General features: G+C 67.8%; 54 protein-coding genes and 3 tRNA genes (2 of these 57 only partly in view). 26 read left to right on the top strand and 31 right to left on the bottom strand.

The annotated features are described in order from the left end of the window. Positions 1 to 192, bottom strand: the 5' end (the start) of a protein-coding gene (locus tag H289_RS0106310) for a leucine-rich repeat domain-containing protein (RefSeq protein ID WP_020099918.1). 801 nt of this gene lie to the left of the window's left edge; only the first 192 of its 993 coding nucleotides appear in the window; the start codon lies at positions 190 to 192; its stop codon lies off the left edge, out of view. Positions 193 to 266: 74 nt separating this feature from the next. After that, positions 267 to 2,138 carry a GIY-YIG nuclease family protein gene (locus tag H289_RS29900; RefSeq protein ID WP_155944043.1) on the bottom strand — a complete coding sequence of 624 codons (1,872 nt, stop codon included), beginning with the start codon at positions 2,136 to 2,138 and terminating at the stop codon, positions 267 to 269. Between H289_RS29900 and H289_RS32865 the strand changes: the two genes are divergently transcribed. Beyond that, positions 2,116 to 2,256: a hypothetical protein gene (locus H289_RS32865; RefSeq protein ID WP_020099917.1), complete on the top strand. Its 141-nt coding sequence runs from the start codon at positions 2,116 to 2,118 to the stop codon at positions 2,254 to 2,256. The genes H289_RS29900 and H289_RS32865 overlap by 23 nt on opposite strands. Positions 2,257 to 2,675: 419 nt before the next feature. Here H289_RS32865 and H289_RS0106300 read toward each other — a convergent pair. Beyond that, positions 2,676 to 2,758: transfer RNA gene (locus tag H289_RS0106300), tRNA-Leu, on the bottom strand. 276 nt (positions 2,759 to 3,034) lie between these two features. Here H289_RS0106300 and H289_RS0106295 point away from each other — a divergent pair. From H289_RS0106295 to pknB, 7 genes are all read left to right on the top strand, one after another. After that, positions 3,035 to 4,555 carry an FHA domain-containing protein gene (locus tag H289_RS0106295; protein ID WP_029104851.1) on the top strand — a complete coding sequence of 507 codons (1,521 nt, stop codon included), beginning with the start codon at positions 3,035 to 3,037 and terminating at the stop codon, positions 4,553 to 4,555. 124 nt (positions 4,556 to 4,679) lie between these two features. Next, positions 4,680 to 5,147, top strand: a complete 468-nt coding sequence (locus H289_RS0106290; RefSeq protein WP_020099914.1) for an FHA domain-containing protein FhaB/FipA — start codon at positions 4,680 to 4,682, stop codon at positions 5,145 to 5,147. After that, positions 5,144 to 6,694 carry a PP2C family protein-serine/threonine phosphatase gene (locus tag H289_RS0106285; RefSeq protein WP_020099913.1) on the top strand — a complete coding sequence of 517 codons (1,551 nt, stop codon included), beginning with the start codon at positions 5,144 to 5,146 and terminating at the stop codon, positions 6,692 to 6,694. Before H289_RS0106290 ends, H289_RS0106285 begins: the two co-directional genes overlap by 4 nt. Before the next feature lie 28 nt (positions 6,695 to 6,722). Beyond that, positions 6,723 to 8,198, top strand: a complete 1,476-nt coding sequence (locus tag H289_RS0106280) for an FtsW/RodA/SpoVE family cell cycle protein (RefSeq protein WP_081633319.1) — start codon at positions 6,723 to 6,725, stop codon at positions 8,196 to 8,198. Next, positions 8,195 to 9,673, top strand: coding sequence for a D,D-transpeptidase PbpA (pbpA, locus tag H289_RS0106275; protein WP_020099911.1), 1,479 nt, complete (start codon positions 8,195 to 8,197; stop codon positions 9,671 to 9,673). The genes H289_RS0106280 and pbpA overlap by 4 nt, the downstream gene beginning before the upstream one ends. After that, positions 9,670 to 10,899, top strand: coding sequence for a protein kinase domain-containing protein (locus H289_RS29895; RefSeq protein WP_036420160.1), 1,230 nt, complete (start codon positions 9,670 to 9,672; stop codon positions 10,897 to 10,899). The genes pbpA and H289_RS29895 overlap by 4 nt, the downstream gene beginning before the upstream one ends. After that, complete coding sequence (gene pknB / locus H289_RS0106265; protein WP_020099909.1) at positions 10,896 to 12,779, top strand: Stk1 family PASTA domain-containing Ser/Thr kinase; 1,884 nt, start codon at positions 10,896 to 10,898, stop codon at positions 12,777 to 12,779. Before H289_RS29895 ends, pknB begins: the two co-directional genes overlap by 4 nt. Positions 12,780 to 12,789: 10 nt before the next feature. Here the strand turns inward: pknB and H289_RS0106260 are convergent, their stop codons facing one another. Together H289_RS0106260 and H289_RS0106255 are read right to left on the bottom strand one after the other, a co-directional pair. Next, entirely contained in the window at positions 12,790 to 13,458 is a 669-nt protein-coding gene (locus H289_RS0106260; protein WP_020099908.1) for an aminodeoxychorismate/anthranilate synthase component II, read from the bottom strand. 37 nt (positions 13,459 to 13,495) lie between these two features. Beyond that, positions 13,496 to 14,290 carry a DUF881 domain-containing protein gene (locus H289_RS0106255; protein ID WP_225433609.1) on the bottom strand — a complete coding sequence of 265 codons (795 nt, stop codon included), beginning with the start codon at positions 14,288 to 14,290 and terminating at the stop codon, positions 13,496 to 13,498. A 107-nt stretch (positions 14,291 to 14,397) separates the two neighbouring features. Here H289_RS0106255 and crgA point away from each other — a divergent pair, with 107 nt between their 5' ends. Both crgA and H289_RS0106245 read left to right on the top strand, forming a co-directional pair. Then, the gene (crgA, locus tag H289_RS0106250) at positions 14,398 to 14,682 is read left to right on the top strand and encodes a cell division protein CrgA (protein WP_020099906.1); all 285 of its coding nucleotides are present in this window, start codon (positions 14,398 to 14,400) and stop codon (positions 14,680 to 14,682) included. A gap of 148 nt (positions 14,683 to 14,830) precedes the next feature. After that, the gene (locus tag H289_RS0106245; protein ID WP_029104849.1) at positions 14,831 to 15,244 is read left to right on the top strand and encodes a PH domain-containing protein; all 414 of its coding nucleotides are present in this window, start codon (positions 14,831 to 14,833) and stop codon (positions 15,242 to 15,244) included. A 66-nt stretch (positions 15,245 to 15,310) separates the two neighbouring features. Here H289_RS0106245 and H289_RS0106240 read toward each other — a convergent pair whose 3' ends face one another. Then, positions 15,311 to 15,838, bottom strand: a complete 528-nt coding sequence (locus H289_RS0106240) for a peptidylprolyl isomerase (protein ID WP_020099904.1) — start codon at positions 15,836 to 15,838, stop codon at positions 15,311 to 15,313. 131 nt (positions 15,839 to 15,969) lie between these two features. Here H289_RS0106240 and cwsA point away from each other — a divergent pair, with 131 nt between their 5' ends. After that, positions 15,970 to 16,338 carry a cell wall synthesis protein CwsA gene (gene cwsA, locus H289_RS0106235; RefSeq protein WP_020099903.1) on the top strand — a complete coding sequence of 123 codons (369 nt, stop codon included), beginning with the start codon at positions 15,970 to 15,972 and terminating at the stop codon, positions 16,336 to 16,338. Between the two features lie 71 nt (positions 16,339 to 16,409). On the opposite strand, the gene H289_RS0106230 is transcribed toward cwsA, so the two are convergent. From H289_RS0106230 to dnaA, 11 genes are all read right to left on the bottom strand, one after another. Further along, the gene (locus H289_RS0106230) at positions 16,410 to 16,775 is read right to left on the bottom strand and encodes a hypothetical protein (protein ID WP_020099902.1); all 366 of its coding nucleotides are present in this window, start codon (positions 16,773 to 16,775) and stop codon (positions 16,410 to 16,412) included. 115 nt (positions 16,776 to 16,890) lie between these two features. Beyond that, a tRNA-Ala gene (locus H289_RS0106225) sits at positions 16,891 to 16,963 on the bottom strand. A gap of 155 nt (positions 16,964 to 17,118) precedes the next feature. Then, positions 17,119 to 17,192: transfer RNA gene (locus tag H289_RS0106220), tRNA-Ile, on the bottom strand. 65 nt (positions 17,193 to 17,257) lie between these two features. Beyond that, a complete protein-coding gene (locus H289_RS0106215) occupies positions 17,258 to 18,175 on the bottom strand; it encodes a DUF3566 domain-containing protein (RefSeq protein ID WP_020099901.1) in 918 nt (305 codons plus the stop codon). A gap of 43 nt (positions 18,176 to 18,218) precedes the next feature. Beyond that, on the bottom strand, positions 18,219 to 20,741 hold the full coding sequence (gene gyrA / locus H289_RS0106210) for a DNA gyrase subunit A (protein WP_020099900.1): 2,523 nt from the start codon (positions 20,739 to 20,741) through the stop codon (positions 18,219 to 18,221). Between the two features lie 90 nt (positions 20,742 to 20,831). Continuing rightward, on the bottom strand, positions 20,832 to 22,859 hold the full coding sequence (gene gyrB, locus H289_RS0106205; RefSeq protein ID WP_020099899.1) for a DNA topoisomerase (ATP-hydrolyzing) subunit B: 2,028 nt from the start codon (positions 22,857 to 22,859) through the stop codon (positions 20,832 to 20,834). A gap of 219 nt (positions 22,860 to 23,078) precedes the next feature. Beyond that, a complete protein-coding gene (locus H289_RS0106200; protein ID WP_051128397.1) occupies positions 23,079 to 23,687 on the bottom strand; it encodes a DUF721 family protein in 609 nt (202 codons plus the stop codon). Next, positions 23,684 to 24,847, bottom strand: coding sequence for a DNA replication/repair protein RecF (gene recF / locus H289_RS0106195; RefSeq protein WP_020099897.1), 1,164 nt, complete (start codon positions 24,845 to 24,847; stop codon positions 23,684 to 23,686). Before recF ends, H289_RS0106200 begins: the two co-directional genes overlap by 4 nt. After that, complete coding sequence (gnd, locus tag H289_RS0106190; protein ID WP_020099896.1) at positions 24,848 to 25,741, bottom strand: phosphogluconate dehydrogenase (NAD(+)-dependent, decarboxylating); 894 nt, start codon at positions 25,739 to 25,741, stop codon at positions 24,848 to 24,850. It abuts the gene before it with no gap. Positions 25,742 to 25,769: 28 nt separating this feature from the next. Next, a complete protein-coding gene (gene dnaN / locus H289_RS0106185; RefSeq protein ID WP_020099895.1) occupies positions 25,770 to 26,960 on the bottom strand; it encodes a DNA polymerase III subunit beta in 1,191 nt (396 codons plus the stop codon). A 627-nt stretch (positions 26,961 to 27,587) separates the two neighbouring features. Continuing rightward, positions 27,588 to 29,063, bottom strand: a complete 1,476-nt coding sequence (gene dnaA, locus H289_RS0106180; protein WP_029104846.1) for a chromosomal replication initiator protein DnaA — start codon at positions 29,061 to 29,063, stop codon at positions 27,588 to 27,590. A gap of 611 nt (positions 29,064 to 29,674) precedes the next feature. Here dnaA and rpmH point away from each other — a divergent pair. The 10 genes from rpmH (at position 29,675) to pip (ending at position 36,921) form a co-directional block, all read left to right on the top strand. Next, on the top strand, positions 29,675 to 29,818 hold the full coding sequence (gene rpmH, locus H289_RS32270; protein WP_073695092.1) for a 50S ribosomal protein L34: 144 nt from the start codon (positions 29,675 to 29,677) through the stop codon (positions 29,816 to 29,818). Positions 29,819 to 29,840: 22 nt separating this feature from the next. Next, complete coding sequence (gene rnpA, locus H289_RS32265; protein WP_081633317.1) at positions 29,841 to 30,218, top strand: ribonuclease P protein component; 378 nt, start codon at positions 29,841 to 29,843, stop codon at positions 30,216 to 30,218. Continuing rightward, positions 30,215 to 30,490 (top strand): membrane protein insertion efficiency factor YidD, encoded by a 276-nt coding sequence (yidD, locus tag H289_RS0106170; RefSeq protein ID WP_020099892.1) that lies wholly within the window; start codon positions 30,215 to 30,217, stop codon positions 30,488 to 30,490. Before rnpA ends, yidD begins: the two co-directional genes overlap by 4 nt. A 43-nt stretch (positions 30,491 to 30,533) precedes the next feature. Further along, positions 30,534 to 31,544 (top strand): membrane protein insertase YidC, encoded by a 1,011-nt coding sequence (yidC, locus tag H289_RS0106165; protein ID WP_020099891.1) that lies wholly within the window; start codon positions 30,534 to 30,536, stop codon positions 31,542 to 31,544. Between the two features lie 58 nt (positions 31,545 to 31,602). Next, positions 31,603 to 32,145, top strand: coding sequence for a Jag family protein (locus H289_RS0106160; protein ID WP_020099890.1), 543 nt, complete (start codon positions 31,603 to 31,605; stop codon positions 32,143 to 32,145). Positions 32,146 to 32,211: 66 nt separating this feature from the next. Beyond that, entirely contained in the window at positions 32,212 to 32,895 is a 684-nt protein-coding gene (rsmG, locus tag H289_RS0106155) for a 16S rRNA (guanine(527)-N(7))-methyltransferase RsmG (protein WP_020099889.1), read from the top strand. Positions 32,896 to 33,044: 149 nt separating this feature from the next. After that, positions 33,045 to 33,914, top strand: coding sequence for a ParA family protein (locus H289_RS0106150; RefSeq protein WP_020099888.1), 870 nt, complete (start codon positions 33,045 to 33,047; stop codon positions 33,912 to 33,914). A gap of 2 nt (positions 33,915 to 33,916) precedes the next feature. Next, complete coding sequence (locus H289_RS0106145) at positions 33,917 to 34,942, top strand: ParB/RepB/Spo0J family partition protein (RefSeq protein ID WP_020099887.1); 1,026 nt, start codon at positions 33,917 to 33,919, stop codon at positions 34,940 to 34,942. Between the two features lie 233 nt (positions 34,943 to 35,175). Continuing rightward, complete coding sequence (locus tag H289_RS0106140) at positions 35,176 to 35,934, top strand: hypothetical protein (RefSeq protein ID WP_036420294.1); 759 nt, start codon at positions 35,176 to 35,178, stop codon at positions 35,932 to 35,934. 27 nt (positions 35,935 to 35,961) lie between these two features. Continuing rightward, positions 35,962 to 36,921: a prolyl aminopeptidase gene (pip, locus tag H289_RS0106135; protein ID WP_020099885.1), complete on the top strand. Its 960-nt coding sequence runs from the start codon at positions 35,962 to 35,964 to the stop codon at positions 36,919 to 36,921. A gap of 772 nt (positions 36,922 to 37,693) precedes the next feature. On the opposite strand, the gene H289_RS0106130 is transcribed toward pip, so the two are convergent. After that, a complete protein-coding gene (locus tag H289_RS0106130; RefSeq protein WP_020099884.1) occupies positions 37,694 to 38,032 on the bottom strand; it encodes a MerR family transcriptional regulator in 339 nt (112 codons plus the stop codon). A 54-nt stretch (positions 38,033 to 38,086) separates the two neighbouring features. Here H289_RS0106130 and H289_RS0106125 point away from each other — a divergent pair, with 54 nt between their 5' ends. Then, complete coding sequence (locus H289_RS0106125; protein WP_020099883.1) at positions 38,087 to 38,869, top strand: alpha/beta fold hydrolase; 783 nt, start codon at positions 38,087 to 38,089, stop codon at positions 38,867 to 38,869. A 20-nt stretch (positions 38,870 to 38,889) separates the two neighbouring features. After that, positions 38,890 to 39,999 carry an MFS transporter gene (locus tag H289_RS0106120; protein ID WP_196809991.1) on the top strand — a complete coding sequence of 370 codons (1,110 nt, stop codon included), beginning with the start codon at positions 38,890 to 38,892 and terminating at the stop codon, positions 39,997 to 39,999. 281 nt (positions 40,000 to 40,280) lie between these two features. On the opposite strand, the gene H289_RS0106115 is transcribed toward H289_RS0106120, so the two are convergent. From H289_RS0106115 to H289_RS0106075, 9 genes are all read right to left on the bottom strand, one after another. Further along, positions 40,281 to 40,754 carry an ATP-binding protein gene (locus H289_RS0106115; protein ID WP_020099881.1) on the bottom strand — a complete coding sequence of 158 codons (474 nt, stop codon included), beginning with the start codon at positions 40,752 to 40,754 and terminating at the stop codon, positions 40,281 to 40,283. 72 nt (positions 40,755 to 40,826) lie between these two features. Beyond that, on the bottom strand, positions 40,827 to 42,020 hold the full coding sequence (locus H289_RS0106110) for an N-acetylmuramoyl-L-alanine amidase (RefSeq protein WP_020099880.1): 1,194 nt from the start codon (positions 42,018 to 42,020) through the stop codon (positions 40,827 to 40,829). 156 nt (positions 42,021 to 42,176) lie between these two features. Next, on the bottom strand, positions 42,177 to 42,509 hold the full coding sequence (gene trxA, locus H289_RS0106105; protein WP_020099879.1) for a thioredoxin: 333 nt from the start codon (positions 42,507 to 42,509) through the stop codon (positions 42,177 to 42,179). Between the two features lie 40 nt (positions 42,510 to 42,549). Next, a complete protein-coding gene (gene trxB, locus H289_RS0106100; protein ID WP_020099878.1) occupies positions 42,550 to 43,488 on the bottom strand; it encodes a thioredoxin-disulfide reductase in 939 nt (312 codons plus the stop codon). 121 nt (positions 43,489 to 43,609) lie between these two features. Beyond that, the gene (locus H289_RS29890; protein WP_020099877.1) at positions 43,610 to 44,371 is read right to left on the bottom strand and encodes an RsmA family anti-sigma factor; all 762 of its coding nucleotides are present in this window, start codon (positions 44,369 to 44,371) and stop codon (positions 43,610 to 43,612) included. Between the two features lie 87 nt (positions 44,372 to 44,458). Next, positions 44,459 to 45,010, bottom strand: a complete 552-nt coding sequence (sigM, locus tag H289_RS0106090; protein WP_029104844.1) for an RNA polymerase sigma factor SigM — start codon at positions 45,008 to 45,010, stop codon at positions 44,459 to 44,461. Positions 45,011 to 45,106: 96 nt separating this feature from the next. Next, a complete protein-coding gene (gene murJ / locus H289_RS0106085; RefSeq protein WP_051128394.1) occupies positions 45,107 to 48,493 on the bottom strand; it encodes a murein biosynthesis integral membrane protein MurJ in 3,387 nt (1,128 codons plus the stop codon). Further along, the gene (locus tag H289_RS0106080; protein WP_020099874.1) at positions 48,490 to 50,880 is read right to left on the bottom strand and encodes a hypothetical protein; all 2,391 of its coding nucleotides are present in this window, start codon (positions 50,878 to 50,880) and stop codon (positions 48,490 to 48,492) included. Before H289_RS0106080 ends, murJ begins: the two co-directional genes overlap by 4 nt. Further along, positions 50,877 to 51,662 (bottom strand): NUDIX hydrolase, encoded by a 786-nt coding sequence (locus H289_RS0106075; protein ID WP_020099873.1) that lies wholly within the window; start codon positions 51,660 to 51,662, stop codon positions 50,877 to 50,879. The genes H289_RS0106080 and H289_RS0106075 overlap by 4 nt, the downstream gene beginning before the upstream one ends. A gap of 123 nt (positions 51,663 to 51,785) precedes the next feature. On the opposite strand from H289_RS0106075, the gene H289_RS0106070 reads away from it, so the two are divergent. Together H289_RS0106070 and H289_RS0106065 are read left to right on the top strand one after the other, a co-directional pair. After that, complete coding sequence (locus H289_RS0106070; protein ID WP_020099872.1) at positions 51,786 to 53,246, top strand: CCA tRNA nucleotidyltransferase; 1,461 nt, start codon at positions 51,786 to 51,788, stop codon at positions 53,244 to 53,246. Between the two features lie 18 nt (positions 53,247 to 53,264). Beyond that, positions 53,265 to 53,750, top strand: a complete 486-nt coding sequence (locus tag H289_RS0106065; protein WP_020099871.1) for a hypothetical protein — start codon at positions 53,265 to 53,267, stop codon at positions 53,748 to 53,750. Positions 53,751 to 53,832: 82 nt separating this feature from the next. On the opposite strand, the gene H289_RS0106060 is transcribed toward H289_RS0106065, so the two are convergent. Continuing rightward, entirely contained in the window at positions 53,833 to 54,615 is a 783-nt protein-coding gene (locus tag H289_RS0106060; RefSeq protein ID WP_020099870.1) for a TIGR03084 family metal-binding protein, read from the bottom strand. Positions 54,616 to 54,624: 9 nt separating this feature from the next. After that, positions 54,625 to 55,914: an MFS transporter gene (locus H289_RS0106055; RefSeq protein ID WP_020099869.1), complete on the bottom strand. Its 1,290-nt coding sequence runs from the start codon at positions 55,912 to 55,914 to the stop codon at positions 54,625 to 54,627. A 118-nt stretch (positions 55,915 to 56,032) separates the two neighbouring features. On the opposite strand from H289_RS0106055, the gene H289_RS0106050 reads away from it, so the two are divergent. Beyond that, positions 56,033 to 56,653 (top strand): YqgE/AlgH family protein, encoded by a 621-nt coding sequence (locus H289_RS0106050; RefSeq protein WP_020099868.1) that lies wholly within the window; start codon positions 56,033 to 56,035, stop codon positions 56,651 to 56,653. A gap of 9 nt (positions 56,654 to 56,662) precedes the next feature. Here the strand turns inward: H289_RS0106050 and H289_RS0106045 are convergent, their stop codons facing one another. Both H289_RS0106045 and H289_RS0106040 read right to left on the bottom strand, forming a co-directional pair. Beyond that, the gene (locus tag H289_RS0106045) at positions 56,663 to 57,019 is read right to left on the bottom strand and encodes a hypothetical protein (protein ID WP_020099867.1); all 357 of its coding nucleotides are present in this window, start codon (positions 57,017 to 57,019) and stop codon (positions 56,663 to 56,665) included. Positions 57,020 to 57,068: 49 nt separating this feature from the next. Continuing rightward, positions 57,069 to 57,671: the 3' portion of an LpqN/LpqT family lipoprotein gene (locus H289_RS0106040; protein ID WP_020099866.1), read on the bottom strand. It continues 429 nt past the right edge of the window; only the last 603 of its 1,032 coding nucleotides appear in the window; the start codon falls outside the window, past its right edge — the gene reads right to left on this strand; the stop codon is at positions 57,069 to 57,071.

The raw sequence follows: 57,671 nt of genomic DNA, 5'->3' as shown, positions 1-57,671 counted from the left end.
CAACTGCCGGTGCCGGCCCATGTACTCAGCCAGTACCGTCCAGCTCACGTCGTCCATAGCGTCGTCGAAGTCGTAGAGCAGAATCCGACGGAAGTCGGGCGCCCCGCCAGGCAGGTCAGCCGCGGTCACGGGTGCGCGTAGAGTCAGCGAAATCTTCTGCGGCCGTGCGGAACCGACAGACTCGTCACCCATGTGCCCTCCGCTTCTGCGCCCTGTCGAACCTGTGCCCACTTCCCTGGGACCATGGCATCGCCTCAGCCATGGTTTCACCCGTGGGAGTGATGTTGCTTGCTCTTACGTTTTGGCTTCGCCTTTTTCGATGAGCGGTTCCCGCCGTTCTTCGACGAATGGCCTGCGTCGCCGTGGCTCTCACCTCGATCCGTATCCCGGGACCGCCCGGACTGGCAGGCATTGTTCACTGCCTCCGACCGTGCCATGTCGGCGGCCTGCTGTGAGCGGGCCTGTCCGTCAAGTCGGCGCTGTACCCGATCCGGCAGCCGGGTGATCTCTGGCTGGCGGGCCAAACCATCGACATGCTGTTGCCCGCGCGCCCGCATCTCCTGACCTCCGGCGCGATCAGGGCCGATGCCGTTCATCCGGTTGCGGCCCAACGGATTATCTTGGGGTCGGCCCTTGTTCAGCGTGTCGTGCTGCCGCATGAGGTGCTGTTCTATGCCCGAACGCAGATCGGGGTCGTCGGTGCGGTAAACCTGGATGTGATCACCCGGCTCTAGCTTGGCGCCCCGGCCCGACCCGGCGTGGGTGTAGAGCCGGGTGTCTAGGTTGTTCGTTTTGCCGACATAGACCGGATTCATATTCTCGTCATGGATGACGTACACGCCGCCCTTCGGCTCGTCGGCCCCACGTGGAGCGAATGCCCCCGGCGACCCGGCGGGTGGCTCCGGTGCCGTGACCGCCGGAGGCGCGTGCGGCGCTTTGGGTGTGTCCACACCGGGCAGCGGCGGTTTCCCTGCCGCGCCAGCGGCGGCGATCTCCTCGCGGACCTGTCCTGGGTTGGGCACAACCTTGGCGGCGTCGATGACGTCGTCGGTGTGCGTGAGCGCTTGTTTGGCGACCAGTTCGGCGCCTTCTTCGGCGATCTTCTTGGCCGCACCGCTGGGCGTGAACATGGTCGCCGCGTTGGCCACCGTCGACATCACCCCGAGGGTTCGGTTGTCCGGCATGGCTTCTGAGGCGATCTGCAGCCCGGCGGCACTCACATTGGCCACGGCAGCAGCGATCGCGGCGGCGCCGGCGGGCCCGCCCACACCCGTGACCGCAACCGCGGCCCCGGCCACGATGATCGCCGTTTCCATGGGGTTGTTCTTCACAAACGTTCCGACGGCTTTCGCCCCGGACACCGTCGCCGAGGCCGCGCTGGACATCGCGCTGCTGACGGCGTTGGCTGCGCTAGAGACGGTGCTGGTGATCGAATCGAACAATCCCGCCGGCAGCGGTCCGCCGCCCGGGCCGCCGACGTGCAGCGGCGGATCCACATACACCGGCCACTGAGTGTCCGGGCGCGGATCAAACACCTCGGAAAGCTGATACAAACCCGGGCGCAGCTGCCGCGCCACATACGACGAGGGGACGAGTTTCCCTGCAGCATCACGGGTTTCGGCCGGAGCGAACATCCCGACGGTTTCCGCGGCCGGGGTGGCCCGATTGATCGTCAGATATCCGTTGGTGTGGGCCAGCATCACCGTGTCGGCGGGGGTGCGCACGAAGGTGGTGACCATCCGCACCCCCGTAGGACTGTTGATGCGGGCCACTGTCCGGGTCCCGGTGCCGGTGTTCTCGGCCAGGAAATCAAAGCCCGCACCACGATCGGGGTAAACCACCGATCCGCTGCTGGTGTGTTGAGCCGCACCCAAACCGGCGGGCAAGACCTGCTGCACCGGACCGGCCGGTGTGGCCGAGGTCAGACCGGCCACCGGATCGGCAGGCAAGCCGGCCGCCTGCTGCGCGGGTGTCCACGCCGGATTCGGGACCGCGATAGTGGTCGACCCGCTGAACGCCGCCATTGCCGCGTCAGCGAACTGCTGAGCAGGTGATGCAGCACCCCCGCTTACGGACCCTGACCGGCCAGAACTGGCAAACCAGTATTGTCCGCTGATGGCCAGCGCGATCGTGGCCACCAAGGCCACCACCACCGGCCACCACCGAGCGATACGCCGCCACGGCCGGTCACCCGGCAAGAAGTCCCCCACGACGATTCCCCCTGAATACGCCAACTTTGATATCCGGCAGCACTGACGGACACGTTATGGAAGGTGTAGTCGGGAACCCGCCCGGAGACCGAACGTCATCCACCAGTGATCTAGCACACAGCAAACATTGGGGTGCGTTCTGCCAACGGCCATGCGAAACCGCGACGGGTAATGATCCTCCTCGTTTCTCTAGAACGAGGCACTTAGCGCCGGGTGATCGGTAACGGTCGGTGTTCTGTTTCTTCTATTTCCTGCCACCGTTTTAGATTCGAGGCCTTGTTGGCTTTACCCACAGTTGCCTAGGGTCCCTGCACCCCGGTATCGGCGGCTTCGGGCTGACCCAACGGCCCTCGAGTGTGAGCGCTGTGCAGAGAATTGACCCGCTTCGCCCGCACAGCCCTCACAGTCACGCCCGACCAAAAGCAAAAGCCGCGAATCCGAACCGGATTCGCGGCTTTTGTTGAGTGGGCGAAGGGGGACTTGAACCCCCACGTCCCGAAGGACACTGGCACCTGAAGCCAGCGCGTCTGCCATTCCGCCACTCGCCCCAAACAACTGGGAGAGAGTATCACCACCCCTACCCCCGGCTCCAAATCCGCGCCTGACCACGGGATTCCCCGCATCAGCACCCGCCGACACCGCGAAATGACGCGGCCGGACGTTCTGCGTGCCGGATCATCACGCCCTGACCAGCGGGTTTCGAATTCTCACGATTCTGTTGGTCACGTATTACAAGGTCAGGCCGATACCATGCGTAACAGTGCTGTCCGCGGGTATCGCGCACATCACAACAGGACCACCGAGACGAAGCGAGGCAGGGGGACATGGGTCTGGTCGACCGGATCGAGCGCAAGCTCGAGACCACGGTCGGAGACGCTTTTGCCCGCGTCTTCGGGGGGTCGATCGCACCCCCGGAAGTCGAGGCCGCCCTCCAGCGGGAAGCCGAATCCGGTGCCCGCGATGTCGGTGGCGGCCGTATTTTGGCACCGAACGATTACGTCATTACGCTCAGTTACACCGATTTCGAGAAGGTGAACGCCGATCCTGACCTCACACCCAGTGCTTTTGCCAAACACCTTGAGGGATTCGTCCATGAGCGGCGATGGCAAACGTATGGTGAGGTGGTCGTCAGGTTTGAGCCGTCACCTGGCCTTCATACCGGCCAATTCCGCGTCCACGGCGCGGTCAACCCCGACTCAACCGCCGGGCCACCGCGGCCGGCACCCAGCGACCGCGTGCACACCGCAGAACCAGGAGTACCAACGATGACTGACAACCCGACCCACCGTCCCGGCCAGGGACAGGGCCAGCCAGGCGACGAGTACGACTACGGACGGCAGCCCGAGGAGCAGCGCGGTCAGCAGTACCCGCAGGACCCGAACCAGGGCTACGGCCAGCCGCCGCAGGGTTATGGACAGCAGGGCGGTTACGGCGCTCCGCAGGGTGGTCCCGGTTACGGCCAGCAGGGTGGCTACGGCCAGCCGGAACAGGCCGGTTACGGCGCGGGTCCGTCCGGATACGGCCAGGGCGGCTTCGGCGGCCCGCAGGGTGGTCCTCCCGGACCGCCGCCTGTCGGTCCTCAGCATGGTTACGGCCAGCCTGAGCAGGGCTACGGCCAGCAGAGCTACGGCCAGCAGCCCGACCAGGGTTACGGCGGCCAGCAGGGTGGCTACGGCCAGCCCCCGCAGGGCGGCTACGGACAGCCCGACCAGGGTTACGGCGGCCAGCAGGGCGGTTACGGCCAGCCCCCGCAGGGCGGCTACGGACAGCCCGACCAGGGTTACGGCGGCCAGCAGGGCGGTTACGGCCAGCCCCCGCAAGGTGGTTACGGCCAGGGTGGCTATGGCGAGCAGAACTACGGCCAGCCGCAGCAGCCGTCCTACGGCCAGCCGCCGGCCGACCAGGGCTACGGTCACGCCCCCGCTGATCAGGGTTACGGTCAGGCTCCGGCCCAGGCCGGCTACGGCGACCAGGGCTACGGCGGCGGCGCAGGCGCCGGCTACGCCGAGCCCGACTACGGTCAGCCGGCCGGCTACGGCGGTGGCTACGGTGCCGCCGGGGCGAACGTCACTCTCCAGCTCGACGACGGCAGCGGCCGCACCTACCAGCTGCGCGAAGGCGCGAACGTCATCGGCCGCGGCCAGGACGCGCAGTTCCGTCTGCCCGACACCGGCGTTTCCCGCCGGCACCTCGAGATCCGCTGGGACGGCCACACCGCGCTGCTCTCGGATCTGAACTCGACCAACGGCACCACCGTCAACAACGCCCCGGTGCAGGAGTGGCAGCTGGCCGACGGCGACGTCATCCGGGTGGGTCACTCCGAGATCGTGGTCCGCGTTCACTGAGCTCGGTTTCCGTCACCGGCCGGATGATGTTCACACCGGCCGGTGACCGCCAAAGTATCGTGACGATGCCGACGGCTACCGGGCACCGGGCCCAGCCTCGATGCGGCAACGGAGAGGACGTCGGATGCAGGGGTTAGTTCTGCAGCTGACGCGGGTCGGTTTCCTTCTGTTGCTCTGGCTTTTCATCTGGTCGGTTCTGCGTGTCCTGCGCACCGACATCTACGCACCCACCGGAGCCGTCATGGTGCGGCGCGGTCTGGCGTTCCGTGGCACCCTGCTGCCCAACCGGGACCGACGCCGGTACGCGCGCCAGTTGGTGGTGACCGAAGGTGCCCTCGTGGGCACCCGGATCACCCTGACCAGCCAGCCCGTTCTGATCGGCCGGGCCGACGACTCCACCCTGGTGCTCACCGACGACTACGCCTCGACACGGCACGCCCGGCTGTCGCCGAGAGGCTCCGAGTGGTACGTCGAAGACCTAGGATCGACCAACGGTACATACCTGGACAGGGCGAAAGTGACGACGGCGGTAAGGGTTCCAATGGGAACGCCGGTTCGAATCGGCAAGACGGTAATTGAGCTGCGCCCGTGACACTCGTACTCCGATATGCCGCGCGCAGCGACCGCGGCCTGGTCCGCGCCAACAATGAGGACTCCGTCTACGCGGGGGCCCGCCTCCTCGCCTTGGCGGACGGCATGGGCGGCCACGCCGCGGGTGAGGTCGCCTCGCAGCTCGTCATCGCGGCGCTGGCCCACCTCGACGACGACGAACCCGGCGGCGACCTGCTGGCCAAGCTGAACGACGCCGTCCATGACGGCAACGCCGCCATCGCGGCGCACGTCGAGGCCGATCCCGAACTCGAAGGCATGGGCACCACCCTGAGCGCGATCCTGTTCGCCGGGACGCGGCTGGGCATGGTGCACATCGGCGACTCCCGCGGCTACCTGATGCGCGATGGCGAGCTGACCCAGATCACCAAGGACGACACCTTCGTCCAGACCCTGGTCGACGACGGCCGCATCACGGCCGAAGAGGCCCACAGTCATCCGCAGCGCTCGCTGATCATGAAGGCGCTGACCGGTCACGAGGTCGAACCGACGCTTACGATGCGCGAGGTCCGCGCCGGTGACCGCTACCTGCTGTGCTCGGACGGCCTGTCCGACCCGGTCAGCCACGAGACCATCCAGACCGCCATGCAGATCCCGGACGTCGTGGACTGCGCCGACCGGCTCATCGAGCTGGCCCTGCGCGGCGGCGGCCCCGACAACGTCACGGTCGTGGTGGCCGACGTCGTCGACTACGAGTACGGCCAGACCGCACCCATCCTGGCGGGCGCGGTGTCGGGTCAGGACGACGACACCCTGCCGCCCAACACCGCCGCCGGACGCGCCTCCGCCTTCAACCCCAAACGCGTGGCCGCGGCTGCGAAAAAGCCTGCGGCACAACTTGATCCGCCGCAGCGCAAGAAGCACACCCGGCGCAATCTGATCATCGGCGCGATCGTGCTGATCCTGCTGCTCGTCAGCGGACTGGCCATCGGGCGCTACCTGATCCGGAGCAACTACTACGTCTCCGGCTACAACGGCTCGGTGTACATCATGCGCGGCGTGCCGGGTTCCCTGCTCGGGCTGCCGCTGCAGGAGCCCTACCTGCTGGCGTGTCTGGACAGCCACTCCGACATGACGATCATCGGCGTCGACGACACCCATCCGGGCTGCCAGCCCATGAAGGTCGCCGACCTGCGCGAGTCCGGCCGCGCCCAGGTCACCGCCGGCCTGCCGACCGGCACCGTCGACGACGCGATCCGTCAGCTCAAGGAACTCAGCCGCGCCTCGCTGCTGCCACTGTGTGCGCCGCCCGTCGCCACCCCGCCGGCTCCCGCCCCGAACCCCGCACCAGCGCCGTCACTGTCGGTGGTGCCGCAGCCGCCGCGCGGCCCCGCACCCGGCCCCGAGGCCCCGGCGTCGACGACGGCCGCCCCCACCCCGGCACCCGCACCAGCGCCCAGCCCGGCGCCGGCTCCCAACCCTTCCAGCCCCGCGCCTGCCCCGACCTCACCCGCGGCTCCGTCCCCGACGGCCACGGCACTCCCTCCGCCACCTCAGGAGCCGGGCACAAACTGCCGGAACGCGTCATGACGGCCCGAGAGCGAGCGGGAGCCCTGGCATGACCACGCCGGGGCAAGAGAAGGGGCGGGAAGACACCCCGGGACGGGCGCAGCGACGGGAAGACACCCAGCCGCAGTCCCCGGTCGCGGTCGCCCCTCCACTGCCCAATCGGCGTAATTCCGAGTTGGTGCTGCTGGGATTCGCCGCCGTGATCACGACGGTGGCTCTGCTCATCGTCGAGGCCAATCAGGAGCGCGGCCTGCAGATGGACCTCGTGCAGTTCACCGTCGGCTTCGTCGTGCTGTTCGGTGGCGCCCACCTGGCGGTGCGACGGTACGCGCCGTATGCCGACCCGCTGCTGCTGCCCGTCGTCGCGCTGCTCAACGGCCTGGGCCTGGTGCTGATCTACCGGCTGGACCTCTCGGCGCACACCCGGCCCGCCGGCATCCTGCCGGGCGGCAACGCCAACCAGCAGATGCTGTGGACGCTGCTGGGCATCCTGGTGTTCACCGCCGTGCTGATGTTCGTGCACGACCACCGGATGCTGGCCCGCTACGGCTACATCTGCGGCCTGGCGGGTCTGGTGCTGCTGGCCATTCCCGCGGTGCTGCCCGATTCGGTGGCCGAGCAGTACGGCGCCAAGATCTGGATCCGCTTGCCGGGCTTCTCGATTCAGCCCGCCGAGTTCTCCAAGATCCTGCTGCTGATCTTCTTCGCCAGCGTGCTCGTCACCAAGCGCAGCCTGTTCACCAGTGCCGGCAAGCACGTGTTCGGGATGGACCTGCCACGGCCACGTGACCTGGCGCCGCTCCTGGTGGCCTGGATCGGCTCGATCGGCGTCATGGTGTTCGAGAAGGACCTCGGGGCCTCGCTGCTGCTCTACGCGACGTTCCTGGTGCTGCTGTACGTCGCCACCGAGAAGCTCAGCTGGGTGATCATCGGGCTGAGCCTGTTCAGCGTGGGAAGCCTTGTGGCATACCAGCTTTTCGACCATGTGCGGGTGCGCGTGCAGAACTGGCTGGACCCGTTCGCCGACCCCGACGGCGCCGGATACCAGATGGTGCAGTCGCTGTTCAGCTTCGCCACGGGCGGCATCTTCGGCACCGGCCTGGGTAACGGGCAGCCCGGCACGGTGCCCGACGCCTCGACCGACTTCATCATCGCCGCGGTGGGTGAGGAGCTCGGGCTCGTCGGCCTGGCCGCGGTGCTCATGCTCTACACGATCGTCATCATCCGGGGGCTGCGGACCGCCATCGCCGTGCGCGACAGCTTCGGCAAGCTGCTCGCCGCGGGCCTGTCCGCCGCGCTGGCGCTGCAGCTGTTCATCGTCGTCGGCGGCGTCACCAAGCTCATCCCACAGACCGGCCTGACGACGCCGTGGATGTCCTACGGCGGCTCGTCCCTGCTGTCCAATTACGTCCTGCTGGCCCTGCTGCTGCGGGTCTCGCACGTCGCGCGCCGCCCGCTGTCCACCCGGGGCCCGAACCAAGCGCCGATCGCGGCGGCCAACACCGAGGTGATCGAGAAGCAATGAACACCTCGCTCCGTCGCGTCTCCGGACTGGTGATGGCACTGGTCGTGCTGCTGCTGCTCAACGCCACCACCACCCAGGTGTTCGCCGCCGACGGCCTCCGCGCCGACCCGCGGAACCAGCGGGTGCTGCTCGACGAGTACTCGCGCCAGCGCGGCCAGATCACCGCGGGCGGCCAGCTGCTGGCCTACTCGATGCCGACCAACGGCCGGTTCCGCTACCTGCGCATCTACCCGAACCCGCTGGTCTACGCGCCGGTCACCGGCTTCTACTCGCTGCAGTACTCCAGCGCGGGCCTCGAGCGCGCCGAGGACAGCATCCTCAACGGCTCCGACGAGCGGCTGTTCGGCAACCGCATCGCCGACTTCTTCACCGGTCGCGACCCCCGCGGCGGCAACGTCGACACCACGATCGTGCCGCGCGTCCAGCAAGCCGCGTGGGACGCGATGCAGCAGGGCTGCGGCGGCAACCCCTGCAAGGGCTCGGTTGTAGCGCTGGATCCGTCGACCGGCAAGATTCTGGCCATGGTGTCGTCCCCGTCGTACGACCCCAATCTGCTCGCCTCGCACGAAGGCGACCGGCAGTCCGCCGCCTGGCAGGAGTTACGCGACAACCCCGAGTCACCGCTGCAGAACCGGGCGATCTCCGAGACCTACCCGCCGGGGTCGACGTTCAAGGTGCTGACCACCGCCGCCGCGTTGCAGGCCGGGGCCACCCCGGACACCCAGCTGACGTCCGCGGCGCGAATCACGTTGCCGGACAGCACCGCAACACTCGAGAACTACGGCGGCGCGGCCTGTGGCGGGGGCGCGACGGTGTCCCTGCGTGAGGCGTTCGCCAAGTCCTGCAACACCGCCTTCGTCGAACTCGGCCTGCACAACGGGGCCGACGCGATGCGGACCATGGCCCGGCAGTTCGGCCTGGACTCCCCGCCGCCGTCGATCCCGCTGCAGGTCGCGGAGTCGACCGTCGGCCCGATCTCGGACGCCCCGGCCCTGGGTATCTCCAGCATCGGCCAGAAGGACGTCGCCCTGACCCCGCTGCAGAACGCGATGATTGCCGCGACCATCGCCAACGGCGGCGTCAGCATGGCCCCGTACCTGGTCGACGACCTCAAGGGACCTGACCTTTCCAACATCGCGGCTACCTCACCGCACCAACAGCGGCGGGCCATCTCATCCCAGGTCGCGGCTACACTTACGGATCTGATGGTCGGCGCCGAGCAGGTGACGCAGCAGAAGGGAGCCATAGCCGGCGTGCAGATCGCATCCAAGACGGGCACCGCCGAACACGGCACCGATCCACGTCACACCCCACCACATGCGTGGTACATCGCTTTTGCCCCGGCGAAATCCCCGAAGGTCGCCGTCGCCGTCCTAGTGGAGAATGGTGGAGACCGTTTGTCCGCTACCGGCGGTGCGCTGGCCGCACCCATCGGGCGGGCCACCATCGCCGCGGCGCTACGGGAGGGATCATGAGCGCGCGGGTCGGAGTCACACTTTCCGGCCGCTATCGACTTCAGCGACTCATCGCCACTGGCGGCATGGGTCAGGTCTGGGAAGGCGTCGACAGCAGGCTCGGCCGACAGGTCGCCATCAAGGTACTCAAGGCCGAATATTCGACCGACCCCGAATTCGTCGAGCGGTTCCGCGCCGAGGCGCGCACGGTCGCGATGCTGAACCACCCCGGCATCGCCAGCGTCTACGACTACGGCGAGACCGAGCTGGACGATTCGGGCCGCACCGCCTACCTGGTGATGGAGCTCGTCAACGGTGAGCCGCTGAACTCGGTGATCAAGCGCACCGGCCGGCTGTCACTGCGGCACTCGCTGGACATGCTGGAGCAGACGGGCCGCGCCCTGCAGGTCGCGCACAGCGCCGGCCTGGTGCACCGCGACGTCAAGCCCGGCAACATCATGATCACCCCGACCGGCCAAGTGAAGCTCACCGACTTCGGTATCGCCAAGGCCGTCGACGCCGCGCCCGTCACCCAGACCGGCATGGTCATGGGCACGGCGCAGTACATCGCGCCCGAGCAGGCCCTGGGCCACGACGCCACCGCGGCCAGCGACGTCTACTCGCTCGGTGTCGTCGGCTACGAGTCCGTGTCCGGACGACGGCCCTTCACCGGCGACGGTGCCCTGACCGTCGCGATGAAGCACATCAAGGAAGCGCCGCCACCACTGCCGGCCGACCTGCCCCCCAACGTCCGCGAGCTCATCGAGATCGCGCTCGCCAAGGACGCCATCCACCGCTACCGCAGCGGCGGCCCGTTCGCCGACGCCGTCGCCGCGGTCCGGGCCGGACGCCGCCCCCCGCGGCCCAACCAGGCCCCGACCATCGGACGCGCGGCCCCGGCGGCGATCCCGTCGAGCACGCAGGCACGGGCGGCCATCGAGCCGGCCCGTCCGGCACCCGCAACCCCGCGGCCGCGACCGGCCAGCGGTAGCCACCGGCCGGCCCCACCGGCCCGGCGGACGTTCTCACCCGGCCAGCGCGCACTGCTGTGGGCGGCCGGTGTCCTCGGTGCGCTGGCGATCGTCATCGCGATCCTGATCGTGCTCAACGCGCAGGACCGGCAGGACCAGAAGAACCAGCAGCAGTCCACCGTCACCAACACCATCACCGAGACCACGAAGACGCCGGGCGCACCAACAGGTCAGTCGTATTCGCTCCCTGAGCTGTCAGGACCGGCCATCTCATGACCACGCCCCAGCACCTCTCCGACCGCTACGAGCTGGGGGACATCCTCGGCTTCGGTGGCATGTCCGAGGTTCACCTCGGGCGCGACCTGCGCCTGCACCGCGATGTGGCGGTCAAGGTGCTGCGCGCCGACCTGGCTCGGGACCCCAGCTTCTACCTGCGGTTCCGCCGGGAGGCGCAGAACGCCGCGGCGCTGAACCACCCGGCGATCGTCGCCGTCTACGACACCGGCGAGGCCGAGACGCCCAACGGGCCGCTGCCGTACATCGTCATGGAGTACGTCGACGGCGTGACGCTGCGCGACATCGTGCACACCGAGGGACCGCTGCCGCAGCAGCGCGCCATCGAGATCATCGCCGACGCCTGCCAGGCCCTGAACTTCAGCCACCAGCACGGCATCGTGCACCGGGACATCAAGCCGGCGAACATCATGATCAGCAAGTCCAATGCGGTCAAGGTCATGGACTTCGGTATCGCCCGTGCCATCGCCGACAGCAGCAACCGGATGACGCAGACCGCCGCGGTCATCGGCACCGCGCAGTACCTGTCACCCGAGCAGGCCAGTGGCCAGAACGTCGACGCCCGCTCGGACGTCTACTCGCTGGGCTGCGTGCTGTACGAACTGGTCACCGGTGAGCCGCCCTTCGTGGGCGATTCCCCGGTCGCCGTGGCCTACCAGCATGTCCGTGAGGACCCGGTGCCGCCGTCGCAGCGGCACTCCGGCATCACGCCCGGGCTCGACGCCGTCATCCTCAAGGCCCTGGCGAAGAACCCGGACAATCGCTATCAGAGCGCCGCGGACATGCGAAATGACCTGATCCGTGTGCACGCCGGCGAGGCTCCCGACGCGCCCAAGGTGCTCACCGACGCCGAGCGCACCGCGATGATGGGCGCCGGCGGGTTCGGTGGACCGCGCAGCATGATGCCGGAGCAGATCAGCGTCAACCCGCAGCCGTACCGCTCGACGGACCGCGCCTCGACGCCGATCGGGCGCTGGCTCATCGCCGCGGCCATCCTGGCGGTGCTGACCGTCGTCGTCACCGTGGCCATCAACCTGATCGGCGGCAAGCCGCACGACCAGCAGATTCCGGACGTCCGTGGGCTGGCGCAGGCCGACGCCGTCGCCAACCTGCAGAACCGCGGCTTCAAGACCCGTACGCAACAGCGGCCGGACTCGACGGTGGCGCCGGACCACGTCATCGGCACCGAACCGGCGGCCAACACCTCCGTCGCCGCCGGTGACGAGATCACCATCAACATCTCCACCGGACCGGAGCAGCGCGAGGTCCCGGACGTGTCGAAGCTGTCGCCCGCCGACGCCATGGCCAAGCTGCAGTCGGCCGGCTTCCGGAACATCCAGCAGACGGTGTCGCAGTCGCTGCCGGAGCAGAAGGACCGGGTCATCGCGACCAACCCGCCGGCGCACCAGACCTCGGCGATCACCAACGTCATCACGATCATCGTCGGCTCCGGACCGGGCCTGGTCCCGATCCCCGACGTCAACGGGCAGACCGTCGACATCGCGACCAAGAACCTCAACACCGTCGGCTTCACGACGATCCTGACGGCCCCGATCGACAGCCCGAAACCGGCCGGCGAGATCATCGGCACCGACCCGGCGGCGGGCACGCCGACGGCCAAGGACGCGCCGATCACGCTGAAGGTGTCGCAGGGCAACCAGTTCGTCATGCCGAACCTGAGCGGTCAGTTCTGGACCGACGCCGAACCGAATCTGCGCGCCCTGGGCTGGACCGGCGTGCTGATCAAGGGCGCCGACGTGCAGAACAGCGGTCAGCGCAGCAATGCGGTGGTGAGCCAGATGCCGGCGGCCGGCAGTGGCGTCAACTTCAACGCGTCGATCACGCTGAGCTTCGCCTCGTAAAGCCGCTCGGTCAGGCCGTGCGAGTCGCGGCCGAGACCGCGTCGGCGACTTCCTGCTCGAGCCGACTGACCAGTGCCTCGTCGGGAGCCTCGCCACAGAAGGCGAGCCAGTTGGCCAGCATCCGGTGGCCGCCCTGCGTCAGGATGCTCTCCGGGTGGAACTGCACGCCGTGGATCGGGAGCTCGCGGTGCCGCACAGCCATGATCACGCCGCTGTCGGTCTGCCCGATGGCCTCGAGCTCATCCGGCAGCGTCTCCGGCAGGATGGTCAGCGAGTGGTAGCGGGTCGCCGTGAACGGGTCCGGAAGTCCTTGCAGCACACCGCTGTTCGCGTGGTGCACCTGGCTGGTCTTGCCGTGCAGCAGCTCCGGCGCGCGGTCGACCGTGCCGCCGAAAGCCACACCGATCGCCTGATGTCCCAGACACACCCCGAGTAGGGGAGTACCGGACTCCGCGCACGCCCGGACCAACGGAATGGACGCGCCCGCGCGCTCCGGGGTGCCGGGGCCGGGGCTCACGAGGATCCCGTCGAACTCCTTCGCCACCGCGGCGACGCCGTCGGGAGTGGAGACGCGCTCGTCGTCGCTACGCCAGACCTGCGCGTGCACCCCGAGCTGACCCAGGTACTGGACCAGGTTGAACACGAAGCTGTCGTAGTTGTCGAGGACGAGAACCTGCATGCCGCCAGGCTACTGGGTCACCCGCCGACCCGATCACTCAATATGTGACCGGTCCGGCCGGTTGGGCGTACCGGAGTTTCAGCGGCATCCGGTGACCGACGACGTCCACCGATGCCCGCGGGTCCTCGGTGTAACCGAGTCCGAACCGGACCACGTACTGCTTGTAGAGCGTCACCAGCGGTGCGGCGGCGAGGGCGGCGCGCATGCCCTCGACGTTGCCGATCACGGTGATGACGTACGGCGGGCTGTAGGTACGGCCGTTGAGCAGCAGGGTGTTCCCGACGCAGCGCGGGGCCGAGGTGGCCAGAATCCGCTGGTCCTGCATCTGGACGGCCTCGGCTCCCCCCAGCCACAGCGCGTTGAGCACCGCCTGGACGTCCTGCTGGTGTACGACGAGGTCGTCCGGGGTGGCGTCGTGTGGGTACTGGCCCTGCGCGTTGCGCTGCGCGTCGTTGAGGGTGATCACCAGGCCCGGTCCCCGCATGGGGTCGAGGCCGAGCTCCAGACCCAGTTCGTTGGCGCGACTGGTGATGGCGCCGAGCGCGGCATCGGCGCCGGGCGTACCGCCGTGGTGATTCTCGAGTTGACGCTGCAGGTTGTCGCGTTCGGCGGCACGGGTGGCGACGGTGCGTTGTGCTTCCTTCACCATGTCGACGAGGCGGGGCGCGTCGCTGCGCCGGATCTCGCTGCCCCCGGAGACGCTGTGCGTGGTGGCGAGCAGGAGGCCGGCGAGCACACAGACCACCGGCACACCGAATCGCCAGGCCGAGTGGCGGGCCGGCTGGGCAGGTTCCGAGGTCCCGGCCGTCCACCAGGGCCTGCGAGGCGACACGTCTTCTGCGTTAGGCTCTGAGTGCATACCGCTCCATCGTCGCACCGAATTGCCGGTTTTTCTCCACCGGCGCGGGAGTGCGGCACCGACTGTCCGCGAAGGTACCAATGCCCAAGTCCAAGGTTCGCAAGAAGAACGACTTCACCATCAACCCGGTGAGTCGGACGCCGGTGAAGGTCAAGGCCGGGCCGTCGAGCGTGTGGTTCGTGGTGTTCTTCTGCTCGCTCATGCTGATCGGTCTGATCTGGTTGGCGGTGTTCCAGCTCGCCGCGCTGAACCCGGCCGGTACGCCACACCTGCTGCAGTGGATGGCCGATCTCGCCCAGTGGAACTACGCCATCGCCTTCGCCTTCATGATCACCGGCCTGCTGCTGACCATGCGGTGGCGCTGAGCTGCGTCAACAGACCCGGTTCGTTACATCCGAGTCTCGTTACGTAACCCAACTGGCAACCTGACGGACACCCAATCACATCGATGTGATTCATCCCCATTGGGGATAGTGCCTGTGGATAACTTGCCCCCAAGGGTGTGGACATCTCGTGGAACAAACTCAATGGAGCCCGCCGACAGCCGGTATCGCGGCCTGTGGAACATTCGGCGTCGTACTCGCCGCTGTGGCCCTGACTTCGGTCACTGACCTGCCCGGACGCCTCCTCGGCGGCATCGCCGCCATCGGCCTGCTGGTGTTCGCCGTGATGTCCTGGCGCGCGCGGCCGAAGCTCGCGATCACGCCGGCCGGGATCGTAGTGCGCGGGTGGTTGAGTACCCAGACTTATACACAGGCCGACCTCAAGAGTGTGCGTATCACCGAGTTCCGCCGACTGACGCGCAAAGTGCGGCTGCTGGAGCTCGACACCGTCGACGACCGGCTCCTGGTCTTCACACGGTGGGACGTCGGCACCGACCCCATCAACGTCCTCGACGCCCTGACCGACGCCGGGCTGATTCCCTAGCTCTCCAACGCAAACGGCGCGACAGCCCCGGGTAGGGGACTGCCGCGCCGCGCGTCAGGCTGGAATTCAGGAAACGGTGATCGAGTCGACGACAACCGGCTCGGTCGGGCGGTCACCGCGGTCGGTGGCGGTGGTCGCGATGGCGTCCACAACCTTCTGCGACGCCTCGTCGACGACCTCACCGAAGATGGTGTGGCGACGGTTCAGGTGCGGCGTCGGGCCGACGGTGATGAAGAACTGCGAGCCGTTGGTGCCCGGCCCGGCGTTGGCCATGGCCAGCAGGTACGGCTTGTCGAACTGCAGCTCCGGGTGGAACTCGTCGGCGAACTGGTAGCCAGGGCCGCCGCGACCGGTGCCGGTCGGGTCGCCGCCCTGGATCATGAAGCCGTCGATGACGCGGTGGAAGATGACGCCGTCGTAGAACGGGCCGGAGGTGCCGCCCGAGGCGTTCTCGGTGGAGTAATCCTTGGTGCCCTGGGCCAGTCCAACGAAGTTGGCGACGGTCTTGGGCGCGTGGTTACCGAACAAAGCAATCTTGATGTCGCCGCGGTTGGTGTGCAGCGTCGCGGTCGCAGTCTGAATGGGGCTCGTCACGGAAAGTCAGTCTGCCACTCACATTTAAGACCCCGAAGTCGCCCCCACCGAATAACGTGGAAGCCCTGGCGTAGAGCCCGGCCTCCGCTCGGGAGGTCTGCAGAAATCGTGTCCGGCAGAGAGGTTGGTTGATGAGCACTGTCACCGAGAACGACCCCGAGGTCAGCCGCCCCAGCTCCGGTGCCCGCCTGGGTCGCGGGCTGAAGTACACCATCGTCGGGCCGCTGCTGATCCTGCGCGGGGTGCTCGGGCTGGGCGTCGGGTCGACGGTCGGGACCGCCCGCTGGGTGGGGCGCCGGTGCCACCGCAGCGACGACGCCGCCGGCGATCTCGCCCTTGTCGTGGAGGCCGGGTCCAGGCGTCGCCGGCCCCTGCTGATCGCCGGCGCGACCGTCGCGGTCCTGGCGCTCGGTGGCATCACGTTCTCGATCGTGCGGCGCTCGATGCAGCCGGAGCCCTCCCCGCTGCCCCCGAGCGTGGATGTGACGCCGCAGCCTTAGTCCGGGCGCCGAGACTGAGCTTGTGTGTCGGATCCGGCCTGGATCTGACACACAAGCTCATGTTCGTCGGCTCAACGATTCACAGCCGCGATCAGCGCATCGGGATCCGTCACGCTGACCCCGAGCTGGCGCAGTGTCACCGGCACGCCGCACACCTTGGCCTTGACGGGCGGATCGATCGTGATTGCGACGACGCCGTCCGACGATCCGTTGACCAGCCAGCGGCCGCGGAAGCCGTGCACGCCCCACGACGTGATGCGGCCCTCCCAGCGACCGGCTTCCGTGATCGATGCCAGCGGGATGTCGGCGGAGAAGCCCCAGCCCATGGCCACGTGCAGGGCGCCGTCGCGCACCTCGATCTCGCTGTGCTTGGGTCCGAGGCCGAACGGCACCGACAGCGGCAACATCCACTTCGCGTAGCTGATCTCTGTCGTCATGGGCGCCAGCGTAGGACTGTGACGTTGGAGCGCCGTTGGAATCTCCGCTCCCGTCAGACGCGCAAAGCGGCCCCGATGACTCGGAACCGCTTTGCGAACTGCTCTGGATTTTTTGTGGAGCCTAGGAGATTCGAACTCCTGACATCTGCCTTGCAAAGGCAGCGCTCTACCAACTGAGCTAAGGCCCCTCGATGGTGTCCGATTGAAGTGAATGCCAGACCTCTGCGCCATGCTGGGTCCGCCACACGGTTACCGCAGCCACTCCAAGCAAGGCACCCAGCACCAGCAGAACCAATCTCACGGTGCACCCTTCCGGTGGGGGAGTCGGTGATACCGACTTCCGTGGGCCTAGGAGGACTCGAACCTCCGACCTCTTCGTTATCAGCGAAGCGCTCTAACCGCCTGAGCTATAGGCCCGAAAGTGGCCTTGCGGCCGAGCGATGAGATTACCGTATGGGTACCTCTGCGCCCAAAACGCGACGTCAGTCGCGGTCTGCGAGCGTCACCTCGACGCCGCCGACCAGATCCGTGGTCAGGTTGTAGACGAACGCCGCCGCCGTGGCCATGGCCGTCAGCAGCACGATGTTGACCAACCCGATGAGGGTTGCGCCGCCGAAAATCGTACTGGCAGAAACCAATTCGCCGCCGCTGCCGCCACCGCTGGTGAGCAGGTCGCCGACGTTGCTGTTCAGCTTGCTCCACACACCCATGCCACCGAGGACGAGGTACAGGAACGCGACGGCGATCATCCAGACGAAGAACAACGCCACCGACAGCACCAGCGAGACCTTCAGCACACTCCACGGGTCGACGCGGCGCACCTGCATGCTGGCCCGCACCGGGCCGTCCTGCCGGGCCCCCGCGCGGCTGCGCGGCGTCGTCGAACGCGCCGGGGCCGGCGACACCGTGGCGACGGTGCTGCGGGGCTCCCGCGGCTCGCCCGCCCGGCGCTGCGGCTGACGGGACAGGTCCGGGATCTCGCTGGCGTAGGCGGCCTCGGGCCGGGTTTCCGTCCGAACCGTCTCGGCCGTGCGGACCGGCTTCGGCGGCACGTTGCCCTGCGGGGTCACCGCCGGCGACGACGACGGCACCGGCGGCACCGGCGGGACGTCGGGAGTGATGGCCGGGGTAATGGTCGTCTCCGCCTCGGACGGCGAACCGCCACCCAGCGCCGATGTCGATCCACTGCCGCTGACGAACCGGTTGAGCCGCTCGTCGAGGCTCTGGCCGCCGGCAGCCGGAGCGTCCGCCTGAGCCCCGCTGCGGGTCCGCTGCCAGGGCGGGGTGTCGCCGCCCGGCTCGGCCGCGTGGGCGCCGCCACCCGATCCGGTGGCCGGCCCGTTATTGCTCGCGGGTCCGTCACCGGTACGGGTGTATCCCGGCTCGTTCGGGGAACTCACCTGGCGGCTCCTTCAATCAGGGCGGCTGGGGACAGTCGCAGCACTACGTCTCGTCGGTCTCGGTCTCGGTCACGGCGTCGACCTCGGTGTCGGTCTCGTCGCCACCTTCGGCCTCTTCGGCGTTGCGCGCGACGGCAATCAGTGTGTCGCCCTCACCCAGGTTCATCAACCGCACACCCTTGGTCTGCCGTCCGGCCTTGCGCACCTGACGTGCCGCGGTCCGGATGACACCACCGCCGGAAGTGATGGCGTACAACTCGGTGTCGTCATCGACGATCAACGCACCGACCAGACTGCCACGCTTCGGGTCGTACTGGATCGTGAGGATGCCCTTGCCGCCGCGGCCCTGTGCCGTGTACTCGTCGATGGCCGTCCGCTTGGCGTAACCACCCGCGGTCGCGACCAACAGGTAGGTGTCCGGCACGACGACGTTGAGCGACAGCAAACGGTCGTCCTCGTTGAAGCGCATGCCCTGCACACCCGAGGTGGCGCGACCCATCGGCCGCAGCGCCTCATCGGTCGCGGAGAACCGGATGGACTGGCCGTTGGCGGACACCAGCAGCAGGTCCTCTTCGGCGGAGCACAGCACGGCACCGACGAGTTCGTCGCCGTCGCGCAGGTTGATCGCGACGATGCCGCCGGAGCGGTTCGAATCGAAGTCGGCCAGCTTGGACTTCTTCACCAGACCGTTACGGGTGGCGAGCACCAGATAGGGCGCGTCCTCGTAGCTCTTGATCTGGATGACCTGGGCGATGCGCTCCTCCGGCTGGAAGGCCAGCAGGTTCGCCACATGCTGGCCGCGCGCGGTCCGGGAGGCCTCGGGCAGGTCATACGCCTTGGCCCGGTACACCCGGCCCTGCGTGGTGAAGAACAGGATCCAGTCGTGCGTCGAGCACACGAAGAAGTGGTTGACGATGTCGTCCTGCTTCAGCCCGGCGCCCTGCACGCCCTTACCGCCGCGCTTCTGACTGCGGTAGAGGTCGGTCTTGGTGCGCTTGGCGTAGCCGGTCTCGGTGATGGTGACGACGACGTCCTCGCGCTGGATCAGGTCCTCGTCGGTGACGTCACCGTCGGCCGCGATGATCCGGGTACGACGGTCGTCGCCGTACTTGTCGGCGATCTCGTTGAGCTCGTCGCGGACGATGGCGCGCTGCCGCTCGGGCTTGGCGAGAATGTCCTCGAGGTCGGCGATCTCGGCCTCGATCTTGGCGAGGTCGTCGACGATGCGCTGACGTTCCAGGGCGGCCAGACGACGCAGCTGCATGTCGAGGATGGCCTGGGCCTGGATCTCGTCGACTTCGAGCAGCTCCATCAAGCCGGTCCGGGCGGCGTCGGCGTTGGCCGACGCGCGGATCAGCGCGATGACCTCATCAAGGGCGTCAAGGGCTTTCACCAGACCGCGCAAGATGTGGGCACGTTCGTTGGCCTTGCGGAGCCGGTACCGCGTGCGCCGGACGATGACGTCGAGCTGATGGGCGACGTAGTAGCGGATCATCTGGTCCAGCCGCAGGGTGCGCGGCACACCGTCGACGATCGACAGCATGTTGGCACCGAAGCTGGTCTGCAGCTGGGTGTGCTTGTAGAGGTTGTTCAGCACCACCTTGGCGACGGCGTCGCGCTTGAGGTCGACGACGATCCGCAGACCCACGCGGTCACTGGACTGGTCCTCGATGTTCGAGATGCCGCCGATCTTGCCGTCGCGCACCTGCTCGGCGATCGAGGTGATGAAGTTGTCGTGGTTGACCTGGTACGGCAGCTCGGTGATGACGAGCGAGTTGCGGCCCTTGGCGTCTTCCTCGATCTCGACGACGCCGCGCATGCGGATCGAACCGCGACCGGTCTTGTAGGTGTCGGAGATGCCCTGGGATCCGACGATCAGGCCGTGGGTGGGGAAGTCCGGGCCCTTGACCCGCTCCATCACCGCTTCGAGGGTCGTCTCCTCGTCGGCTTCGTGGTTCTCCAGGCACCAGTACACGGCCTCGGCGAGTTCGCGGAGGTTGTGCGGCGGGATGTTGGTGGCCATACCGACGGCGATACCGCCGGAGCCGTTGGCCAGCAGGTTCGGGAACCGGCTGGGCAGGACGGTCGGCTCTTGCACGCGACCGTCGTAGTTGGGGATGAAATCGACTGTCTCCTCGTCGATTTCACGCAGCATCTCCATGGCCAGCGGGGTGAGCCGGGCCTCGGTGTAACGCATGGCGGCCGCGGGGTCGTTACCCGGCGAGCCGAAGTTGCCCTGTCCGTCGACCAGCGGGTAGCGCAGCGACCACGGCTGGGCCATGCGGACCAGGGTGTCGTAGATCGAGGCGTCACCGTGCGGGTGGTAGTTACCCATGGTCTCGGCGACCGAACGCGCCGACTTGGCGTGCGAGCGGTCCGGCCGGAACCCGGAGTCGTACATGGCGTAGAGCACGCGGCGGTGCACGGGCTTGAGGCCGTCACGGACCTCGGGGAGGGCGCGGCCCACGATGACGCTCATCGCGTAATCGATGTAGCTGCGCTGCATCTCCTGCTGGATGTCGACCGGTTCGATCCGATCGCCTTCGGGAGGCAGGGTGTCGGTCATCGAATTCCTTCTGCGGATTGTTTCACGTTAAACATCGATTTTCAGCGGCCGAGCTGGGCCGGATTCGCAGCGCTTCGCGCGGGCTGATTGCTAAACATCAAGGAAGCGAACATCTTTCGCGTTCCGGGTGATGAAGCTGCGGCGCGCCTCGACGTCCTCGCCCATCAGGATCGAGAACAGTTCGTCGGCGGCCGCGGCGTCGTCGAGGGTGACTTGGCGCAGCACCCGGATGGACGGATCCATGGTGGTTTCCCACAGTTCCTTGGCGTCCATCTCACCCAGACCCTTGTAGCGCTGGATGCCGTCGTCGGTGTTGATGCGCTTGCCGGCCTTCTTGCCGGCCTCGAGCAGGCCGTCGCGCTCGCGGTCCGAGTACGCGAATTCCGGTTCGCTGCGTTGCCATTTCAGCTTGTACAGCGGCGGCTGAGCCAGGAAGATATGGCCGTTTTCCACCAGCGGCTTCATGAAGCGGAACAGCAAGGTCAGCAGCAGTGTCGAGATGTGCTGGCCGTCGACGTCGGCGTCGGCCATCAGCACGATCTTGTGATACCGCAGCTTGGAGATGTCGAACTCGTCGTGGATACCGGTGCCCAGGGCCGTGATGATGGCCTGGACCTCGTTGTTCTTCAGCACGCGGTCGATGCGGGCCTTCTCGACGTTGATGATCTTGCCGCGCAGCGGCAGGATCGCCTGGAACATCGAGTCGCGGCCACTCTTGGCCGAGCCACCGGCCGAATCGCCCTCCACCACATACAGTTCCGACTTCGTCGGGTCGGTGGAGCGGCAGTCGGCCAGCTTGCCGGGCAGACCACCGATGTCGGTCGCGCTCTTGCGGCGCACCAGCTCCCGCGCCTTACGCGCGGCGACACGGGCCTGCGCCGACGAAACCGCCTTGTTGACAACCGTTTTGGCCTCGGCTGGGTTGGCCTCGAACCAGTGGGTCAGCTGCTCGTTACAGATCTTCTGCACGAACGACTTGACCTCGGTGTTGCCCAGCTTGGTCTTGGTCTGGCCCTCGAACTGGGGCTGACGGACCTTCACCGAGACCACCGCCGCCAGACCTTCACGGATGTCGTCACCCGTGAGGTTGGCTTCCTTCTCCTTCAGCAGCTTCTTGTCGCGCGCGTACTTGTTGACCACCGTCGTCAGCGCGGCGCGGAAACCTTCTTCGTGCGTACCACCCTCATGCGTGTTGATGGTGTTGGCGAAGGTGTGCACCGACTCGGAGTAACCGGCGTTCCACTGCATGGCGATCTCGACCTCGTGGCCGTCACCCTTGCCACCGAAGTCGATGATGCTCTGCTGGATGGCGCTCTTGGTCCGGTTGATGTGCTTGACGAAGTCGACCAGGCCGTCGGGGTAGTGGAAGGTCCGATGCTTGACCTTCTGCGGGGCGGCGGCTTCGGCGGCCTGCTCCTCGGCGGACTTGGGCGCCTCGGCGTGATCGCTGACGACCTCGTCGACCACCGCGGCAGCGGCGACGCGCTCGTCGGTCAGCTCGATGGTCAGGCCCTTGTTCAGGAACGCCATCTCCTGCAGGCGGCGGGCGATGGTCTCGAAGTCGTAGACCGTGGTCTCGAAGATGTCCGGGTCGGCCCAGAAGCGGATGGTCGTACCGGTCTTCTTGGACGGCTCGCCCTTGCGCAGTGTGCCGGGGACGGACTTGTCATAGGTCTGGTGCCATTCGAAGCCGTCCTTGTGGATGTCGGCCTCGAGCCGCGTCGACAGGGCGTTCACCACCGAGACGCCGACGCCGTGCAGACCACCGGACACCTGGTAGGCGCCCTCTTCGAACTTGCCTCCGGCGTGCAGCACCGTCATGACGACGTCGACGGTCGGGATACCGGTGGCGTGCATCGCGACGGGGATACCGCGGCCGTCGTCAGTGACCTGGACGCCGCCGTCCTCGAGGATGCGGACGTCGACCTTGGTCGCGAAACCGGCCATCGCCTCGTCGACCGCGTTGTCCACAACTTCCCAGATCAGGTGGTGCAGACCGCGTTCGCCGGTGGAGCCGATGTACATGCCGGGACGCTTGCGGACCGCTTCCAGACCTTCGAGGACCTTGATCGAATCGGCACCGTACTCAGCCGGCGCATCCTTCTTTTGGGCAGCCACGTCGGACGCGTCTCCTTGGGGTTCGAGGGGGCGGTGAGGACACCGCTCTCAGATCTGTCGACAGTCTACCGGTAGGTACGGACGGCACTGACTTTCTGACAGCGTTTTGACACGTCTGTTCGCGCCGTGCGGGGAATTTCTCGGGTGATGTCGCGTCCGGACGCTCCAGGGGCGTCATCTGAGACTCATCGGCGCGCTGAGCGACGCCCGGTTTTGGCCTCAGCCGAAGGTGTCGCGCGGTCCGCGGGCGCCGAAATTGCGCGGGCCCTTCTGCCACGTCGGGCCCGACGGGCCCAGGATCTTCAGCGACGTGACGACACCGTCGCCGACGGACGCGGCGATCTTGGCCAAGATCTGCGACTGCACCATCCGCAGCTGCGTCGCCCAGGCCGTCGATTCGGCCGTCACCGTCAGCACGCCGTCGCGCAGCGACGTGGGAGAGGCGTGCTCGGCGATCTGGTCGCCGACGACCGTCGACCACTGGCCGAACACCGATCCTTCGGCCATTCGGCCCGACCAGCCCCGGCTGCGGGCCAGGTCCATGGTCGCCGAACCCAGCAACTGCGGGTCCCGGCGATCGGGCCCGGGCCCGGACCAGGTGCGACGACCACCGCCGCGGCGGGCCTTCGAGACCGGCGCATTACGGCCGCGACCGACATCTTTTCCTTGACTGCGGGCCGCGCCGCGGGCTTCCTCCAGCGTGCGGCGCACCAGATCCATACCCTTGAGATGGGCCAGATGCGGTGGCGGGAAAGCACTTTCGGGCACGTCAGGATTCTGAGGCTCCTCGCTGCTCGGTCGTTGATTCGCTCCGCAAGCGTCGCTCATGCGTCCACCACCGAAATCCGCCCGCCGTCGTCGTCACGCATCACCACATTGACCCGGGTGCCGTCCCAGTCCTGGGGAATGTCGTCGGGCACCGCCGCGGTGACCAAAACCTGCTCCGCCGATTGTGCCACGTCGGCGAGCGCCCGCCGGCGTGCCGAATCGAGTTCGGCGAACACGTCGTCGAGGAGCAGCACCGGGTCGGTGCCGTCGGTCCGCAGCAGTTCGTATGCGCCCAACCGCAGCGCCAACGCCATCGACCACGATTCCCCGTGGCTGGCAAAACCTTTCGCGAGCTGGTCTCCGAGGCGCAGTTCGAGGTCATCGCGGTGCGGACCGACCAGGCAGACGCCGCGCTCGAGTTCGGCGGACCGGCGGCGGGCGAGTTCGTCGAGCAGCGCGCTCTGGTAGGCCGCGACATCGACCGACCCGGTACCGGCCTGTTCTTCGACGGCCTCGACCGAACTGCGGTAGCGGACCGATGCGGGCCGCGACGCCGGTGCCAGCAGGTGATAAGCCTTGGTGATCTCCGGGTGCAATTCGTTGATCAGGTTCACGCGGGCGGCGATCAGCTCGGCGCCGTGGGCGGCCAGATGACCGTCCCAGACATCGAGGGTCTCGAGCGCGCCGGCATCCGCACCACGAAAACGGCTGGCGCCCGCGGATTTCAGTAGCGCGGTGCGCTGGCGCACCACTTTCTCGTAATCCGCCCGTACCCCACCGAGCCGCGGTCGCCGGGTGCTGGCGAGTTCGTCGAGGTACCGCCGGCGTTCCCCCGGATCGCCGCGGACCAACGACAGATCCTCCGGGGCGAACAACACCGCCCGCAGGGCGCCGAGAATTTCGCGCGCGGACCGGACGGGGGAGCGGTTCAGCCGCGCCTTGTTGGCCCGGCCGGCGGTGATGTCGAGATCGACCGCCAGCTCCCGGCCGTCGTTGACCACGATGGTGGAGACGACGGCGCGGTCACACCCGGACCGGATGAGCGGGGCGTCCGAGGCCACCCGGTGGGACCCGAGCGTGGCGGTATACCACAGGGCCTCAACGATATTGGTCTTGCCGAAACCGTTCTGGCCGACGAACACGGTCCGACCCGGTGCCAATTCCAGGTCTAGCCGCGGCCACGACCGGAAGTCGGTCAGACTGAGCTGTCGAACGAACACCTAGCCGGACTTACTGACCCTCTGGACGGCGTGGCCACCGAACTGATTACGAAGTGCCGCAACGGCTTTCATGGTCGGCGAGTCATCCTGCCGGGACAGGAACCGGGCGAACAGCGACGCTGCGATGCTCGGTACCGGCACCCGCAGCCGGATGGCTTCCTCGACCGTCCAGCGGCCTTCACCGGAATCCTCGGTGTAGCCGCTGATGTCGGCCAGCTGGGGATCTTCCTTGAGCGCCTTGGCCAGCAGCTGCTGCAGCCACGACCGCACGACGGTGCCGTTGGTCCAGGCCTGATACACCGCCTGCGGGTCCTTGATCAGGTCCGACGCGGCCAGCATCTCGTAACCCTCGCCGTAGGCCGTCATCAGCGCGTACTCCACGCCGTTGTGCACCATCTTGGCGAAGTGGCCGGCGCCGACCGGGCCGGCGTGGACGAAGCCGTCGGCGAGATCTCCCTCGGGCCGCAGCGTCTCGAAGATCGGCATGACGCGCGCGACGTCGTCGTCACTGCCGCCGACCATCAGGCCATAGCCTTCGGTCAGGCCCCAGACGCCACCGGAAACCCCGGCATCGATGAAGCCGATTCCCTTGTCCGCCAACAACTTTGCATGCACGGCGTCCTCGGTGTAGCGCGAGTTGCCGCCGTCGATCACCAGGTCACCGGAGCTGAGCACCTCGGCGAGATCCTCGATGGTCTCGCGGGTGATCTCACCCGAGGGCACCATGACCCACACCACGCGCGGCGCCGTTAGCTGCTCGGCGAGCGCAGCGAGCGACGGCACGTCGCTGACTTCCGGCCGCGGGTCGTACCCGATGACTTCGTGGCCGCCACCGCGCAGACGCTCGCGCATGTTGAAGCCCATTTTTCCGAGGCCGATCAACCCCAGCTGCATCAGTGCTTCCTCCGCTGTTGTGTTCCGGTCAGCCCGGCAGGCGCACCGGCATCAGCAAGTACACGTAGTCGGTGTCCCCGGCGGGGAACGGACCGGATCCCGAGTACTGATTCTCCCCGGCGGGCCGCAACACTGCAGGCTTGCTGGGCGTCGTGAACCCGAACGTCACACGATCGGCATGTAAAGAACCCAGCCCGTCGGTCAGGTAGGTCGGGTTGAAGGCGATCGTCAGTGGCTCACCGTAGAACTCGACCGGCAGGTCTTCCTCGGCGCGACCGACGTCGTCGGCACCGGCCGACAGGCGCAGGATGTCGTCTGCGAACTCCATGCGGACCTGGGCGCCACGATCGGCGACCAGCGCGACACGCTTGATGGCCTCGGCCAGCTCGGCGACACCGATGGTGGCCACCGCGGTGTGCTCAGCCGGCAGCAGCTGACGGAATTTCGGGAACTCGGCGTCGAGCAGGCGCGTGGTCGTGCGCTTGCCATTGCTGCGGATACCCAGCATGCCGTCCTTGCCGACGGCCTGACCGGCACCCAGCGACAGGTGCACCTCGGTGCCGTCGGATCCCGACTTGGCGGACTCGGCCAGCGTCTTCGCCGGAACCAGCACGGCCGCTTCGAGATCCGGCACTGCCGAGTTCCAGGTGAGTTCACGGACCGCGAGCCGGAAGCGGTCGGTGGCAGCCAGGACGACCTTCTCACCCGAGATCTCGACGCGCACACCGGTGAGCATCGGCAGGGTGTCGTCGCGGCCGGCGGCGACGGCCACCTGACCGATGGCCTCGGCGAAGACGTTGGCGGGCACGATGCCGGTCTCATCCGGGAGTGCCGGCAGCGCCGGGTAATCCTCGACCGCCATGGTCGGCAGGGAGAAGCGGGCGCTACCGCAGCTCAGCGCCACGCGGGTGCCTTCGACGCTGAGTTCCACCGGCTTGGCCGGCAGCGCGCGGGTGATGTCCGAGAGCAGCTTGCCCGACACCAAAACGCTTCCGGGAGAAGAGATTTCCGCCGCGACGCGAACTTCGGCCGACACCTCGTAGTCGTATCCGGAGATGGTGAGACCGTCGTCGGAGCCGGTCAGCAGCACACCGGCGAGGACCGGGTTCAGTGGCCGGGACGGCAGGATCCGCGCCACCCAGGCCACGGCGTCGGCGAAGTCTTCCCGAACGAGACGGAACTTCAAATCGGTCAGACCGGCTGTTGTCGCCACGTCCATAGCGTCCCTTCGCTGTTACCCCACCACGCTTGCCTGCCGGATCCCGCCGTGAGGCGTGAACAACACGCATCGGCGTTGGTTCCGGCTATCGAAGAACACCGTAGAGCGTTCCGCGTGAAGTTGAAAGCTAAACGATCAGCCCGGAGAGCTCGTGACGACCCCCGGAAGGCCGTCGGGATCCGGTTGTCCACCGGGAGTTTCCCCAACGGACTGCTTTTAGAAGAAGATCTAGAGAGATCTAAAGGTATTAGTAATAGGGGCTGTGCACGCTGTGGATGGATCCACGGAGTTGCTGGTCCGGGCCTCACCGGCGGGATCCGGGGCTGTGCGCAGACTGTGCACGCGCCGTTAATCCAATCCGTGTATTTGTGGAGCGATCCGGCCGTGTGGATTGTTCTGAGCTAAATCCCAGGGTTTATCCCATGTAGTACACAGCGCTGTGCACACCCCGTTGTGTGACTGGAGGTGCTCGTGATGCCAAAAAATCTTTTTTGAGATTCTGGTCGTCGGGGCACAAAACACGCTGGATCCGGGGGATCCGCGGCTCGAGTACCCCACTCACGGCCCGACAAAACAACATCGGCCCGCAGGCGTGAGTGCCTGCGGGCCGATGTCACAAGGACAGATTCAGTGCTTGGAACGCTGCCGGATCCGGGTGGTGAGTTCCTTGACGTGATCGAAAACTTCACGCCGCGAAGCCATTTCCTTCTTGATCTTGCGCTCGGCGTACATCACCGTGGTGTGGTCGCGGCCGAAGGCCTGCCCGATCCGCGGCAAGGACAGGTCCGTGAGCTCCCGGCACAGATACATGGCGATCTGCCGGGAGAGGGCGACGGCGCGGGTCTTACCGGGGCCGCGGAGCTCCTCCACGGTGGTCTCGAAGTACTCGGCCGTGGCCGCCATGATCGTGGCGATGCTGATCTGGGTGGTGCCGGCGTCGGCGATGAGATCTCGCAGCACGATCTCGGCCAGAGACTTGTCGATCATCGTCTTGTTCAGCGACGCGAACGCCGTCACACGGATCAACGCACCCTCGAGCTCGCGGATGTTGCGATCGATGCGGCTGGCGATGAGTTCGAGCACGTCGTCCGGCACATCCAGGCGGTCCATCTGCGCCTTCTTGCGCAGGATCGCGATGCGGGTCTCCAGCTCGGGCGGCTGAACGTCGGTGATCAGACCCCATTCGAACCGGGTCCGCAGCCGGTCTTCCAGCGTCGCAAGCTGTTTCGGCGGCCGGTCCGACGAGATGACGATCTGCTTGTTGGCGTTGTGCAGCGTATTGAAGGTGTGGAAGAACTCTTCCTGAGTGCTTTCCTTGCCTTCGATGAACTGGATGTCGTCGACCAGCAGGACGTCGATGTCGCGGAAGCTGCGCTTGAACGACGCGGTCCGGTCGTCACGCAACGAGTTGATGAAGTCGTTGGTGAACTGCTCGGTCGAGACGTACTTGACCCGCATGCCGGGGAACAGCTTCTGCGCGTAGTTACCGGCCGCGTGCAGCAGGTGCGTCTTGCCCAGACCTGATTCACCCCAGATGAACAGCGGGTTGTAGGCGCGGGCCGGCGCTTCGGCGATGGCCAGCGTTGCGGCGTGCGCGAACCGGTTCGAGGCGCCGATGACAAAGGTGTCGAAGGTGTAGCGCCGGTTGAGGCTCAGATCGGCCGATTCGTCCGCGGGCGGCCGGTTGAAGTACCGGGGCCAGGTCTCTTCGGCACTGGACAGCTCTTCGGCGTCGTCGTCCAGGTCGTCGGCGGCGGTGACCGGTTCAGGTTCCGGCGTCTCGGCGTCGGGGGTTTCGGTGGCCGCCGGCCGGTCGTCGGTCTCCGGGACGGCGATACGAACACCCAGGTCGACGCGCTGTCCGAGGTGTCGGCTCAGCGCGGCGATGATCGGTTCACGCAGGTGCCGCTCGATCTCGTTCTGCACGAACTGGGTGGGGACCGACAGCAATGCGAAACCTTCGGTCAGCACCAGCGGCTGAACCATGCGCAACCAGGCCCGTTGTTGGGCGGTCAGCGTCGTGGTGCCGCCGAGGTCACCGTTGAGTTCGGCGACCACGCTTTTCCAGATGTCGGTGAACGATGCACTGGGGTTAGCGGTCAACGACTACTACCCCCTCGGAACCGCCTGACCGGCGGCTCAATAAAACGACGACAATCTGTCCACATAGTTATCCACAGACTGTGGACAAAGTAGGAGAGTGCCGTCGTGCTCGTGTTTTGCATGCAGGAAGCCCGCGCGCTGAGGCTCGTCACAGGAACGTCTGTGGGCTCGTAGCGTCGGGACCTCTCTGGCTTGTTGTCTGGCGCCGTCGTGCAACGGCATTGGCAGAAGCTAACAAGTTTTCTGTTCGTCCGCCAACCGTTCGGCAACATTGGTTCGAGGTTCTTGGGCGTGTCGGCTTGCCACGTTGCGAGTGGGACAACTGTGACGAACTGATGTGGGATCCACCTCACTTCTCGCTACGAAGCGGTAACGGTTCCTGACGTGCGACAGCGAGGTTTGACCCGGAGAATTCAGATCAGTACCCTCGAACAGTCGCCCACACGTGGCGATACGGCTGCGACCGGGGAAGTTCTGCCACGAACTTCGATCGGTACCGCGCCGGCTAGCAAGCAAGATGCGTGCGCTTACCAGCGACGACCGTGCCCACCGGCATGACTCGTTCATGTCGGTGGCGAGTGCGGGCGTCACATAGTTGAGGAGATACAGCCGTGGCCAAGGGCAAGCGGACTTTCCAGCCGAACAACCGCCGTCGGGCTCGTGTGCACGGCTTCCGTCTGCGCATGCGGACCCGTGCCGGCCGCGCCATCGTGTCGGCACGTCGCGGCAAGGGCCGTCGCTCTCTCACTGCGTGACCTGACGCAGGATCGAAGCACCGTGCTTCCGGCTCGTAACCGGATGACGCGCTCGACAGACTTTCGAGTCACCGTGAGCCGCGGTGTGCGTTCGGCGCAACGGGATCTCGTGGTGCATTCACTGGCACCACGAGATTTTGGCGATGCCGATTCAAACACCGCGGATGCGCCGAAAGTCGGTCTCGTCGTAGGTAAATCGGTCGGCAACGCCGTCCAGCGCCACCGCGTGTCCCGTCAGCTTCGTCATGCCAGCCGGGATCTGCTGCCCGAGTTGCAGTCCGGTGAGCTGCTGGTGATCCGGGCCCTGCCCGGCAGTCGCGAGGCCGCCACCGCCACGCTGCAGGACGAATTGCGAGTCGCAGTGCAGCGCGCTCATGCGAAGTCCGGATCCCGGCCATGAGTCAGCGGCTGGCCCGCGGGCTGATCTTTCTCATCGAGCTGTACCGCAACATGGTGTCGCCGATGCGTCTGCCCAGCTGCCGGTTCAGCCCCACCTGTAGCCAGTACGCCGTCGAGGCACTCACCGAACACGGATTGTTCCGCGGTTGTTGGCTGACGACAGTTCGGCTGGCCAAGTGTGGCCCGTGGCATCACGGGGGATGGGACCCCATCCCCGAAAGACGGTCCGCGGCAACCGCCGCGCAGTCAAGGAGCGATTCGCTTGTCTTTTAACTGGTTCAGTCTGGACTACATCTATTACCCGGTATCGGGGATCATGTGGCTCTGGTACAAGCTTTTCGGCGCGATCCTGGGTGCGGAGAATTTCTTCGCCTGGGGCCTGTCGGTGATGTTCCTGGTGTTCACCCTGCGTGCCATCCTGTACCGGCCGTTCGTCCGCCAGATCGAGACCACCCGGCAGATGCAGGAACTGCAGCCCCAGATCAAGGAACTGCAGAAGAAGTACGGCAAGGATCGCCAGCGGCTCGCACTCGAGATGCAGAAGCTGCAGAGCGAGCACGGTTTCAACCCGCTCCTTGGCTGTCTGCCGATGCTGGCGCAGATTCCGGTGTTCCTGGGTCTGTTCCACGTGCTGCGCTCGTTCAACCGGACTGAGGGCGCCGGCATGGGGATCGGTGCGCAGGCGCTGTCCCTCGAGGAGAACCGGACGACCGGCAACTACTTCTTCAGCGCCACCGACGTCGCGCACTTCCTGAACACGGATCTGTTCGGTGCGCCGTTGGGCGCCACCATGATTCAGACCGGTGAGAGCCTCAAGGCGTTCGCGCACTTCGACCGCATGTCGGTCATCCTCGTCGGCATTCCGCTGATGATCATCTCGGGTATCGCGACCCACATGAACAGCCGTGCCTCGGTGGCCCGGCAGAGTCTGGAAGCCCAGCAGAACCCGCAGACCCAGCTGATGAACAAGCTGGCGCTGTACGTGTTCCCGTTGGGCGTCGTGGTGTCCGGCCCGTTCCTGCCGATCGCCATCCTCATGTACTGGGTGGCCAACAACATCTGGACCTACGGTCAGCAGCACGTGGTGTTCAACCGGATCGAGAAGCGTGAGGCGGAGGAGAAGGAGCAGGCGATCGCACGCCGGTCGGCCAATGCTCCGGCACCCGGTGTGAAACCGAACCGGAACAAGAAGGGCAATCCGCCGGCCGCCCCGGCCAGCGCCGGTACCGACGTCGAACAGACCGCTACGGAGCTCGACGGCACTGAATCCGATTCCGCTGGCTCGAAGCCGGCCCCGGGCGCCAAGCCCAACAAGAAGAAGCGTTGACCGGTCAGAGGGTAAAGACCCTGAGCGACGGCCGGTGCAAGAGGGAGAAGGCAGGGATATGACAGACACAGAAACGCAGGCGGAGGCCCCGGCCCCGACGACGGCCGAGGCCGCTCCTGCAAGCAAGAACGACGATCTCGAGGAGCGCCTGGTCGCCGAGGGCGAGATCGCCGGTGACTACCTCGAGGAGCTCCTCGATCTGCTGGACTTCGATGGCGACATCGATCTGGATGTCGAAGGCGACCGCGCGGTCGTCAGCATCGACGGCGGCAACGATCTGAGCAAGCTGGTGGGGCGCAAGGGCGAGGTGCTGGACGCGCTCCAGGAGCTGACCCGGTTGGCTGTGCACCAGAAGACCGGCGAACGCAGCCGGCTGATGCTGGACATCGCCCGGTGGCGTCGGCAGCGGCGTGATGAACTGGCCGCGCTGGGCAAGAAGGTCGCCGAGCGGGTGCTGGCGTCGGGTGAGCGTGAAGAGCTGTCGCCGATGACGCCGTTCGAGCGCAAGATCGTGCACGACGCCGTGGCAGCCGTGGACGGCGTCCACAGCGAGAGCGAGGGCGTCGAGCCGTCGCGCCGGGTGGTTGTTCTGCTCGATTGAGCACTCTAATTACATCGATGTTGTTCGTCGGCGGCGAGCTGGCGGGGAAAGTGGAGGCTGTTTCACGTGAAACATGGTGAAGCCCCATCCCCACCGGCCGCCGCCGTCGACGTTTTTGGTGATCGGGCCGAGCTGGCGCACTGCTATGCGGAGATCCTCGCCGGCGATGGAATCGAGCGCGGGCTCATCGGCCCGTCGGAAGTGGGCCGGTTGTGGGACCGTCACGTGATGAATTGCGCCGCTATAGGCGAGTTGGTCTCCAGCGGTGAACGAATCGGCGATATCGGCAGTGGGGCCGGCCTTCCGGGCATCCCGTTGGCGTTGGCGCGGCCCGATGTTCACGTGGTCCTGATCGAGCCGCTGCTGCGCCGGGCGGACTTCCTTCGCGAAGTCGTCACCGAACTCGGGATCGACGTGACGGTGATTCGGGGTCGCGCCGAGGAGCGTACGGTCCGGGCCGAAGCTGGGGAGCTGGATGTCGTCACCTCCCGCGCGGTGGCTGCCCTCGACAAGCTGGCCAAGTGGAGCCTGCCCCTCCTCAAGGTCGACGGCCGGATGCTGGCTCTCAAGGGGGAGCGGGCGGCCGACGAGATCGTCGAACACCGTCGGGCACTCAACTCACTCGGTGCTGTGGACGTAAGGGTGGTGAAATGTGGCGTGAACTATTTGACTCCGCCCGCAACCGTGGTCGTGGCGAAGCGCGGAGCCAAGCGCGCGGCAACCGGTCGACCGGCCAAGAATCGACGATGACATCGTCGGCCCGGGGGAACGACAAGTCGGCCGAAGTTTCGGAAGTGGCCGACCCGGCCGCGACATCAGGAAAGGCAGTGAGCGATGCCAGAGGCGAGCGAAGCGACGGGAACACTGATGTTTCACGTGAAACGTGGCCAAGCGTGACGATGGATACGCCGATCGGGGCGGAAGCCGAACGCGCGGTTCAGATCCTTCACGGCGCCAAGGGACAGCAGCTGCCACGCCCGACGCACCAGCGGGTGTTCACCATCGCCAACCAGAAGGGCGGCGTCGGCAAGACCACCACTGCGGTCAACATGGCGGCGGCCCTGGCCCTGCAGGGGCTCAACGTTCTGGTCATCGATCTGGACCCCCAGGGCAACGCCAGCACCGCGCTGGGCATCGAACACCGGCCGGGCACCGCCTCGTCGTACGAGGTGTTGATCGGGGAGATCACCCTCGAGAGCGCGCTGCAACGCAGCCCGCACAACGAGCGCCTCTACTGCGTCCCGGCGACCATCGACCTGGCCGGCGCCGAGATCGAATTGGTCAGCATGGTGGCACGTGAAACCCGGCTGCGGAACGCGCTCGCGACGCTCAAAGACCACAACTTCGACTACGTCTTCATCGACTGCCCGCCGTCGTTGGGTCTGCTGACCATCAACGCGCTCGTGGCGGCGCCGGAAGTGCTGATACCGATTCAGTGCGAGTACTACGCGCTGGAGGGTGTGGGTCAACTCCTGCGCAACATCGAGATGGTCAAGGCGCACCTCAATCCCCAGCTGGACGTCACGACCGTCGTCCTCACGATGTACGACGGCCGCACCAAACTCGCCGACCAGGTCGCGATGGACGTCCGGGACCACTTTGGCGATAAGGTTTTGCGGACCGTCATCCCACGTAGCGTCAAGGTTTCCGAGGCACCGGGGTACGGCATGACGATCCTGGATTACGACCCGGGATCACGTGGAGCAATGAGCTATCTGGACGCCAGCCGTGAACTCGCCCAACGTGGCGAGTCGGGAGTGAGGAAGTAACGATGTCGCAGCCGAAGAAGCGCAGCGGACTCGGACGGGGGCTGGCGGCACTCATCCCGACCGGTGCCCCCGAGGATGGGCAGCAGGACACGTCGCTGCGGATGGGGTCTGCGGCTGCCGACGTGTTGATCGGTGGCGGTCCGACCGGTCCGGTCAATGGAGCAGTGGCTACTGATTCGGCCGCGGCGGCCAGGGCCGAAGCCGAGGCGATCGGCGCGGTGTACCGCGAGATCGAGCCGTCGGCGATTCAGCCGAACCCGCGCCAGCCGCGCAGCGTCTTCGATGCCGACGCGCTCGCGGAACTGGTGCACTCCATCCGCGAGTTCGGGCTCATGCAGCCCATCGTGGTGCGGGAGCTGAGCCAGCCGTCCGGGCCGCACCGCTACCAGCTGATCATGGGTGAGCGTCGGTGGCGCGCCTCGCAGGAGGCCGGCCTGACGGCCATTCCGGCGATCGTCCGCGAGACCGCCGACGACAACATGCTGCGCGATGCGCTGCTCGAGAACATCCACCGGGTCCAGCTGAACCCGCTCGAAGAGGCGTCGGCCTACCAGCAGCTGCTGGAGGAGTTCGACGTCACCCACGAGGAACTGGCGACGCGCATCGGTCGGTCGCGTCCGGTGATCACAAACATGATCCGTCTGCTGAAGCTGCCCATCGCGGTGCAGCGTCGCGTTGCCGCCGGCGTGCTGTCGGCCGGCCACGCCCGGGCCCTGCTGGCGCTCGATGGCGGACCGGAGAAGCAGGAGGAGCTCGCCGCCCGCATCGTGGCGGAGGGCCTGTCCGTCCGTGCCACCGAGGAAGCGGTCACCCTGGCCAACCGCGACGGTGACAAGCCGACGCCGGCACCCAAGCGCAAGCCGATCCAGATGCCCGGCCTGCAGGATGTGGCCGAGCAGCTCTCGACCGCGTTCGACACGAAGGTCACCGTGAGCCTCGGCAAGCGCAAGGGCAAGATCGTCGTCGAGTTCGGCTCGGTCGACGACCTCCAGCGCATCGTCGAACTGATGAAGACGGAACAAGGCTAACCGACCCGATTTTGGGTCTGCGACAACCCGACCAGGGACAAGGCCCCGTTACGTCACTGTGACGGTGACGTTTGTGGGGCGTGCGGGACGGGGAGGGGAACCGCGATGTTTCACGTGGAACAGTTGAGCGTTCGGTCGCCCTCGATCCCGACTGAACAAATCGAGTCGACGGCGCCGGCGTCTCTTATCCTGGAAGAGCAGCCTGATCCGATCGGGTGGACGACGGGAGTCTGGTGAGTTCACGAATCACGCCGCTGCGCCTCGAATCGTTCGAGCGACTGCCGAAGCACGCGCGGCGCTGTGTCTTCTGGGAAGTCGATCCGTCGGCACTCGGCGACAGCGACCACCTCAGCGACCCCGAGTTCGAGAAGGAAGCATGGCTGTCGATGGTCATGCTCGAGTGGGGATCGTGCGGACAGTTGGCGGTCGCCTGCGACCCGGACCGCGCCGAGGACCCCAACGACGACGCGCCCTGTCTGGGCTACGCGTTCTATGCACCGCCGCGTGCCGTGCCCCGGGCGGGGCGCTTTCCCACCGGACCGGTCAGCCCCGACGCGGTTCTGCTCACGTCGATCGGTGTCGACTGTCCTGACGACGGTGATGGGCTGTCGCGTCACTTGATCGCCGCCGTCGTTGCCGATCTGGTTCGTCGTGGTGTGCGCGCGCTGGAGGCATTCGGGCGCACCAGCGAAGTGGCCCAGCTGAGTGGCACGCAGGCCTGTCCGGAGGAGTTGGCGGCGACGGTCGAAGCATTCGGCGAGTGTGCGGTCGATCAGTGCGTCATCGAGGCCGACTTCCTTCAGGACAACGGCTTCGAGATCGTCGCGCCGCATCCCTACTTCCCGCGACTGCGGCTGGAACTTGAGCAGGGGCTCGGCTGGAAAGCTGATGTCGAAGCGGCGCTGGAGCGACTGCTGGAGAGCAGTGCGTTGCAGCAGCCCGTCGGGGCGGTCGCCAGCCCCGCGCTGTGGACGCCGCTCACCGGTCGATAGGGGAGCGGGCCTCCACGGTGAACACACGTGGCTGACGCTCCGTCGAAGCCCGACGACTGCGGACTGCTCGATGTCGGCGACGGCAACCGGATGTACTGGGAGACCCGCGGCAATCCCGTCGGCGAGCCGGTTCTGATCGTCCAAGGCGGCCCGGGCGCCGGCAGGTCACGCAACGCCCACAGGCAGTTCGACCCGGAGCGCTTCCGCATCGTGGCGTTCGATCAACGTGGATGCGGTGACAGCGTGCCGAGCGCCGCGGACCCGTCGACCGACATGTCGTGCAATACGACTGAGCATCTGCTCGCCGATATGGAGGCGCTGCGCCGTCATCTCGGGATCGATCGCTGGCTGCTGTACGGCGGCTCCTGGGCGTCCACGTTGATCCTCGCGTACGCCCAACGGCATCCGGATCGGGTGCTCGGCGTCGTGCTGATCGGCGTGACGATGACGCGGCCGCAGGAGGTCGACTGGCTGTACCACGGGCTACGGCTCGTTCGTCCTGCGGAGTGGCAGCGCTTCCGCGACGGCGTACCGGAGGGAGACCGGGACGGGAATCTCGTCGAGGCCTACTGCCGGCTGATGGAGCACCCGGACGCCGCCGTGCGAGAGCGGGCGGCGCGGGACTGGTGTGCGTGGGAAGACGCTGCGATCGCCCACGAGGCGTTGGGGAAGCCGGGGCAGTACTCGGCGAAGATCGACGCCGGCCGGCTGGCCTTCGTTCGGATCTGCACGCACTACTTCGCGCACACGGCGTGGCTGGAGGACGGCCAACTGCTGCAGGATGCGCATCGATTGGACGGCATTCCCGGCGTGCTGATCCACGGCCGCCTCGACCTCTCAGCGCCCGTCCGGACGGCGTGGGAACTCGCTCAGGCGTGGCCGGACGCCGAGCTCCGGATCATCGAAGACTCGGGCCACACGGGCAGCCCGGCCATGGCGGCGGCGATCGCAGACGCCGTCGAACGGTTCACTCCGCCGCGGAACTGACGCGGCGGTTCCACGTGAAACATCGGCCAATCCGGCGGAAGTCCGCGGGGCCCGCGACACTGGCAGCGGCCGCGCCCTCGGCACTCCACACCGGAATCGTGCGGTGACACGGGGGAGCTTCGTCATCGCACTCGGATGCGCCTCGGTTGCGGGTTGCGTGCTGGACTCACACCGGCGCAAGACGGATGCTCACGGAGGAGAGCGTCGGCCCGACCATCGAGCCGCATCGCGCGGCTCCCGTGTCCGGCCGGCGAGCATCATCGTGCGCCCGACTGAGGCGCCGGAGGTGCGCGGCGTCCTGACGCCCAGCCGGCCCTCGCCTGTCCGGAGGCGGTGCCGCGGGGCAGACCCCGGCCGGCGGTCTATGTAGCTGTCGCGATGGTCGGCGGGTGGGAGTCAGGTATGTCGGCCGCACACCGGCCACCCACGCCGCCGCTGTGTTGCCGCACGCCGGGCCGGACTGCCCGACAACTACGCCGTTCCCTAACCGACACATGGCTGCGATTGATCCGAGACACGAGGCAAGCGTCTTGTCGTGGTCCGCGAAGGCAGCCCGCACGTCCTCGATGCGAGTGACTTCGGCGCTGCAATTGCGCGGTGCGGGATCGGGCGCCGTTGGCGTGCGCGGCGAAGCGGTGTTGCCGAGAGCACCGTTGACTGGCGCAGCCCGGCTTGAGATCGAAGCTGCGCGCCAGTGCGGGGCAGGGGAGGAGGAGAAGCCGAATGCAGCACCCTGACGCATTCACACCGAGTGAGTTGGCTCGGCGGCGGCCTACTGGCCGTCCAGCAGTTGGACGATGCGTGCGCGGCGGAGGTTCAGGTCGCCGATGCGGGTGTCCATCTCGGCCAGTGTCTGTCTGATGGCGGCGGCGATGGCCGGGCACATGTCGACCGCGCTGCCGTCGATGCAGGGCAGCAATTGGCGAATGGTGCGTACGCCGAAACCGGTGTCGATCAACATCCGGATCCGGCGCACATCTTCCACGGTGTCGGCGTGGTAGTCGCGGTAGCCGTTGGACCGGCGCTGCGGTGCGATCAGACCCTGAGCCTCGTAGTAGCGCAGCGACCTGACCGAACTGCCGGTTGCCGCCGCTACTTCACCGATCCGCACGCGAGCTCCTCCTGGGTTGACCTTGACGCTGATGTCAGGGTTTAACTTCGCCGCATGCCCAACGATTCCCTGCTTTCCACGCTGACGGTCACCCACGTCGGCTCCGGCCCTGCCCTGCTTCTCGCGCACGGAGCAGGGGGCGGCGTCGCGCTGAATTTCGGCCAACTCATGGAAGAGATGGCCGGCGAGCGAACGCTGATCGGCGTGGACTATCCGGGTTCGGGAGGCAGTCCCTTGACGGCGGATTCCTACCGCATTGACGATCTGGCTGACGCGATCGTTGACGCCGGGCGCGCGGCCGGCTTCGACCGGTTCCCCATCCTCGGGCTATCGCTGGGTTCGGCGGTAGCAATCACCGCGGCACTGCGTCATCCCGAGGCCGTCAGCGCCTTGGTCCTGACGGTGGGCTTCGCGCACGCCGATCCGCAGTTGCGGTTGGTTGTCGACGTCTGGCGCTATCTGGCCGCGCACGACCGCGACATCCTGGCGCGGTTCCTGACAGCAGTGTCGTCGCCGTCGGCGTTCGACGAGGCCGGCAATCTCGACGAGATTGTGGCCAACGTCCGCGCGAGCATTCCGGTCGGCAGTCCGCAGCAGGCTGCGCTGGCCGCCGAGGTCGACCTCCGCGACCGCCTCGCGGAGGTCGCGATCCCGACGTTGGTCGTGGCGGCGGGCGTGGACCGCATCGTGCAGCCGTCCTCGACTCGCGCTCTGGCAGCAGGCATTCCTGGCTCGGTCCTGATGGAATATCCAGACGCCGGTCACATCTTCACACCGGACGAGGGGCGGACATGGATCTCCGATATCCGGAAGTTTCTGCTGGCGCACAAGCTGTGACGGACAGGTGGCACTGGCGGGTGGCGGTACTGTCTGCCGCCGCCTTCGTCTACCTCGCCGCAGAGATGTTTCCGGTCGGCGTCGTCCCGCAGATCGCCGACGGACTGCACACGACAGTGCCCGCTGCGGGGCTGTTGGTAGGCGTGTACGCGGTGGCTGCCGGCGCGGCAATCATCCCGGTGGCTTTGGCCACCCGTCGCGTCGAGCATCGCGTCATGCTCACCGCTGCCTTGGCTTCGCTGTCGTTGTCGCAACTGCTGCTGGCCGTCGCTCCGACGCCCGGGTGGGCACTCTTCGCCCGGGTCGTCGGCGCGATTTTGCATGGTTCGGTGTGGTCTCTGGCTCCGGTGCTTGCCAGTGCCCTCGCACCAGCCGGACGTGCGGGGCAGGCGACCGCGCTGGTGTTCGTCGGGGCAGCGCTGGGGTTGGCTGCGGGATCCCCGCTCACTACGCAGCTTTCCCTACTCATCGGGTGGAGAGCCGCGTCTCTGGTGCTGGCGGTGCTCGCCTTGATCTTGGCGGTGGCTATTGCGGTGCTGGTTCCCCGCCATAGCGGTCGTACCGTGGCGGCGCCGACCGCCGGCCGATCCGGAGAGCCGCACACTGTCGCAGCGGTCTGTGTCCTGACGCTGCTAGTGGTGACCGCCGCCTATGCGCCGTATTCTTTCATCACGGTGTTGGCCGGCGACATCGGGATCTCGGCCACCGGCGTCCCGGTTCTGCTCCTGGGCTATGGCGGCGCCGCGCTGACTGCGGTCGTCATCGCCGGGCGGTTGCTCGATCGACACCGCTACGCGGTCGTGGTCGCGGCCCTGACGGGTCTGCTGATTGCATTCGCGACGCTGAGCCTGACCGGCTCGCGCGGGTTGTTCGTCGCGGCGGTTCTGTTGTGGGGAGCCGCCTTTGCGTGTTGGGCGCCGGCGATGCAGACGATCCTCATCAAGCGTTGCCCCAACGCCGCTTTCGCGTCGTATCTCTACGTGCTGGCGTTTCAAGTCGGGATCTTCTCCGGCGCCTGGGCGGGATCGCAGCTCGTGGCCTCAGACGCGGCGGCATCACTGACGGTGCTCGCGCTGATCGGTATCGGGTGCGCGTCACCGGTGGCCGTGTTGGCCCGACGGTGGTTGTGAGCGCCGGAGAAACGAGCGACATGAACGGAGCTCCAAGTCGGAACACCCCGCCACTGGGGCCCGAATCACGATGACCCAGGACCAACCGGAACAAGCGTCACGTGACGCTCATGCCGCAGTCGCCCTTGCGGTCGAAATCGGGCCGCGGCCGGCGTTCCGGGGACGTCTGGCGACCGGCGCTTCCTGGTCCACCACGCGGGCCATGAGGCGTCAGTGGCGGCCCATGCGGGGACGACGCTGGGGGAGACGGAGTTCGGGCCGGCACGAGTGAGCGGAGCCCGCTAGACCGCCGTCTCGGCGATGCCGACCAGAACTGCGATGACTTCCGGCAGCGGTCGGGTCGTGTCGATCTCGTGCGTGGCCGACTGCCGCAGTAGCGGTTCGACCTCTGCGATGTCGGCCAGGATCCGGGCGCGCTCATCGGCGCTCTTGCCGAAGGGGTTGTTCGTGCGCCGCCGCAACCTGTCCAACACGACTTCGGTTGGGGCGGTGAGGAGTACAACCGCGTCGAACCGGTCGTAGAAGCGCCACTGATTGGCCACGGTGCCCTGAACGAACAAGGGCGCATCGCGCCGTTGGTTCAGCAGCGCGTCGATCAGAGGTTCGCGCCAGAGTGGCTCGCCGTCGACGACTTCGATCCAGTCACCGTCGTCGGTATCGACGGTGACATAACCCCGTTCAGCAAGGCCGCACAGTGCCGTCGACTTACCGACCCCGGACATGCCCGTCACGAGAATTGCGGCGTCGCCACTCATACCGACTGATTCAACCAGCCCGCGCACCGAAATACGGTGACGTGCATGACGAAAACGCTGAGGGGAGAAGGGCTAGGCGCCGGCCTGGCCGGCTTGCTCGACCGACATCTCGTGGGCCAGCAGCTCGGCGAACGTGAAAGTGCCTGTGGGACGGTCGTTCTTGCCCAACAGGTACAGCCGCTTCACCGCCGCGAGGATGCCTTCGGCGATCGAGTCGCGGTGACCGGGAGAGGTCAGCAGCTCACGGTCGTGCGGGCTGCTCACGTAGCCGATGTCGACCTGCACCGTGGGCATCCGGGTGAGCCGCAGCAGGTCCCAGGTCCGGCCGTGGGTCCGGCAGTCGCGTAAACCGCTGCGCGCCACGACTTCCCGCTGAATGAAGTCGGCGAGGTTGCGGCCGATGGTGGACACCGAACCGTGCGAGTTGCCGAAGTAGAACGAGGCGACGCCGTTGGCCGCGGGGCTGGGCAGACTGGCGCACCGCAGGCTGATCATCAGATCGGCGCCGACCGCGTTGGCCGTCGCGGCCCGCTCGGCATCGGCCGGGCTACCGCTGACGGGGCGCGACAGGAACGTGTCCATGCCGATGGCCGTCATGCGGCCTTCCAACCGGCTGGCGAGATCCCACAGGACGTCGGCTTCACTGACCGGGCCGGATCGGCTGGTCATGATGAGCCCGCGATCGTCGCCGCCGCGGCCCGGATCGATGATGATCCGCTTTCCGGTCAGGCGGGGGCCGCTGCGCCGGACGAGTTCCTCTTCGCGGATGGCGTGCGGCGAACCGCCGGTGACCCGCGAACCCAGGAAGTACAGGGAGCGCAACGTCTCCGGACCGCAGATGCCGTCGGGGAACATGCCGTACTCACGCTGGTACGACATCAAGCCGTTGTGGGTCTGCAAGCCGAAATGACCATCGACGAGACCGGTGTAGAAACCGAGATCCTGCAGCCGGGACTGCAGGGTGGCGACGTCGTCGCCATACATCGGGGCGCCGAACTGGTGCGACAGCGTGCGCGCCCCCAGTCGGTACGAGGCCTCTTTCAGCGCGCGGTACGTCGCCTCGCCGACCATGCCGTCGACGAGCAGTCCACGCTGCTGCTGGAATGCACGCACGGCCTGGTCGAGATCCTCGTCGAAGAGGTCGAGCGCGACGTGCTTGCCGGTGGTGAGATCCGCGTCGGGACTGTCCAGCAGTCCCAGGGCGGCCAGTGCGGCCCGAATCTCGGTGACCGAACCTCCCCGGTCACCGCGACGCAGTATCGACATTCCTGGCCTTTCAATCACGGACGCCAGGCGGGCGGACAGCTGCGCACTGGCGGGACGCCTGGACCCATTGTCGCAGACGCTCCTCAGGATTCCGCAACTTCACAGGCAGCAGCGGTGCGACCCGCCGAATCCGGCGGGTCGCAGCCACTGATGCGATCAGAGTTCGTCTGCGATTTCGCGCAGCAGGGCGGCCTTGCCCTTGGCGCCGACGATGCGCTTCACCGGCTCGCCGTCCTTGAACAGGATCAGCGTCGGGATCGAGACGACGTTGAAGCTGCGGGCGGTCTCGGGGTTGGCGTCGACGTCGAGCTTGGCGATCGTCAGCTCGCCGGCCTTCTCGCCGGCCAGTTCCTCGAGCACCGGGGCGATCATCTTGCACGGTCCGCACCAGGTCGCCCAGAAGTCGACCAGCACCGGGGTGCCGCTCTTGATGACGTCGCTGTCGAACGAACCGTCGGTGACGGTCAGCGTTGCGCTGCCCTCGCTCATGTACTGCTCCTCTCGGGTGAACTCTGTGGGGGAAGGACGATCAGCCGTGGTGCTCGGCGAGCCAGCGCTCGGCGTCGATGGCCGCCGCACAGCCGCTGCCGGCCGCGGTGATGGCCTGCCGGTAGGTGTGGTCGACCAGATCGCCGGCGGCGAACACGCCGTCGAGCGACGTGTTGGTGGTGCGGCCCTGCACCTGCACGTAGCCCTCGTCGTCGAGATCGACGAGACCGCGCACCAGCCCAGACCGCGGGTCATGGCCGATGGCGACGAACACGCCGGTGACCGGGAGCTTGCTCTCCTCGCCGGTGACGGTGTTGCGCAGCAGCAGCCCGCTGACCTTCGAATCACCTTCCACCGCAACAACTTCGGTGTTGGTGACGAACGTGATCTTCTCGTTGGCCTGGGCGCGCTCCAGCATGATCCGCGAGGCGCGGAACTCGTCCCGGCGGTGGATCAGCGTCACCGAGCGGGCGAAGCGCGTCAGGAACGTCGCCTCCTCCATGGCGGAGTCGCCGCCGCCGATGACCGCGATGTCCTGGTCGCGGAAGAAGAAACCGTCACAGGTGGCGCAGGTGCTCACGCCCTGGCCGATCAGCTCCTGCTCGCCCGGCACACCGAGGTGGCGGGCAGCGGCACCCATCGCGAGGATGACGGCGCGGGCCTGGTAGGTCTCGCCGTCGACCGTGACGGTCTTGACGGGTCCGTCGAGGGATACCGCCTCGACGTCCTCCATGCGCAGGTCGGCGCCGAACCGCAGCGCCTGCTCGCGCATCTCCTCCATGAGCTCGGGGCCGGTGATGCCTTCCTTGAAGCCCGGGTAGTTCTCCACCTCAGTGGTGGTCATCAACGCACCACCGAACTGGACACCCTCGAAAACCAGCGGCTTGAGCTGGGCGCGAGCCGTGTACACCGCAGCGGTGTAGCCGGCCGGCCCGGAGCCGATGATGATCACGTCGTGCACGGTGTCTTGGGTGGTCATGGCCGCCTTTCATCTGGCTCTGGTCAGGCTCATACCTGGTCGGCCTGCTGCCAGAGTCGGTACGCCTATAACACCAGGGTAAGTGCCGGTGTTCCCGGCCGTTGGGCGGGCTCCGGGGCGGTCAGCGGCGCGATTGCGTCGGCGGGTCCGGAGCATCGGAGATGACGGCGTCGGCGGCCAGGCCGGCGTCGCTCGAATTGCAGCCGGGAGACACCACCAGGGCCATCACAGCGCCGTCGTCGGCCTTGGGGAGCAGCAGGAGCACCTGGGCGCGGTCGCGCATGGTCAGGGTGGCGGCGCCGAGCACCGACGTGGTGGGGGAGTAACCGAGCCCCGCCAGACAGGACCGCAGGCGATCCGGTGCGGCGAGGGCCCCCAGCTCGGGCGGCCGGTTCCGCAGACTCAGAATCTGCCGGTCCGGCCAGGGCATCCCGGCCTGGCGCTGGACGGTCAGTGACGCGGCCTTGGGGCCGGCGGAGGTCCGGGCTGGTTCGTCGGACCCGGTGAACACCACGACAGCGCCGATGCCGACCGCGACGAGCCCGGCGACGGCACCCGCGACGACGGCGGGCCGCACCGTACGTGCGCCGTGGCCGGCCGAGCGGCCGGGGACGACGGTGTGGCGCGGCCCGGGGCCGGCAGCGCGCAGCGCGGACCCGATGCGGGCGGTGGCTTCGGCGGGAAGGTCGCTCGCGGTGGTGTCCTCCGCCAGGTCGTGGACGTCGCGGCGGACCTGTTCGAGCGCGGCGTACCGACGTGCGAGCGCCGGATCGTCGCGGATGCGCCGGCGCAGTTCGGCCGCTGTGGCGTCGTCGAGCAGCCCTGCCTGTAGGTCGGCCAGTAGCTCGAGGGAGACGGACTCGTCGGCCTGGTCGTCGTCCACCTGCCGAAGCCTAATCCGGTCGCCGCACAGACCCGCGGTACGCCGTCCCGGGTGCACGGCGCGAAAACGTCACGTGACCGGTCCCCGTCAGTCGACGAGATGGGCGAGCGACTGGGCGAGTTTCGCGCGCGCCCGCGCGCAGCGGCTCTTCACAGTGCCCTCGGCGATACCCAGCATCGCCGCGGTCTCGGCGACCGAATAGCCCTGCATGTCGACGGCGACCACCGCCGCCCGCTGTTCGACCGGCAGTCGCAGCAGCGCCCGCTCGATGACGATGGTGGTCTCGATCCGGTGTGCGGGGTCCGCGGTCTGGCAGGTGGCGTCGCTGAGCTCTTCGGCACGTCGAAACTTGTTGTGACGCAACCGGTCCAGGCACGAGTTCACCACGATGCGGCACAGCCAGCTGCGCACCGAACTGTCGTGGCGGAACCGCGGGGCGTGCCGGTGGGCTTTGAACAGCGCGTCCTGCAGGGCGTCCAGAGCATCCTGCGGGTCGTGGCTCGTCAGGCGGGCGAGCCGGTACAGCTGGTGGCGGTGTCGATGGAACAGCTCCTCGAACGCGTACCGCTCACCGGCAATGTGTGCCGCGAGCAATTCTGCGTCTGACGCGTCCGACTGTGGCCCCCCGAAACTCCCCACTTCCGAACCATAAATCGGGTCCGGGAACGCACCCGACGCGAATTGGCCGTCATTGTCCTGACCTGCACAGATAGCGTGTCCAGGCCTGTGGATAACTTACGCGGCAGCCTTCACGACGACGTTGGAGATGTCGGTCTTGCTCTTGCCGTCGACGGTCCCCAGCGTGGAGATCCAGATCAGCAGATGCTGCGTCGGCTGCGCGTTGCTGATCGTGATGGTGTTGGAGCCCGTCTTCATGGTCGCCGGCTGCGTCAGCACCGTCGTGGCATCGAGCGAGGACGGGTTGGCGGATTGCGCCGACCGAATCTGGATCGCGGTGCCGGTACTGGTCAGGTTGAGGCTCACCGACGCGACCGTGGTCGCCTGGGGCAGGTTCAGCATGAGGCCGACGCCGCTCTTGAAACCGGGGAACGGTGTGGGGTCGGTGTAGACATCGGTCGACCAGGCATCACCTGAGGCGCCGGTGATGGCCTTGCCCGCGGTCTCCGGGGAGTCCGCGCCACCGCCGGGCGAAAACACGGTCACACCAACGGGTTTCACCACATTGCCGGGCGTCGGCGCACCGCTCGTGGTCGGGCGCTGGCTGTTGAGGCCGAGCTGCTGCTTGTCCAGGCCGCCACCGACGTCACCGAAGATGCCCTTGAGCACCGACGCCAGCACCAGCAGCGCCACGAGCAGGATGGCCCCACCGACCCCCACCCCGATCAGCAATGCCTTGCGCCGCTTGGCGGCCGCTTCGAGTTCCGCCGCGTCCTCGGAGTCCGGGCCCTGCGAGCTGTCGACGGGCTCGAGCAGTTCCGTGGTGTCCGCCACCGTGGTGGCCTGCTGCAGCAGGTTCAACAGCGTTGGGGCCGAACGGATTCCGCCACCTTCCTGCACGGCGCGGGCGGCTGCGGCGGAGATCTGGAAGGGGATGGTCCCGTCGACCGCGCGGGGTTCGACGGGCTGGCCCGCGCTGTTCTGCGTCGCGGGCAGCATGCCGCTGAGCGCGCCGGACTCGGGCAGCGGCCACCGGTTGACCAGCAGCGCGTACAGCGTCGCGCCGACGCCGCGGATGTCGTCCTCAGGGGTGGCCGACGGCAGCGTGCCGGGGAAGGCGAGCACTACGTCGCCCTCGATGCTGACCCGGATTCGGCCGGGGTGATCGATCGACAACGCGACGCCGGCCCGGTGCGCGGATTCGGCCGTCGACGCCAGGGACTGGATGGCACGGGCGCCGCCCATCGGGGACGGTTCCGTCGCGGCGACCTCGGCGAGCGAACCGCCGCGGATCCATTCGCTGACCACCAGGCCGCCGTGGCCGAGCCGGGTGACATCCAGGATCCGGGCCAGGCCGGGTCCCTCGATGTGGCTCAGTTTGCTTGTCCGGGTGAGGATTTCCTGGACCATCGACTGCGGCAGCTCGCCGTCATGGTCGATGAACGTGAGCGCGACCTGGCGGTCGAGCGCGATGTCGAGGGCGTGCCAGAACTGCAGATCCGGGGGACCGCCGTGGAAGACGAGCAGACGGTAGCGGCCGTCGGCGACGACCGCGCCGGCCCGCAAGGCGACGTCGTCGCTGCCGCCCGACGTATCCGAGATGGGGGCGGATCCCTGGTCCGCGGGTGCGTCGGTCACCGCAAATCCTTTCCGAAGCCCGCCCGTGGTACCACTTCCCCGGTATGCCCCGCCAGTGGCGGACGCGCCGGGCCGCGGTGGTACCGGTGATGAAATGCCGTGTCCAGGGTACGGGACCGAGGTTCGTCCGGAGTCCGGTACAGCCGAGCTGACCTGGACTGCGGGGGTCGGTGCGGGGCCGCCGCGGCCCAGCCGGCGCTTCACGAAAGCCACTGCGGCCAGCGCGTCGGGCACCTTGGCGGCCACGAGCACCGTCACGATCACCGGGAGCATGATCACGCCGAGCAGAACCAGGCGCAGCAACGATCCGGCGGCGCCGCCGTGCTCGGTCAGCCGCTCGAACCCCAGCAGTTTGTCGGCGAGATAGGCGAGCAGCCCCGATCCCAGTGAGGCGCAGACGGTCACCAGGATCGTCCGGATCACCGGCAGCTCGATCATCCGGCCGCGCGGCGGCCGCAGCGCGGAGCGCAACAACACGTAGCCGACGGTCGCACCGGCGAGGAAGCCCAAGCCGTTGGCCAGGCCGAGATAGCCGGCCACGAGTTCCCGGTCGTCGGTCAGGTGCGGCGCGATCAGCGAGCCGGCGATCTTCACCACGGTGATCACGACGATCACGACGATCGGGATCCAGGGCTGTTCGCGGGCGTAGAACACCCGGAGTTCCAGCAGCAGCATGGAATACGGGATCAGGGTGAACGCCGACAGCGTGATGGCCATGCCGAGATAGCCGGCGTCGGTGGCCCCGAAGTTGCCGTACGCGAACAGGGCGTTGCCGATGGCGGGACCGCCGACGGTCATGAAGGCGACGATCGGGATGAGCGTCACCATGGTCAGCCGGGTGGCCAGCGAGAAGTCGGCGAGCACCGCGGGGTTGTCGTTCGCGGCGGCGTTGCGGGACAGCCGGGGCATCACGACGGTCAGCACCGTCACGCCGATCATGCCGAAGGGCAGCTGCAGCAGCAGCCAGGCGTAGTTGTAGATCGCCGGGCCGGAAGCGGCTGCGTGGCTGGCGATCTCGTTGCCGACGATCAGCCCGATCTGGCTGATCAGGACGTACAGCATCATGGCGACGGCCATGGTGCCGAACTTCTTGAGCCGGTCGTCGATGCCCCACAGCGGCCGCAGGTCGACGCGATGTTGGCGCAGGGAGTACAGCAGGATCCCGGCCTGGGCCACGACGCCGAGTGTGGTGCCGATGCCGAGCACCAGCAGCTTGGCGTTGCCCATCTCGACGGGATCGATCGAGAGTTCGCCCGGGACAAGCACATACACGCCGAGCGTGATGATCGCGACCACGTTGTTGAGCACCGGCGCCCACGCCGGCGGCCCGAACACGTTGCGGTTGTTCAGGATTGCCATGTAGACCGCGGTCAACCCGTAGAAGATGATCTGGGGCAGCAGCAGATACGCGAAGGCGGTGGTGAGTGGCTCGTTGACCTGCGGGTCACTGCCCAGCATCAGCCGCACCAGCAGCGGTGCCGCCGCGACCGACAGCACCGTCGTCAGCAGCAGTAGCGCGGTGGCCAGCGTGACCAGCCGCCGCACGAACGCGGCACCACCGTCGGCGTCGTCCCGTTCGGCCCGCGCCAGCACCGGCACGAAGATCGCGGTGAACGTCGCCTCCAGCACCAGGGCCGCCACCATGTTCGGCAGCTGGTTGGCGACGGTGAACGAACTCGACAGGGCCGCACCGAGAATCGCGGCGAGCAGCACGATCCGCAGGAACCCGGTGATACGGCTGACCAGCGTGGCGAAGGCCATGCCCCAGGACCGGGAGACGACGGCGGCGTCGGACAGCTCGGCCCGCCGGGGCGGTGCCTGGGGTGCCCGGGGTGCCTGAGGCCGGGGACTGCGCGGCGCGCTCATGAGTCCTCCGGGGCGTGGGCGATGGCGGTGTCGAGTGGATCGGGCCGGATGGGCCGGCTGTGGTGCGGGCGGTCCAGATCGGCGCGGTCGGGCTGACCGCGGAACCGGTGCCACAGCCGCCGGCCGGCCAGCAGGAACAGCACCGCGCCGGCGGACAGCGTGATGAAGAACAGCACCTTGCCGTAGGCGTTGGAATGCACCGACAGCCGGACCGGCTCGCCGAGCGTCAGACCGTTGACCGTGCGCAGGGAGACATCGACCGCGACGCGCTGGGTGAAATGCACCTCGATCGGTACCCGCAGCGGCAGGTAGCCCGGCGGCAGTTCGATCTCACCCATGTCGGTGACGGTCATGCCCGGTGGCGCGTCGATGACCAGCCGTACCCGGATCGGCACCGGCAGGTCGTTGCGCAGGGCCAGGGGGAGGGGACTGCGTTCGGTGGCCAGCGTGTACGAGCCGCCGGGGTTGACGACGGTGACGCCGTGGAACAGGTCGTCCATCGTGCGCTGCGTGGTGCTGACGCGCTCCTGGGCCAGGGCTTCGCGGACGGTCGGCGGTACCGACTGCGTCAGCGCCCGCAGCATGTCCTCCCGCAGCGGCGCCGTGTACTGGTCGCCCGTCAGCCCCGTCTGGGTGTTGACGGTGAGCGCGGCGGTCAGGCCCCAGATCCGTTCCATGGTGGTCGAGATCTGGCTGGTGATGCCGTCTCCGTAGCGGGCCTTGGGGTTGCCGGTGCCGTTGTCCGGCGGGGTGGCCGACTGCGTCGGCGGCAGTGCCTGCGCGTCGGCGATCACCGCGGGCATCGGGCGGGCGACGGCCAGGCCGGAGTGGATCGCCGTGGCGACCGACGTCAGGATCGCCTGGGCGTCGTCGGGCGTCACGTCCCACGCCAGCGGCGGCATCAGGATCTGGTTTCGCGGTTGCGCGTCGGGCTGCAGGCCACGCCACAGCACTGAGGCGATGGCGTCCTGGCGCCGCGCCACCTGCGAGTCGTGGTTGAGCGGTACCCGCAGCGAGGTGTCCAGGTACCCGGGTGAGATCGGGGTGCGGCCCGCGCCGGCCAGGGCCGCGGCGACGCACGGGTCGAACGGCGCCACGGTCACTTTGTCGCTGTAGCGGACGGGCGCGGTGTCGGCGGGATTCGCGGCGTCGTCGGCGGTGATGGGCGCCGCGGCGATCGCGACGGTCGGTTCGGGCTGCGCCGACAGCAGCCGTACCGCCGGGCCCGTGAGCGGGCCGTCACCGACGACCGTCGCGCCGCGCAGGGACTGGATGCCGAGCAGCTGGTTGACGATGGGCCCGGCATCGGTGGTGGCGGTGGTGTTCAGGGCGGCGTCGCCCACGCGCTGCAGCGCGCGCAGGTCGGCCTGGGCGTACACCGTCGGGGTGACACACACCCGTTGGGCGAGCTGCCGCAGCCTGTTGAGCCACTCGGTCGCGGCCTGCTGGCCGGTGCCCGGGTGGGTGGGCGAGTTGAGGCCGGCCTCCGGGTCGTCGGTCACGACGTAGCCGCCGCTCATCGCGTTGACGGTGATCAGCAGGTCGGGGTCGACGGCCAGGCACATGGCTCCCCGCATGAGGCCGCCGGGATCCACCTGGTCGTTGGTGGCGAAGTCCGCCGCGGCCAGCAGGGTGTCGAGGCGGCCGCCGTTGGCCAGGGACGTGGCGAGGTCGTCGTCGGCGAGGCGCGCCGGTTCGGTGCGTCCGGGGATGCCGGCCGCCAGGTGCGGACGGTCGGCGAGCGGCCACAGCAGGGTCAGCGCGACAGGGCGTGCCGTGTCGGGTGGTACGACGGCGTCGATCGGCTGCTGGCCACTGCCGCTGCCCACGGCGGCCGGGGTGGCCGGCACGCCGAGCACCGGCAGTAGGAAGCGGGCGTCGTCGAGCCGGGCGGCCGAGCCGTAGTCGGGGGTGCCGTTGACGTTGACGAGCAGCGGGTACACACCGGGGTGATCGATGCCCAGGGCGGGATGCTCGGCGGACCGCACCGGATACGCCAGCCGGAACGGCACACTCTGTCCGCGCGCCAGATCCTGCGACACCGTGGTGAAGTCGCCGACGGCGGAGAAGTCGGTCGGCTCCCCGGCCAGCGTCGTCCGCAGCCCGGACGACGACGTCACCGCGGCCGCGTGCTCGAGGCGCACCATGACGTCGTGCACCGGGCGGTCACCGACATTGGTGACGGTGCCGCTGACCGTCACCACCGGCTCACTGGTGGTGGTCACGACGTCGGGAGTGACGTGGTCGATGCGCAGCTGCAGGAACGTCGCCCCGCCCGGTTCGCCTGCCGACGATTGCGGCGTGATCGGGGCGGTGAGCAACAGCAACAGGGCGGTGACTGCCAGGACGCGCAGGAGAACTGTCGAGGCCGCCAACCTGACCTTCACGACCCGGGTCCGCAGCCGTTCGCGCGGCGGCCGGGTTGGGTATGGGCGGAGTCGTCGGTGCGATGGTTCCGCGTGCGGGAATGGGTCTGTGGGCGGCGGCGCGGCGCGGTGCGCGGCAGCGGCGGCAGGGCGCCCGGTCCATCGGTGTGCAGTTTGTCGATCAGTTCGCCGGCCACCTCGGCGAGCTTGCGCTCGTCGGCGTAGGCCAGGCGGGACGGCAGCTCCCGAAGCGGCACCCACGCCACTTCGGTGACCTCGACGTCGTCGTCGGAGAGTTCACCGCCCAGGAATCGCATCAGGTAATGGTGCACTGTCTTGTGCACGCGCCGACCCTCGGTCACGAACCAGTAGTCGATGCTGCCGAGCGCGGCCAGCACGCTGCCCTGCAGCCCGGTCTCCTCGGCGACCTCACGGATGGCGGTCTGTTCGGCCGTCTCGCCGAGTTCGATGTGCCCCTTGGGCAGTGACCACAGCATGCGGCCACGACGGTCGATGCGGCCGATGAGGGCCGCCTTCTGGGTGTCCTTGGGGCCGTCGAGGCCGTCGATCACCAGCCCGCCGGCCGATGTTTCGTGGACGGTGCGCAGCCGGTCGTTGTTCGACTTGCGGGCAGCCGGGGTGGCGGGAGCCGCCGCCGGGACTGCTTGTGCGGTGCCGTTGCGGGGCGCGGCTGCCGAATCGGTGTCGGTGGCCTGGGTGTTGTCGCTGGGCGGACCTGCCGAGCGTCGACCGCGACGTCGCCCGCGGCGTCGTCGTGGTTTGGCACGCTCGCCTTCCGACACCCAAGCGATAGTAGCTGCTCAGGTTGGGCGCCCTGTCCCCACTCGCCGGTCAGTGGCCCAGTTGTGACCGTGCCGCGATGGTCGGTACCAAACCGCGGGGTGGGCGCATTAGGCTCATCGGACGTGCCGAACGAAGCAAGTACCGATGCCGCGTTGCTGACCGCTGCCGCGGTCGCACTGAACAAGCATGCGGGTTTGCTCGTAGACCTGGGGCGGGTATTCGCCGCCGCGGGTCACGACCTGTACCTGGTGGGCGGCAGTGTGCGCGACGCGCTGCTGGGCCGTGAGCTGAACGACCTGGACTTCACCACCGACGCCCGTCCGGCCGAGTTGCAGAAGATGCTGCGCGGCTGGGCAGAAGCGTTGTGGGACACCGGGATCGAATTCGGGACCATCGGGGCGGCCAAGTATGGGCAGCGCATCGAGATCACCACCTTCCGCGCCGACAGCTACGACCAGGTGTCCCGCAACCCCGAGGTGGTGTTCGGCGACCGGCTCGAGGACGACCTGGTGCGCCGGGACTTCACCGTGAACGCCATGGCAGTCCGGATCAACCCGGACCTGCCCGGCGGCATCGGTGAGTTCCACGATCCACTCGGTGGGCTCGCCGCACTCGCCGACAAGGTGCTCGACACCCCGTCGGCGCCGCAGGTGTCGTTCGGTGACGATCCGCTGCGGATGTTGCGGGCGGCCCGCTTCGTCTCACAGCTGGGGTTCTCGGTGGCGCCGCGCGTGCTCGAGGCCCTGCTCGAGATGGCGCCGCAGCTGGGCCGGATCACCGCCGAGCGCGTGGCCGCCGAGCTCGACAAGCTGATGCTCGGCGCCGATCCCATGGCCGGCGTGGATTTGATGGTGCAGACCGGACTGGGCGATGTCGTGCTGCCCGAGGTCGGTGCGATGCGGATGGCGATCGACGAACACCACCAGCACAAGGACGTGTACCACCACTCGCTGACGGTGCTGCGGCAGGCGATCGACCTCGAGGACGAGGGCCCGGATCTGGTGCTGCGCTGGGCGGCGCTGCTGCACGACATCGGCAAGCCTGACACCCGCCGCCACGAGCCCGACGGGGGCGTCAGCTTCCACCACCACGAGGTGGTCGGCGCCAAGATGACGCGCAAGCGGATGCGCGCGCTGAAGTACTCCAAGCAGATGGTCGACGACGTCTCGCAGCTGGTGTATCTGCACCTGCGGTTCCACGGCTACGCCGACGACAAGGGCACCGGCCAGTGGACGGACTCGGCCGTGCGGCGGTACGTCACCGACGCCGGGCCGCTGCTGAGCCGGTTGCACAAGCTGGTGCGCGCGGACTGCACGACCCGCAACCGTCGTCGGGCGGCGCGGTTGCAGGCCAACTACGACGGTCTCGAGCGACGCATCGAGGAGCTGGCCGCGAAAGAGGATCTGGCCCGGGTGCGGCCGGACCTGGACGGCAACGAGATCATGACGCTGCTCGGCATCCCGGCCGGCCCGCAGGTCGGCGAGGCGTGGCGGTTCCTCAAGGAGCTGCGGCTGGACCGCGGCCCGCTGAGCCACGACGAGGCCGTCGCCGAATTGCAGAAATGGTGGAACGCCAGAGGCTGATCAGCCGTCCATTCAGGTATGGACTATTGCCTGAGTGACGGGGACGGGTCGGCGTCGTGGTGGCCGGGGGAGCCGGCGGTGGACGCCGACGGCGACGGCACGCTGGACGGCGTGCGGCTCGATGTGGACGGCGACGGATTGTTCGACGATGCGCTGGCCGACTTCGACGGGGACGGCCGGGCCGACCATGCCGTGATCGATGTCGACGGTGCGCGCCGGTCGTTCACCGACGACGGGTCGGGTACCTGGGCGGTGGGCTCGGGGCTGCGGTGGTTCGGTCTGGACGGCACCGAGCAGAGCGGGGGAGCGGTCGTCGACTTCGACGGTGACGGCGCGGCCGACGACCGGCTGATCGATGCCGATGGCAACGGGCTCGCGGACCGGGTGCTGGCCGGGCCGGTGGCCTACGCGGACACCGACGGTGACGGGCGATGGGATGTGCAGCTGTCAGACGCCGACGGAGACGGTACGGCCGACGCGGCGGGCGTGGTGGCGCGCGGTTAGTCCACTGCCCGAGAAGGACCAAATGGCTGTGCGTCGCCTCGCGTGACGACCATTTGGTCCCTTTCGGTGAGCCGGCGCGAGCTCAGTTCCGGCCGGCTCCGGGCGGCCCGGCGAAGGCCTGGGCGATGGTCAGCCATTTCTGGGCGTCATCGCCGACGGCCTTGACGTCGAGTTCCCGCAGCGGCCGCCGCTGCGTGACCAGGAGACAGAAGTCCTCGGCCGAGCCGGTGACCCGCTGTGCGGCGTCGTCCGGACCCCAGGTCCACACCGACCCGTCGGGGGCGGAAAGTTCCACGTGAAACACGTCGGCCGGCGGAGTCAGCTCGTGGAGCGTGAATGCGAAATCCCTTGTCCGAACGCCGATGTGCGCGATCGACTTGAGCCGGGCCGTCGGCTCACGCCGGACCCCGAGCGTGTCGGCGACGTCAGCGCCGTGCGCCCAGGTCTCCATCAGCCGGGCGCTCGCCATGGACGCGGCGCTCATCGGCGGGCCGAACCACGGCAGCTTGCGGCCGTCGGCAACACCTTCCAATGCGTCGTGCAGCGTGGTCCGGGTGGCGCGCCACTGCGCCAGCATCTCTGCCGGCGGCGTCTGCGCGAGTTCTTCGGCCGCCACGTCGACGAAGCCGAGCGGGTTCTTCCACGCCTCGGTGAGCGTCGCGGCGAAGGCTTCCTCGTCGGTCACCGCCAGCACCGACACCTGGTCGGTCCACCACAGATGCGCGATCTGATGGGCGATGGTCCAGCCTTCGGCCGGGGTCGCAGTGGCCCACTCGGCGGGTGGCAGGTCGGCGACCAGACGGTCCAGGTCGTCACTTTCGGCACGCAGATCGGCGATGACACCGGCAGCAGCATTGGGGGCCATGGCAGCACCCTAGACGGTACCGCTGGTTCTGCTGCGCTTGCCCAGCGTCGCGTGCAGGGCCATGCCCACGAGGTAGACGACGGAGCCGGCGGCCATCAGTGCCGACGACTTGCCGTCGTCCGGGATTACGGCCGCCGATACCGTGATCGCGACGATGAACGCCATCCAGAACAGCGCGTCCTGGACGGCGAACACGTGCCCACGCAGGGCGTCGTCGACGTCGAGCTGCATCGCCGAGTCGGCGCACAACTTGACCACCTGCCCGGCCGTGCCCAGCACCAGACTGCAGGCGATCAGGACCGGTATCTGCAGGCCGACGCCCGCGAGCTGAACCACTGCCGCGACGGCGAGCGCGCCGTTGGCGGTTGCATAGCGACCCCAGCGGCGTACCGCGGCCGGCATGACGACGTTGCCCAGGAACGACCCGAGGCCCGCGGCGGCGACGAACACGACGGTCACCGCGAACCCGGCGACGTGTTCGCCGCCGCCATGCCGGACGATCACCAGCACCATCAGGGTGTTGATGCCGAACACCATCCGGTGGGCCGCCAGACCGGTGAGGGTGGCCGTCACGGTCGGCACATTCGCCACCGACCGGAGTCCGTAGACCCAGCCGGTGATGACGGCGTAGGCGACCGAACCGTGGACGGCGCGGGCGCTGTCGTCAGGGCCCAGGAGGTGGCGATGGAAGCGCACCGACAGCCACAGCGCCACCGCGACGGCCACCGCTGCCAGCCAGATCACCACGGCCGAGCTGGTGTCGCCCGCGCCCAGCAGCCAGCGGGGCAGCAGCATCACGTTGGCGCCCACGAACGCCGACACCGCTCCGCACGCGGTGGCCACCGAGTTCATCGACACGACGTGTTCGGTGGGCACGACATGTGGCAGTGCGGCCGACAGTCCGGAGGAGACGAAGCGGGTGAAGCCGTTGACGATCAAGGCGCCGAACAGGATCCACTGGTCGGACGCGGCGTTGGCCAGCAGCGCGCCGACGCAGATCATCACCAGCAGCCGGCCGAGGTTGGCGACGATGAGCACCTGCCGGCGGTCCCAGCGGTCGAGCAACGCGCCGGCAAACGGACCCAGCAGTGAGTACGGCAGGTACAGCGCGGCGAAGGCACCGGCGATGGCCAGCGGGGTGGCCTGGCGTTCCGGGCTGAACAGCAGGCCGCCCACCAGGCCGGCCTGGAAGAGTCCGTCGCCGAACTGGCTGACCGCACGCAGTTCCAGCAGCCGGCGGAAGTCCGGCAGGGCCTGCACCGCATGCAGGACGACGTGATGGGGACGGCGGGCGGTCACTGGGATATTCGTGTCCTGATTTGAGAGTGCCGGGCGTGGTTGAAGCGACCCGCTCCACAGTACAAATATCCCGGCGGGCCGTGTGCGTTGGTCACGGCGACGGCTCTCAAGTGCCATTATGGAGGGCGTGGCGCAGTCAGAGGAACCGGAGGATTACCGCGATTTCGCTCCCGCCTCGCACCGGATTCGGGCGGGGACACTGCTGCTCGCCAACACCGACCTGCTGGAGCCGACGTTCCGGCGCAGCGTCATCTACATCGTTGAGCACAACTCCGGTGGCACGCTCGGCGTCGTCCTGAACCGGCCCAGCGAGACGGCCGTCTACAACGTGCTGCCGCAGTGGGCGAAGCTCGCGAAGAAACCCAAGTCGATGTTCATCGGCGGTCCGGTGAAACGCGATTCCGCGCTGTGCCTGGCGACCATGAAGGTCGGCGTCGACGCGTCGTCGGTGCCGGGGCTGCGACATGTGCAGGGCCGCATCGCGATGGTCGACCTGGACGCCGACCCCGAGGACATCGAAGGCGCCGTCGAGGGCGTGCGGATTTACGCCGGCTACTCGGGATGGTCGGTGGGTCAGCTCGACGGTGAGATCGAGCGCGACGACTGGATCGTCCTGTCTGCGCTGCCGTCGGACGTCCTCGTGGAACCGCGGGTGGATCTGTGGTCGCGGGTGCTACGCCGTCAGCCGATGCCCATGGCGATGCTGGCGACGCACCCGATCGATGTGAGCCGTAACTAACCGGCGAAATCAGCTGCAGGACAGCGTGCAGCTGGCGCAGCTGCCGGCGCAGCCGTCACCGGCGGGCGCGTTCTCCCGGGCCATCATGGCGGCCCCGGCCTTGGCGCCCTGGTAGCAGCCGGCGGCGAAGGTGCCGACGGCGCCGATGACGCAGACCATCAACACCATCACCCCGGTGCTGCGCGGTGCGACGAGCGCGACGGCACCACCGGCGGCGAGCATCGCGGCCGTCGCGAGTTGGATCGGTGCCACCGAGCGCAGCACGCGCGGCACGGTGTCGGTCGATGGGGGGCGGCTCAGCGACCAGGCGCCGACGCCCGCGGTCACCACGGCCGCGCACAGGCACAGCACCGCGGCGATCAGCATGCGTCTCAGGATAGGGGCGGCCGGGCGGCCGCTCCAAACCGGTGACCGGTCAGCGGCCGAGGCCGGGGATCGACGCGGTGAGCGGTACGGCCCCGGCGGCGTGCGGCGCGACGGCGGCCGGTGCCGGGACCATCGGCGCGGCCGGAGCCGGTGCGACGGGCGCGGGCACAGCAGCCGGTGCAGGTGCTGCGGCCGGTGCGGGGACGGCGGCCGGCGCCGGCGCTGCGGCCGGTGCACCCGGTGTGCTGATCTTGAAGCCGTTGACGATGGCGTCGGTGGCGTTGCCGGACGCGACGGTCACCTGGGCACTCGTGGTCACCGACAGCGTCACCAGGTAGCGGTCGGCACCCGACGTCGCGATTACGTGCCGCCGAGAGGTGTTCAGCGTCAGGTTGTTCTCGCGGTACGTGCCTTCGATGATCGACGACGGCATGCCATAGAAATCAGCCATCGAACCGTCGGTGGACCGCCACGCGACCTGCTGCTGGCTGTCGATGAAGCCGTGGCTGATGGCTTCGCGCGGGTCGAAGTCGCCGACGAGCTTGTAGACCTGCAGCGCGGCGTTCGAGGTGTAGAGGCCGTCGCCGCCGACGCGGTCGGCGATCACGGCGAAGGCGTCGGGCACGTTCGGGTCGGGCACCGCGGCCCAGCC

It is taken from the genome of Mycobacterium sp. 360MFTsu5.1 (assembly GCF_000383495.1).
GTDB lineage: Bacteria > Actinomycetota > Actinomycetes > Mycobacteriales > Mycobacteriaceae > Mycobacterium > Mycobacterium mucogenicum_B.
This window is presented reverse-complemented; position numbering and strand designations above follow the sequence as displayed.

Excerpts from the sequence above, each read along its gene's own strand:
- dnaN (WP_020099895.1), bottom strand. The coding sequence starts at position 26,960 with ATGGACGTGGCGACAACAGCCGGTCTGACCGATTTGAAGTTCCGTCTC.
- murJ (WP_051128394.1), bottom strand. The coding sequence starts at position 48,493 with ATGAGCGCGCCGCGCAGTCCCCGGCCTCAGGCACCCCGGGCACCCCAG.
- crgA (WP_020099906.1), top strand. The coding sequence starts at position 14,398 with ATGCCCAAGTCCAAGGTTCGCAAGAAGAACGACTTCACCATCAACCCG.
- H289_RS0106290 (WP_020099914.1), top strand. The coding sequence starts at position 4,680 with ATGCAGGGGTTAGTTCTGCAGCTGACGCGGGTCGGTTTCCTTCTGTTG.
- H289_RS29895 (WP_036420160.1), top strand. The coding sequence starts at position 9,670 with ATGAGCGCGCGGGTCGGAGTCACACTTTCCGGCCGCTATCGACTTCAG.
- H289_RS32865 (WP_020099917.1), top strand. The coding sequence starts at position 2,116 with ATGGCCAGCGCGATCGTGGCCACCAAGGCCACCACCACCGGCCACCAC.
- H289_RS0106295 (WP_029104851.1), top strand. The coding sequence starts at position 3,035 with ATGGGTCTGGTCGACCGGATCGAGCGCAAGCTCGAGACCACGGTCGGA.
- trxB (WP_020099878.1), bottom strand. The coding sequence starts at position 43,488 with ATGACCACCCAAGACACCGTGCACGACGTGATCATCATCGGCTCCGGG.
- H289_RS0106145 (WP_020099887.1), top strand. The coding sequence starts at position 33,917 with ATGTCGCAGCCGAAGAAGCGCAGCGGACTCGGACGGGGGCTGGCGGCA.
- H289_RS0106065 (WP_020099871.1), top strand. The coding sequence starts at position 53,265 with ATGGACTATTGCCTGAGTGACGGGGACGGGTCGGCGTCGTGGTGGCCG.
- gyrA (WP_020099900.1), bottom strand. The coding sequence starts at position 20,741 with ATGACCGACACCCTGCCTCCCGAAGGCGATCGGATCGAACCGGTCGAC.
- yidD (WP_020099892.1), top strand. The coding sequence starts at position 30,215 with ATGAGTCAGCGGCTGGCCCGCGGGCTGATCTTTCTCATCGAGCTGTAC.
- H289_RS0106230 (WP_020099902.1), bottom strand. The coding sequence starts at position 16,775 with ATGACGACAGAGATCAGCTACGCGAAGTGGATGTTGCCGCTGTCGGTG.
- yidC (WP_020099891.1), top strand. The coding sequence starts at position 30,534 with ATGTGGCTCTGGTACAAGCTTTTCGGCGCGATCCTGGGTGCGGAGAAT.
- H289_RS0106115 (WP_020099881.1), bottom strand. The coding sequence starts at position 40,754 with ATGAGTGGCGACGCCGCAATTCTCGTGACGGGCATGTCCGGGGTCGGT.
- H289_RS0106050 (WP_020099868.1), top strand. The coding sequence starts at position 56,033 with ATGGAGGGCGTGGCGCAGTCAGAGGAACCGGAGGATTACCGCGATTTC.
- pknB (WP_020099909.1), top strand. The coding sequence starts at position 10,896 with ATGACCACGCCCCAGCACCTCTCCGACCGCTACGAGCTGGGGGACATC.
- H289_RS0106110 (WP_020099880.1), bottom strand. The coding sequence starts at position 42,020 with ATGTCGATACTGCGTCGCGGTGACCGGGGAGGTTCGGTCACCGAGATT.
- cwsA (WP_020099903.1), top strand. The coding sequence starts at position 15,970 with ATGAGCACTGTCACCGAGAACGACCCCGAGGTCAGCCGCCCCAGCTCC.
- H289_RS0106200 (WP_051128397.1), bottom strand. The coding sequence starts at position 23,687 with ATGAGCGACGCTTGCGGAGCGAATCAACGACCGAGCAGCGAGGAGCCT.
- H289_RS0106045 (WP_020099867.1), bottom strand. The coding sequence starts at position 57,019 with ATGCTGATCGCCGCGGTGCTGTGCCTGTGCGCGGCCGTGGTGACCGCG.
- H289_RS0106150 (WP_020099888.1), top strand. The coding sequence starts at position 33,045 with ATGGATACGCCGATCGGGGCGGAAGCCGAACGCGCGGTTCAGATCCTT.
- trxA (WP_020099879.1), bottom strand. The coding sequence starts at position 42,509 with ATGAGCGAGGGCAGCGCAACGCTGACCGTCACCGACGGTTCGTTCGAC.
- H289_RS0106260 (WP_020099908.1), bottom strand. The coding sequence starts at position 13,458 with ATGCAGGTTCTCGTCCTCGACAACTACGACAGCTTCGTGTTCAACCTG.
- H289_RS0106060 (WP_020099870.1), bottom strand. The coding sequence starts at position 54,615 with ATGGCCCCCAATGCTGCTGCCGGTGTCATCGCCGATCTGCGTGCCGAA.
- H289_RS0106160 (WP_020099890.1), top strand. The coding sequence starts at position 31,603 with ATGACAGACACAGAAACGCAGGCGGAGGCCCCGGCCCCGACGACGGCC.
- gnd (WP_020099896.1), bottom strand. The coding sequence starts at position 25,741 with ATGCAGCTGGGGTTGATCGGCCTCGGAAAAATGGGCTTCAACATGCGC.
- H289_RS0106280 (WP_081633319.1), top strand. The coding sequence starts at position 6,723 with ATGACCACGCCGGGGCAAGAGAAGGGGCGGGAAGACACCCCGGGACGG.
- H289_RS0106125 (WP_020099883.1), top strand. The coding sequence starts at position 38,087 with ATGCCCAACGATTCCCTGCTTTCCACGCTGACGGTCACCCACGTCGGC.
- pbpA (WP_020099911.1), top strand. The coding sequence starts at position 8,195 with ATGAACACCTCGCTCCGTCGCGTCTCCGGACTGGTGATGGCACTGGTC.